This is a genomic window from Phycicoccus avicenniae (genome assembly GCF_050496545.1).
GTDB lineage: Bacteria > Actinomycetota > Actinomycetes > Actinomycetales > Dermatophilaceae > Phycicoccus > Phycicoccus avicenniae_A.
The window spans coordinates 221,022-277,110 of the sequence record NZ_JBNVZV010000002.1 but is presented as its reverse complement, the minus strand read 5'-3'; the positions used below and the strand labels follow the sequence as shown (position 1 = coordinate 277,110).

The 56,089-nt window shown below is 73.5% G+C and carries 52 protein-coding genes (2 of these 52 only partly in view); 26 read left to right on the top strand and 26 right to left on the bottom strand.

Annotated features, from left to right (window positions below; genetic code table 11):
* The 4 genes in view from qcrA to ACQZ2A_RS03105 are tightly spaced (at most 13 nt apart) and all read left to right on the top strand, a layout consistent with a single transcriptional unit that may run on beyond the window.
* Positions 1-1,092, top strand: partial view of a cytochrome bc1 complex Rieske iron-sulfur subunit gene (qcrA, locus tag ACQZ2A_RS03120; protein ID WP_430207061.1) — the 3' portion only. Its footprint begins 54 nt before the window's first position; 1,092 of the gene's 1,146 nt are visible here — the last part of the coding sequence; its start codon lies off the left edge, out of view; its stop codon occupies positions 1,090-1,092.
* A complete protein-coding gene (qcrB, locus tag ACQZ2A_RS03115) occupies positions 1,092-2,834 on the top strand; it encodes a cytochrome bc1 complex cytochrome b subunit (RefSeq protein ID WP_430207059.1) in 1,743 nt (580 codons plus the stop codon). Before qcrA ends, qcrB begins: the two co-directional genes overlap by 1 nt.
* 4 nt (positions 2,835-2,838) lie before the next feature.
* Positions 2,839-4,227 (top strand): serine hydrolase domain-containing protein, encoded by a 1,389-nt coding sequence (locus tag ACQZ2A_RS03110; RefSeq protein WP_430207057.1) that lies wholly within the window; start codon positions 2,839-2,841, stop codon positions 4,225-4,227.
* Positions 4,228-4,240: 13 nt separating this feature from the next.
* Positions 4,241-4,612, top strand: a complete 372-nt coding sequence (locus tag ACQZ2A_RS03105) for a metallopeptidase family protein (RefSeq protein ID WP_430207055.1) — start codon at positions 4,241-4,243, stop codon at positions 4,610-4,612.
* A 333-nt stretch (positions 4,613-4,945) separates the two neighbouring features.
* Here the strand turns inward: ACQZ2A_RS03105 and ACQZ2A_RS03100 are convergent, their stop codons facing one another.
* From ACQZ2A_RS03100 to ctaC, 3 genes are read right to left on the bottom strand one after another with little or no spacing between them, the layout of a single operon-like run.
* Complete coding sequence (locus ACQZ2A_RS03100; RefSeq protein WP_430207053.1) at positions 4,946-5,350, bottom strand: cytochrome c oxidase subunit 4; 405 nt, start codon at positions 5,348-5,350, stop codon at positions 4,946-4,948.
* A gap of 12 nt (positions 5,351-5,362) precedes the next feature.
* Positions 5,363-7,132 (bottom strand): aa3-type cytochrome oxidase subunit I, encoded by a 1,770-nt coding sequence (gene ctaD, locus ACQZ2A_RS03095; RefSeq protein WP_430207081.1) that lies wholly within the window; start codon positions 7,130-7,132, stop codon positions 5,363-5,365.
* Between the two features lie 25 nt (positions 7,133-7,157).
* Complete coding sequence (gene ctaC / locus ACQZ2A_RS03090; protein WP_430207051.1) at positions 7,158-8,048, bottom strand: aa3-type cytochrome oxidase subunit II; 891 nt, start codon at positions 8,046-8,048, stop codon at positions 7,158-7,160.
* A 93-nt stretch (positions 8,049-8,141) separates the two neighbouring features.
* Between ctaC and ACQZ2A_RS03085 the strand changes: the two genes are divergently transcribed.
* Together ACQZ2A_RS03085 and ACQZ2A_RS03080 are read left to right on the top strand one after the other, a co-directional pair.
* Positions 8,142-9,302, top strand: a complete 1,161-nt coding sequence (locus tag ACQZ2A_RS03085) for an aminotransferase class V-fold PLP-dependent enzyme (protein ID WP_430207049.1) — start codon at positions 8,142-8,144, stop codon at positions 9,300-9,302.
* Positions 9,299-9,538 (top strand): sulfurtransferase TusA family protein, encoded by a 240-nt coding sequence (locus ACQZ2A_RS03080; RefSeq protein WP_430207047.1) that lies wholly within the window; start codon positions 9,299-9,301, stop codon positions 9,536-9,538. Before ACQZ2A_RS03085 ends, ACQZ2A_RS03080 begins: the two co-directional genes overlap by 4 nt.
* Here ACQZ2A_RS03080 and aat read toward each other — a convergent pair.
* The 4 genes from aat to ACQZ2A_RS03060 form a co-directional block, all read right to left on the bottom strand.
* Entirely contained in the window at positions 9,499-10,200 is a 702-nt protein-coding gene (aat, locus tag ACQZ2A_RS03075; RefSeq protein ID WP_430207046.1) for a leucyl/phenylalanyl-tRNA--protein transferase, read from the bottom strand. The genes ACQZ2A_RS03080 and aat overlap by 40 nt on opposite strands.
* A gap of 11 nt (positions 10,201-10,211) precedes the next feature.
* Positions 10,212-11,195, bottom strand: a complete 984-nt coding sequence (locus ACQZ2A_RS03070) for a carbohydrate kinase family protein (protein ID WP_430207044.1) — start codon at positions 11,193-11,195, stop codon at positions 10,212-10,214.
* Positions 11,196-11,272: 77 nt separating this feature from the next.
* Complete coding sequence (locus ACQZ2A_RS03065; RefSeq protein WP_430207042.1) at positions 11,273-11,644, bottom strand: HesB/IscA family protein; 372 nt, start codon at positions 11,642-11,644, stop codon at positions 11,273-11,275.
* 124 nt (positions 11,645-11,768) lie between these two features.
* Positions 11,769-12,935, bottom strand: coding sequence for a glycerate kinase (locus ACQZ2A_RS03060; RefSeq protein ID WP_430207040.1), 1,167 nt, complete (start codon positions 12,933-12,935; stop codon positions 11,769-11,771).
* 92 nt (positions 12,936-13,027) lie between these two features.
* Here ACQZ2A_RS03060 and ACQZ2A_RS03055 point away from each other — a divergent pair, with 92 nt between their 5' ends.
* A complete protein-coding gene (locus ACQZ2A_RS03055) occupies positions 13,028-13,543 on the top strand; it encodes a DinB family protein (protein WP_430207038.1) in 516 nt (171 codons plus the stop codon).
* Between the two features lie 18 nt (positions 13,544-13,561).
* Complete coding sequence (gene nadA, locus ACQZ2A_RS03050) at positions 13,562-14,758, top strand: quinolinate synthase NadA (protein WP_430207036.1); 1,197 nt, start codon at positions 13,562-13,564, stop codon at positions 14,756-14,758.
* Positions 14,759-14,880: 122 nt separating this feature from the next.
* Here nadA and ACQZ2A_RS03045 read toward each other — a convergent pair whose 3' ends face one another.
* Both ACQZ2A_RS03045 and ACQZ2A_RS03040 read right to left on the bottom strand, forming a co-directional pair.
* Positions 14,881-15,924, bottom strand: coding sequence for a glutathione S-transferase family protein (locus ACQZ2A_RS03045; protein ID WP_430207034.1), 1,044 nt, complete (start codon positions 15,922-15,924; stop codon positions 14,881-14,883).
* 14 nt (positions 15,925-15,938) lie between these two features.
* A complete protein-coding gene (locus tag ACQZ2A_RS03040; RefSeq protein ID WP_430207079.1) occupies positions 15,939-17,240 on the bottom strand; it encodes a dipeptidase in 1,302 nt (433 codons plus the stop codon).
* Between the two features lie 152 nt (positions 17,241-17,392).
* On the opposite strand from ACQZ2A_RS03040, the gene ACQZ2A_RS03035 reads away from it, so the two are divergent.
* Positions 17,393-17,974, top strand: coding sequence for a DUF3043 domain-containing protein (locus tag ACQZ2A_RS03035; RefSeq protein ID WP_430207032.1), 582 nt, complete (start codon positions 17,393-17,395; stop codon positions 17,972-17,974).
* 10 nt (positions 17,975-17,984) lie between these two features.
* Here the strand turns inward: ACQZ2A_RS03035 and ACQZ2A_RS03030 are convergent, their stop codons facing one another.
* Together ACQZ2A_RS03030 and gcvT are read right to left on the bottom strand one after the other, a co-directional pair.
* On the bottom strand, positions 17,985-18,200 hold the full coding sequence (locus ACQZ2A_RS03030; RefSeq protein WP_430207030.1) for a hypothetical protein: 216 nt from the start codon (positions 18,198-18,200) through the stop codon (positions 17,985-17,987).
* Positions 18,197-19,300: a glycine cleavage system aminomethyltransferase GcvT gene (gene gcvT / locus ACQZ2A_RS03025; RefSeq protein ID WP_430207028.1), complete on the bottom strand. Its 1,104-nt coding sequence runs from the start codon at positions 19,298-19,300 to the stop codon at positions 18,197-18,199. The genes ACQZ2A_RS03030 and gcvT overlap by 4 nt, the downstream gene beginning before the upstream one ends.
* 57 nt (positions 19,301-19,357) lie before the next feature.
* On the opposite strand from gcvT, the gene ACQZ2A_RS03020 reads away from it, so the two are divergent.
* Positions 19,358-20,893, top strand: a complete 1,536-nt coding sequence (locus tag ACQZ2A_RS03020) for a leucyl aminopeptidase (protein WP_430207026.1) — start codon at positions 19,358-19,360, stop codon at positions 20,891-20,893.
* A 65-nt stretch (positions 20,894-20,958) separates the two neighbouring features.
* Here the strand turns inward: ACQZ2A_RS03020 and ACQZ2A_RS03015 are convergent, their stop codons facing one another.
* Positions 20,959-21,153 carry a DUF5302 domain-containing protein gene (locus tag ACQZ2A_RS03015; RefSeq protein WP_430207025.1) on the bottom strand — a complete coding sequence of 65 codons (195 nt, stop codon included), beginning with the start codon at positions 21,151-21,153 and terminating at the stop codon, positions 20,959-20,961.
* 81 nt (positions 21,154-21,234) lie between these two features.
* Complete coding sequence (locus ACQZ2A_RS03010; protein ID WP_430207023.1) at positions 21,235-21,561, bottom strand: hypothetical protein; 327 nt, start codon at positions 21,559-21,561, stop codon at positions 21,235-21,237.
* Between the two features lie 160 nt (positions 21,562-21,721).
* On the opposite strand from ACQZ2A_RS03010, the gene lpdA reads away from it, so the two are divergent.
* Genes lpdA through ACQZ2A_RS02995 form a run of 3 tightly spaced genes read left to right on the top strand, consistent with a single transcriptional unit; the run spans position 21,722 to position 25,982 of the window.
* On the top strand, positions 21,722-23,104 hold the full coding sequence (gene lpdA, locus ACQZ2A_RS03005; RefSeq protein ID WP_430207021.1) for a dihydrolipoyl dehydrogenase: 1,383 nt from the start codon (positions 21,722-21,724) through the stop codon (positions 23,102-23,104).
* A 39-nt stretch (positions 23,105-23,143) separates the two neighbouring features.
* Positions 23,144-25,081, top strand: a complete 1,938-nt coding sequence (gene sucB, locus ACQZ2A_RS03000) for a 2-oxoglutarate dehydrogenase, E2 component, dihydrolipoamide succinyltransferase (RefSeq protein WP_430207020.1) — start codon at positions 23,144-23,146, stop codon at positions 25,079-25,081.
* A gap of 10 nt (positions 25,082-25,091) precedes the next feature.
* Positions 25,092-25,982 (top strand): TIGR01777 family oxidoreductase, encoded by an 891-nt coding sequence (locus ACQZ2A_RS02995; RefSeq protein ID WP_430207019.1) that lies wholly within the window; start codon positions 25,092-25,094, stop codon positions 25,980-25,982.
* A gap of 16 nt (positions 25,983-25,998) precedes the next feature.
* On the opposite strand, the gene ACQZ2A_RS02990 is transcribed toward ACQZ2A_RS02995, so the two are convergent.
* On the bottom strand, positions 25,999-27,564 hold the full coding sequence (locus tag ACQZ2A_RS02990; protein WP_430207018.1) for a protein kinase domain-containing protein: 1,566 nt from the start codon (positions 27,562-27,564) through the stop codon (positions 25,999-26,001).
* A gap of 68 nt (positions 27,565-27,632) precedes the next feature.
* Here ACQZ2A_RS02990 and ACQZ2A_RS02985 point away from each other — a divergent pair, with 68 nt between their 5' ends.
* Both ACQZ2A_RS02985 and ACQZ2A_RS02980 read left to right on the top strand, forming a co-directional pair.
* Entirely contained in the window at positions 27,633-28,367 is a 735-nt protein-coding gene (locus ACQZ2A_RS02985) for a Type 1 glutamine amidotransferase-like domain-containing protein (RefSeq protein ID WP_430207017.1), read from the top strand.
* Positions 28,364-29,143: an MBL fold metallo-hydrolase gene (locus tag ACQZ2A_RS02980; protein ID WP_430207016.1), complete on the top strand. Its 780-nt coding sequence runs from the start codon at positions 28,364-28,366 to the stop codon at positions 29,141-29,143. Before ACQZ2A_RS02985 ends, ACQZ2A_RS02980 begins: the two co-directional genes overlap by 4 nt.
* A 1-nt stretch (position 29,144) precedes the next feature.
* Here the strand turns inward: ACQZ2A_RS02980 and ACQZ2A_RS02975 are convergent, their stop codons facing one another.
* Entirely contained in the window at positions 29,145-30,179 is a 1,035-nt protein-coding gene (locus ACQZ2A_RS02975; protein WP_430207015.1) for a Gfo/Idh/MocA family protein, read from the bottom strand.
* Positions 30,176-32,461, bottom strand: coding sequence for an MMPL family transporter (locus ACQZ2A_RS02970; RefSeq protein WP_430207014.1), 2,286 nt, complete (start codon positions 32,459-32,461; stop codon positions 30,176-30,178). The genes ACQZ2A_RS02975 and ACQZ2A_RS02970 overlap by 4 nt, the downstream gene beginning before the upstream one ends.
* Positions 32,462-32,532: 71 nt before the next feature.
* Here ACQZ2A_RS02970 and lipB point away from each other — a divergent pair, with 71 nt between their 5' ends.
* The 3 genes from lipB to ACQZ2A_RS02955 are packed head-to-tail and all read left to right on the top strand — an operon-like array spanning position 32,533 to position 35,028.
* Entirely contained in the window at positions 32,533-33,165 is a 633-nt protein-coding gene (lipB, locus tag ACQZ2A_RS02965) for a lipoyl(octanoyl) transferase LipB (protein WP_430207013.1), read from the top strand.
* Positions 33,166-33,217: 52 nt separating this feature from the next.
* Entirely contained in the window at positions 33,218-34,243 is a 1,026-nt protein-coding gene (gene lipA, locus ACQZ2A_RS02960) for a lipoyl synthase (protein ID WP_430207012.1), read from the top strand.
* Positions 34,244-34,302: 59 nt separating this feature from the next.
* The gene (locus ACQZ2A_RS02955; protein WP_430207011.1) at positions 34,303-35,028 is read left to right on the top strand and encodes a DUF4191 family protein; all 726 of its coding nucleotides are present in this window, start codon (positions 34,303-34,305) and stop codon (positions 35,026-35,028) included.
* A gap of 3 nt (positions 35,029-35,031) precedes the next feature.
* On the opposite strand, the gene ACQZ2A_RS02950 is transcribed toward ACQZ2A_RS02955, so the two are convergent.
* Positions 35,032-35,463: an RDD family protein gene (locus ACQZ2A_RS02950; RefSeq protein WP_430207010.1), complete on the bottom strand. Its 432-nt coding sequence runs from the start codon at positions 35,461-35,463 to the stop codon at positions 35,032-35,034.
* A gap of 196 nt (positions 35,464-35,659) precedes the next feature.
* Here ACQZ2A_RS02950 and ACQZ2A_RS02945 point away from each other — a divergent pair, with 196 nt between their 5' ends.
* Together ACQZ2A_RS02945 and glnA are read left to right on the top strand one after the other, a co-directional pair.
* Entirely contained in the window at positions 35,660-37,249 is a 1,590-nt protein-coding gene (locus ACQZ2A_RS02945; protein ID WP_430207009.1) for an HNH endonuclease signature motif containing protein, read from the top strand.
* A gap of 193 nt (positions 37,250-37,442) precedes the next feature.
* A complete protein-coding gene (gene glnA / locus ACQZ2A_RS02940; protein ID WP_430207008.1) occupies positions 37,443-38,867 on the top strand; it encodes a type I glutamate--ammonia ligase in 1,425 nt (474 codons plus the stop codon).
* A gap of 121 nt (positions 38,868-38,988) precedes the next feature.
* Here the strand turns inward: glnA and ACQZ2A_RS02935 are convergent, their stop codons facing one another.
* Complete coding sequence (locus ACQZ2A_RS02935) at positions 38,989-39,333, bottom strand: hypothetical protein (protein ID WP_430207007.1); 345 nt, start codon at positions 39,331-39,333, stop codon at positions 38,989-38,991.
* 527 nt (positions 39,334-39,860) lie between these two features.
* Between ACQZ2A_RS02935 and ACQZ2A_RS02930 the strand changes: the two genes are divergently transcribed.
* Complete coding sequence (locus tag ACQZ2A_RS02930) at positions 39,861-41,003, top strand: beta-galactosidase (RefSeq protein WP_430207006.1); 1,143 nt, start codon at positions 39,861-39,863, stop codon at positions 41,001-41,003.
* A 25-nt stretch (positions 41,004-41,028) separates the two neighbouring features.
* Positions 41,029-41,652, top strand: a complete 624-nt coding sequence (locus ACQZ2A_RS02925; RefSeq protein WP_430207005.1) for a maleylpyruvate isomerase family mycothiol-dependent enzyme — start codon at positions 41,029-41,031, stop codon at positions 41,650-41,652.
* A gap of 3 nt (positions 41,653-41,655) precedes the next feature.
* Here ACQZ2A_RS02925 and ACQZ2A_RS02920 read toward each other — a convergent pair whose 3' ends face one another.
* On the bottom strand, positions 41,656-42,432 hold the full coding sequence (locus ACQZ2A_RS02920; RefSeq protein WP_430207004.1) for a thioesterase family protein: 777 nt from the start codon (positions 42,430-42,432) through the stop codon (positions 41,656-41,658).
* 127 nt (positions 42,433-42,559) lie between these two features.
* Here ACQZ2A_RS02920 and ACQZ2A_RS02915 point away from each other — a divergent pair, with 127 nt between their 5' ends.
* Complete coding sequence (locus ACQZ2A_RS02915) at positions 42,560-43,129, top strand: dihydrofolate reductase family protein (protein ID WP_430207003.1); 570 nt, start codon at positions 42,560-42,562, stop codon at positions 43,127-43,129.
* Positions 43,130-43,137: 8 nt separating this feature from the next.
* Here the strand turns inward: ACQZ2A_RS02915 and ACQZ2A_RS02910 are convergent, their stop codons facing one another.
* Positions 43,138-43,848, bottom strand: coding sequence for a hypothetical protein (locus ACQZ2A_RS02910; RefSeq protein WP_430207002.1), 711 nt, complete (start codon positions 43,846-43,848; stop codon positions 43,138-43,140).
* A 119-nt stretch (positions 43,849-43,967) separates the two neighbouring features.
* Between ACQZ2A_RS02910 and ACQZ2A_RS02905 the strand changes: the two genes are divergently transcribed.
* Complete coding sequence (locus tag ACQZ2A_RS02905) at positions 43,968-44,597, top strand: class II aldolase/adducin family protein (protein WP_430207001.1); 630 nt, start codon at positions 43,968-43,970, stop codon at positions 44,595-44,597.
* An 18-nt stretch (positions 44,598-44,615) separates the two neighbouring features.
* Here ACQZ2A_RS02905 and ACQZ2A_RS02900 read toward each other — a convergent pair whose 3' ends face one another.
* The 3 genes from ACQZ2A_RS02900 to mtnA are packed head-to-tail and all read right to left on the bottom strand — an operon-like array spanning position 44,616 to position 47,123.
* Positions 44,616-45,383, bottom strand: a complete 768-nt coding sequence (locus tag ACQZ2A_RS02900; RefSeq protein ID WP_430207000.1) for a hypothetical protein — start codon at positions 45,381-45,383, stop codon at positions 44,616-44,618.
* A complete protein-coding gene (locus ACQZ2A_RS02895; RefSeq protein ID WP_430206999.1) occupies positions 45,380-46,033 on the bottom strand; it encodes a SatD family protein in 654 nt (217 codons plus the stop codon). The genes ACQZ2A_RS02900 and ACQZ2A_RS02895 overlap by 4 nt, the downstream gene beginning before the upstream one ends.
* A 43-nt stretch (positions 46,034-46,076) precedes the next feature.
* Entirely contained in the window at positions 46,077-47,123 is a 1,047-nt protein-coding gene (mtnA, locus tag ACQZ2A_RS02890) for an S-methyl-5-thioribose-1-phosphate isomerase (RefSeq protein ID WP_430206998.1), read from the bottom strand.
* Between the two features lie 71 nt (positions 47,124-47,194).
* Here mtnA and ACQZ2A_RS02885 point away from each other — a divergent pair, with 71 nt between their 5' ends.
* Positions 47,195-49,042, top strand: coding sequence for a Type 1 glutamine amidotransferase-like domain-containing protein (locus ACQZ2A_RS02885; RefSeq protein ID WP_430206997.1), 1,848 nt, complete (start codon positions 47,195-47,197; stop codon positions 49,040-49,042).
* 89 nt (positions 49,043-49,131) lie between these two features.
* Positions 49,132-49,992, top strand: a complete 861-nt coding sequence (locus tag ACQZ2A_RS02880; protein ID WP_430206996.1) for a universal stress protein — start codon at positions 49,132-49,134, stop codon at positions 49,990-49,992.
* Here the strand turns inward: ACQZ2A_RS02880 and ACQZ2A_RS02875 are convergent.
* The 3 genes from ACQZ2A_RS02875 to dnaE form a co-directional block, all read right to left on the bottom strand.
* Positions 49,982-52,129 (bottom strand): S9 family peptidase, encoded by a 2,148-nt coding sequence (locus ACQZ2A_RS02875; RefSeq protein WP_430206995.1) that lies wholly within the window; start codon positions 52,127-52,129, stop codon positions 49,982-49,984. The genes ACQZ2A_RS02880 and ACQZ2A_RS02875 overlap by 11 nt on opposite strands.
* A gap of 86 nt (positions 52,130-52,215) precedes the next feature.
* Entirely contained in the window at positions 52,216-54,012 is a 1,797-nt protein-coding gene (locus tag ACQZ2A_RS02870) for a bifunctional metallophosphatase/5'-nucleotidase (protein WP_430206994.1), read from the bottom strand.
* A gap of 153 nt (positions 54,013-54,165) precedes the next feature.
* On the bottom strand, positions 54,166-56,089 hold the 3' portion of the coding sequence (gene dnaE / locus ACQZ2A_RS02865) for a DNA polymerase III subunit alpha (protein ID WP_430206993.1). The gene runs 1,697 nt beyond the window's last position; the window shows 1,924 of its 3,621 coding nt (coding positions 1,698-3,621); its start codon lies beyond the right edge, outside the window; the stop codon is at positions 54,166-54,168.

Genomic DNA, 56,089 nt, shown 5'->3' with positions numbered 1-56,089 from the left:
CACGGCCAGGCCGTGCGCCTCGACGAGGGCCACGTCGTGGGGCAGGGGGGCATCCCCGAGCGCTTCAGCAACCCCGGCCTCCCCACGCACGTGCCGCGGATGGCCGACCTGTCCGAGGCCGCCGCGAAGCGCGCCGAGAAGCAGGTCGCCGCGCTGTTCGGGATCTCCATCATCGGCACGCTGCTCTTCGTCGTCCTCTACTTCGCCCTCGACACCAACTCGACGGTCTACGTCCCCGGCATCGGCACGACGAGCGCCACCAACGCCGGCCTCGGCGTCACCCTCGCCCTCAGCCTGCTCGGCATCGGCCTCGGCGCGGTCCACTGGGCCAAGACCCTCATGCCCGACGAGGAGGTCGTCGAGGAGCGCCACCCGATGCGCGCCTCCGACGCCGACCGCTCCGAGGTCGTGCGCGTGCTCGCCGAGGGCGGCTCCACCTCGCAGATCACCCGTCGCCCGCTGCTCAAGTACACCCTCGGCGGCGCGATGGCCCTCTTCCCGCTCGGCCTGGTGCTCCAGGTCGGCGGCTCGCTGGGCGAGCTGCCGAAGAAGAGCCTGTCCCTCACGTGGTGGAACGGCGGCCCGAGCGGCCCCGGCGAGGAGCCCGAGTTCAAGCCGCTGCGGCTGATGAAGGACCCCGAGAACCTGCCGATCCTGGCCTCGGACATCACCATCGGCTCGGTCGTCCACGTCATGCCCGAGGGCCTGCTCCCCGACCCGAAGACCCAGGAGGGTGGCGCCGAGCACCTCCTCGAGGAGAAGGCCAAGGCCGCCGTGCTCCTCATGCGCCTCGACCCCGCGCAGATCAAGTCCCAGAAGGAGCTCGACTGGGGCTACCAGGGCATCGTCGCCTACTCGAAGATCTGCACCCACGTCGGCTGCCCGGTCGGTCTCTACGAGCAGCAGACCCACCACCTGCTCTGCCCGTGCCACCAGTCAACGTTCGACGTCACCCAGGACTGCAAGGTCATCTTCGGTCCTGCGAAGCGTCCGCTGCCACAATTGAAGATCACCGTCGACGACGAGGGCTACCTCGTCTCCGCACAGCCGTTCCGCGAGGCGGTCGGCCCGAGCTTCTGGGAGCGTGGCTGATGTCCACGACCGCATCGAACCCCCGTCCCGCCGACGGCCTGCGCTCCGGCGACCGTCCGCGGCACGCCCCGCCCTCGGCCGCCTCGAAGAAGATCGGCGGCGTCGCCGGCTGGGTCGACGACCGCACGGGTGCCGCCAAGCCGGTCGGCTACCTCATGAAGAAGGTCTTCCCCGACCACTGGTCCTTCATGCTCGGCGAGATCGCCATGTACTCGATGATCATCTGCCTGATCACCGGGGCCTTCCTGACCTTCTGGTTCGTCCCGAGCGCCGGCCACACGATCTACGACGGCTCGTACGTGCCGCTGCGCGGTGTGTCGATGTCCGAGGCCTACGCCTCGACGCTGCACATCTCCTTCGACATCAAGGGCGGCCTGATCATCCGCCAGATCCACCACTGGGCCGCGCTGATGTTCATCGTCGCGCTCACGGTCCACATGTTCCGCGTCTTCTTCACCGGCGCCTTCCGCAAGCCGCGTGAGCTCAACTGGGTCATCGGCACCGTCCTGGCCCTGCTCGCGATCATCGAGGGCTTCGCCGGCTACTCCCTCCCCGACGACCTGCTCTCGGGCACCGGCATCCGCGCGATGGCCGGCTTCGTCCAGACCGCGCCGGTCATCGGCTCCTACCTCGTCTACGGCATCTTCGGTGGCCCGTTCCCCGGCGAGATGATCATCCCGCGGCTCTACTCGGCCCACGTCCTGCTCATCCCGGCGATCCTCATCGGGCTGTTCACGGCGCACATCGGCCTCGTCGCGCTCCAGAAGCACACCCAGTTCCCCGGCCCGGGCCGCACCAACGACAACGTCGTCGGCTACCCGGTGATGCCGGTCTACGCGGCCAAGGCCGGTGGCTTCTTCTTCATCGTCTTCGGCGTCATCGCCCTCATCTCGGCGCTGGTGCAGATCAACCCGGTCTGGGCGTACGGGCCGTACGACCCCTCCCCCGTGACGGCCGGTTCGCAGCCGGACTGGTACATGGGCTTCGCCGACGGCGCGCTGCGGCTGCTGCCCGGATGGCTGGAGTTCAGCTTCTTCGGGTTCACCCTGTCGCTGAACATCGCCCTCGGTGCGCTCGTGCTGCTGCCGCTCGTCTACACCGTGCTCGGCATCTACCCGTTCGTCGAGCGCTGGGTCACCGGTGACGAGCGCGAGCACCACCTGCTCGACCGCCCGCGCAACGCCCCCACGCGCACCGGCATCGGGATGGCGGGCATCACCGCCTACACGGTGTTCATGTTCGCCGCGGGCAACGACATCATGGCGATCAAGCTCGGGATGTCGATCAACGACATCACCTGGTTCTTCCGCATCGGCCTGTTCGTCCTGCCGCCCATCGTGTTCTGGGTGACCAAGCGGACCTGCCTGTCGCTGCAGCGCCGCGACCGCGACACCGTCCTGCACGGACGCGAGTCCGGCACGATCATCCGCACTCCCGACGGCCGCTTCTTCGAGCGGCACGAGGCCGGGCTGCCGGAGGAGCAGTGGCTGCTCGTCCAGCACGATGCCGTCGCCCCGCTCGAGCTCGAGCCCGGGGTCGACGAGCACGGCGTGGCGCGTCCGGCCCACCGCAAGGACAAGGTCCGGGCTGCGCTGTCGCGGTTCTACTTCGCCGACGCCGTCAACCCGGTCACGCCCGCCGAGCTCGCTGCCGCGCACCACCACGGCGAGGAGCACGAGGCCATCGAGGCCGGCGAGCCCGCTGCGCAGATCGAGTCCGCAGAGGCCGGTTCCCGGCACTGAGGCGGTGACCTCCCTCCCCCGCAGCACCCCGGAGGAGCAGGGCGTGCCCTCGGCCGCCCTGCTCTCCCTCGTGCAGCGGTGGGAGGAGCGCGGCCTGGAGCCGCACGGGCTGACCGTGCTCCGCCACGGGCACGTCGTCGCCGCCGGGACCTGGCGGCCGTGGACCCCCGACGGTCCGCGGCTGGTGTACTCGGTGAGCAAGACCTTCACGTCGTGCGCCGTGGGGTTCGCCGTGGCCGAGGGGCTGCTCCGGCTCGAGGACCGGCTCGTCGACCTCTTCCCGGAGGCCGCTGCATCAGCGGGCCCCCGGGCCGCGGCGCTCACGCTGCACGACGTGCTGGCGATGCGCACCGGCCACCACGTCGACACTCTCGGTGACTGGCGGACCCGCCCGGCCGACTTCCCCACCCGCTTCCTCGGCCTGGAGCCGGAGGAGGAGCCGGGGTGGTTCGTCTACCACAACGGCGCGACCCTGATGGCGGCGCTGGCCGTCCAGCAACGCAGTGGGCAGCGGCTGCTCGACTACCTCCGCCCCCGCCTGCTTGACCCCCTCGGCGTGCAGGACGCGGCGTGGCAGAACCATGACGGGTTCGACCTCGGCTACTCCGGCCTGCACGTCACCACCGACACCCTCGCCCGGCTCGGCCAGCTCCTGCTGCGGGACGGCCGGTGGGACGGCCGGCAGGTCCTCCCCGAGGGCTGGGCGGCCACGATGACGACGGTGCACACCGACACCTCCCCCCACCCCGAGACCGTCGACTGGCAGCAGGGCTACGGCTACCAGGTGTGGCGTTGCCGGCACGACGCCTGGCGAGCGGACGGCGCCTACGGCCAGTTCTCCGTGCTCGTCCCGGGCTCCGACCTCGTCGTGGCCCTCACCTCGTGCACCGAGCGCACGCAGGAGACCCTCGACGCGATCTGGGAGGAGCTGCTGCCGGCGCTCTCCGACGCGCCGCTGCCCGCCGACCCGGACGGGGTCGCGGCCCTCGAGGCGTACCTCGCCGAGGCCGCCCTCCCCGCCCCCGGACCGCTCGGCCCGGCGGCAGGTCCCGGCCCGTGGAGCTTCACGCACGAGCCCACCGAGGAGCTCCCCCGGCTGACGCGGGTCGAGGTGGCGGCGGCGCCGGACGGCGGCCACGAGCTGACCCTCCACGAGCGCGGAGAGCCCCTCGTGGTCCCGTGCACCCCGGACGGCTGGCCCCAGCCCGTCGCCGGTCCGTGGGCGGCATCCGGCGGCTGGGTGTCCCCCGATACGTTCGAGGCCCGCGTCGTCGCCGTGGCGGGCCCGCACGCGCTCCACCTGCGGTGCCGCGACGGCGCGGTCACCGGGACGTGGAACGGCGTCCCCCTCGGTGGGCCCCTGATCTCCCTCCAGCAGGTCCCCCGCCCCTGAGCCGTCCGGGCGGATGGGGCAGGCTGGTGCCGTGGACCCGCTGACGCCCGAGGCCTTCGACGCCATCGTCGAGGACGCCCTCGACGAGGTGCCCGAGGAGCTGATGGCGATGCTCGACAACGTCGTCTTCCTCGTCGAGGACGAGCCACCGGCCGACGACCCCGAGCTGCTGGGGGTCTACGACGGCATCCCGCTCACCGAGCGCTCGGACGCGTGGTCATCGGGCACGCTGCCGGACCGGATCATCCTCTTCCGCGGCCCACTGACCCGGATGTGCGAGGACCTCGAGGAGCTGACCGAGGAGATCGCCGTGACCGTGGTGCACGAGATCGCGCACCACTTCGGCATCGACGACGACGCCCTGCACGAGCTCGGCTGGGGCTGAGGCCCCCTCCCCCGCTCAGCGGGTATGCCTTGGGTGCACGTCCAGCGCAACCGAACAATCTCTCATGCCGATGGGCGCCAACTTCCGCGTCGTCACGGTGACGACGCGGAAGCCGACCGATGACGCGGATACATCCACGTCCGGCGTCAACTTCCGCGCCATGACCGTGACGACGGAGACGTTGCACGAGGACGGCGCAGTTGCCGCGGCATCGTGCAAGGTCCGCGCCATGTCCTTGACAGGAGCCCGGTCGGGGCTGAGCGCGGCCCGTCCCCCTGAACGCCGCAGGCCGCCCGGGTGGTCCCGGGCGGCCTGCGGCGAAGGGTCGAGCGCTCAGAGCGCGTGCGGGCCCTTCCAGTACTCGAAGGTCCAGCCGACCAGTGCGGGCACCGCGAAGAAGGCGCCGATGATGACCAGCCACCACCCGACCGCGAGGCCGAGGAAGATGGTGGCCGCGCCGGCGGCGAGGAAGAGCGGCTGCCAGGAGTGCGGGCTGAAGAAGCCGTACTCCCCCTGGATCTCGTCGATGTCGCCCAGCGGATCGTCAGAGGGGTCGCGGTCGAGCTTGCGCCGCGTCATCCAGAGGTACCAGGCGATCATGAAGCCGAGCAGGCCGGCGAGCATCAGGCCGAGGACGCCGACCCACTCGATGCCGATCTCCGTGGTGGAGGTCCAGAACCAGTAGATGGCGCACATGAGGAAGGCGAAGATCCCGACGAGGATCCCGATGCGCTCCATCGCTCGCACGGTTCAGCTCTCCTTGGTGGTGGTCGTGTGCGGGTCCGCGTCGCTCTCCTCGACGAACGCCGCGTCGTGCAGGTCCGCCGGGCCGAGCGCGGACACGAGGGAGCTGTCCTTGGTGTGCTCGGCGTCGACCCGCCCGGAGGGTGCGGCCTCGGGGTGGTGCAGGTCGAACGCGGGGCGCTCGGAGCGGATCCGCGGGATGCGGTCGAAGTTGTGCCGCGGCGGCGGGCACGAGGTGGCCCACTCGAGCGAGGCGCCGTAGCCCCACGGGTCGTCGGTCTCGACGAGCGGCGCGGTCTTCCACGTCTTCCAGACGTTGTACATGAAGGGCAGCATCGAGGCGCCCAGCAGGAAGGCCCCGACCGTGGAGATCTGGTTGCCGAGCGTGAAGCCGTCCTCGGGCAGGTAGTCGGCGTAGCGCCGCGGCATGCCCTGCATCCCGAGGAGGTGCTGGACGAAGAACGTGGTGTGGAAGCCGATGAACAGCATCCAGAAGTGGATCTTGCCGAGCTTCTCGTCGAGCATCCGCCCGGTGAGCTTGGGCCACCAGAAGTAGAAGCCGGCGAACATCGCGAACACCACGGTGCCGAAGACGACGTAGTGGAAGTGGGCCACCACGAAGTAGCTGTCGGAGAGCTGGAAGTCCAGCGCCGGGCTCGCGAGGATGATGCCGGTCAGGCCGCCGAAGAGGAACGTAACGAGGAAGCCCTGGGCCCAGAGCATCGGCGTCGAGAAGTCGAGCTTGCCGCCCCACATCGTGCCGATCCAGTTGAAGAACTTCACGCCTGTCGGGACGGCGATGAGCATCGTCATGATCGCGAAGAACGGCAGGAGGACCTGGCCGGTCACGTACATGTGGTGCGCCCAGACGCTGACCGAGAGCGCCGCGATGGCGATGGTGGCGTAGACGAGGGTCTTGTAGCCGAAGATCGGCTTGCGCGAGAAGACCGGGAGGATCTCGGAGATCAGCCCGAAGAACGGCAGCGCGATGATGTAGACCTCGGGGTGCCCGAAGAACCAGAAGATGTGCTGCCACATCAACGCCCCGCCACTCTCGGGGGCGAAGACCTGGGCCCCGAAGCGCCGGTCGGCGCCGAGCGCGAAGAGCGCGGCGGCCAGGGCCGGGAAGGCGATGAGCACGAGGATCGAGGTGACGAGCACCGTCCACGTGAAGATCGGCATCCGGAACATCGTCATGCCGGGCGCGCGCATCGTGAGGATCGTGGTGATGAAGTTGACGGCACCGAGGATGGTGCCGAAACCACCGAGCGCGAGGCCGAAGACCCAGAGGTCGCCGCCGACGCCGGGGCTGTAGGTGCTGTCCGAGAGCGGCGCGTAGGCGAACCAGCCGAAGGCGGCGGCGCCACCGGGCGTGAGGAAGCCGGCGCCGGCGATGAGGCCACCGAAGAGGTAGAGCCAGTACGCGAACATGTTCAGACGCGGGAACGAGACGTCGGGCGCCCCGATCTGCAGCGGCATGAGCGCGTTGGCGAAGCCGGCGAACAGCGGCGTCGCGAACAGCAGCAGCATGATCGTGCCGTGCATCGTGAACAGCTGGTTGTACTGGTCCGGGTTGTCGACGATCTGCAGGCCCGGCTCGGCGAGCTCGGCGCGGATGACCAGCGCCATGACGCCGCCGAGGAGGAACCAGATGAAGGCGGTGATGAAGTAGAGGTTGCCGATGACCTTGTGGTCGGTCGTCGTCATCCACTTGACCACGGTCGAACCCGGGGCCAGGCGCCGGGTGCGGGCCGGGGCCCCCGCCTCGCGCAGCATCGTCGTGTCGGTCGCGGCGCTCATCTCAGTTGCCTCCGTCGACGGTCTCGTTGTCCAGCTGGCCCTTCATGAGCTGCTCCCGGTTGAGCGTGTTGTTGAGCAGCCCGGTCTGGTCCGCGGCGCGCAGGTCGGCCATGTGCTGGTCGTACTCCGCGCGCGAGACGACCTTGACGTTGAAGAGCATCTGCGAGTGGTAGGCACCGCACAGCTCGGCGCACTTGCCCTTGAAGGTGCCCTCCTGCGTGGGGACGACCTGGAAGCGGTTGACCCGGCCCGGGACCATGTCCATCTTCTGCAGGAACGCCGGCACCCAGAACGAGTGGATGACGTCGCGGGCGGTGAGCACGAACTCGACCCGCTCGTTGACCGGCAGGTACAGGGTGGGGATGGTCTCCTCGGCGCCCGGCTTGCCGGTGAGGATGGCCTGCGTGCCGACCTCGTGGACGTCGTCGTTCACGTAGTTGAAGTCCCAGCTCCACTGCTTGCCGACCACGTTGACCTTGAGATCCGGCTGCTTGGAGGTGCCGACGAGCTCGGACTCGTAGCGGGCCGTGTAGTAGAAGAGCACGACGACCATGAGCATCGGGACCACGGTGTAGAGGATCTCGATGGGGATGTTGTAGCGGAGCTGCACCGGGAGCTCGGTGTCGTCCTGCTTGCGGCGGTAGGCCACGATGCACCAGACGATGAGCCCGATGACGAGCAGCCCGACCGCGATGGCCGCGATCCAGGCGCCGATCCACAGCCGGGTGACCGTCTCACCGCTCTCGGTGACCGAGGGGGGCAGCCATCCGGTGGAGGCGTTGCCGCGCAGCTCACCGCTGGCGCAGCCGCCGAGCGCGAGCACGCCGAGCGCACCGGCGAGCACCCGCGCGCCGGGCCGGCGACGGGGGGTGGGGAGGTCCTGCTGGCGCACCGCTGCACCCTTCGTGTAGGGGAGACTGACGAGTGGTGCAAACCCTACTGCACGGGTACCTCACCGGGCATGCAGGGGGGCTACCGTCGAGCCGTGCCGCACACGGTTGTCGAACCTCACGGGACCCCTTCCGCGCTAGGGGTTCTCGATGCCTCGCGCAGCCCCCTGCACCCCCTCGCCGAGGAGACCCTCCGGGCCGCCGTCGGGGCCGCCTGGGCCGACCCCGCGGGGCGCCACGGACCGGCCCGTTCCGCCCGGGCGCTGCTCGACACCGCGCGGGAGGTCCTCGCCGGCGCGCTGGGGGTCCGCCCGGACGAGCTGTCGGTCCACGCGAGCGCCGAGGACGCCCTCGCGGTGGGTCTGGCCGGCCTGCGCCACGCCCGCCGCCGCGTCGGCGAGGACGTCGTGCTCGGCGCCACGGAGCGCTCGGTCCTCCTCCTCGGCGCCGGGACCGACCCGGTCCCTGCCGATCCGTCCGGACGGGTCGACGAGAAGGCCTTCGGCACGGCGCTGCACTCCCCCGGCGTGGCCGCCGCCGTCCTGCAGACGGCCAACGGCGAGGTCGGCACGCGCCAGCCGGTGGCGGCCCTCGACGCCGCGGCCCGGGAGGCCGGCGTGCCGCTGCTCCTCGACGCCACGGCCTCCCTCGGCCGCGACCCGCTCTCGGGCCACGGGTCGGTCATCGTGGCGGACGCCGCGGCCTTCGGCGGACCGCCGCTCGGGCTGCTCGGGGTCCGGACCGGGACGCGATGGTCGCTGCCGGCCCCGCGGCGTGAGGCCGAGCAGGGCCGGGCCTGGGCCACCCCCTGGGTGCCCCTCGTCCTCGCCGCCGCCGAGGCGTGGCGGCAGACCGCGGCCGGGGCCGTGGACGACGCGCGGGCGGCACGGGCGCTCGTCGACCGGGTGCGCGCCGCCGCCGCGGCGGTGCGGGACGTCGAGGTGCTCGGCGACGCCGTCGACCGGCTCCCCCACGTCGTCACCTTCAGCGTGCTGCTCGCCGACGGCGAGGCGCTGGTCGACGAGCTCGCCCGCCGAGGGCTCGCGGTCGGATCCGGGTCGGCCTGCACCTCGAGCGTGCTGCGCCCGAGCCACGTCCTCGCCGCGATGGGCGTCCTCACCCACGGCAACCTGCGGCTCGTGCTGCCGCTCGAGGCGGTCTCCCCCGACCGCGCGGCGGACGTCGAGCGCTTCTGCGCGGCCCTGCCCGAGGTGGTCGGCGCCGTCCGCCGCCGGATGGGCACGGAGGACCTGTGAGCGAGCCCGTGGTCGACGCCCGCGGCACCCGGTGCCCGGTGCCGGTGGTGCGTGCGGCCCGGGTGGCGCGCGACCTCTCCCCCGGCGCCACCCTCGTGCTGCTCGCCGACGACGTCGCCGCCCGCTCCGACGTGCCGGCCTGGGCCCGGATGCGCGGGCACGCCGTCACCCTCGAGGACGAGGAGGGCTGGACCCGCTACACCGTGCTCGTCGGCGGCGCGGCCAGGTCGACCTGAGGGGCCTGCAGAGCCTCGGCGAGCCGGTCGAGGTACTCCTCACGGGGCCACTCCTGCGCCCCGAGACCGCGCAGGTGGTCGGTGGACCACTGGACGTCGACGATGCGGCGCGGGTCGCCGTCGGCGTGGAAGCGCCGGACCAGCTCGACGAGCGCGACCTTCGAGGCGTCGCGGACGCGGTGGAACATCGACTCCCCCGCGAAGAGCCCCCCGACCGAGACGCCGTAGAGGCCACCGACGAGCGCGCCGTCCTGCCACACCTCGACGCTGTGGGCCCAGCCGAGCTCGTGGAGGCGGGTGTAGGCCGCGGCCACGGCGGGCGTGATCCATCGACCGTCCCGCTCGGGGTCGGCGCACCCGGCGACGACGTCGGCGAACGCCCGGTCCACCGACGTCTCGAAGCGGGGCAGCACCTTGCGCAGCGAGGGTCGCACGCGCAGCGCCCCGGCGGGGATGACGCCGCGCGGGTCCGGCGACCACCACCCCGTCGTCCCGCCCCCGTCGGGCCCCAGGCCCATCGGGAACAGGCCGAGCCGGTAGGCGGCCAGCAGGGTGCCGGGCTCGAGATCGGCACCGGCGGCGACGAGGTCGTCCCCGGGGGTCGCCCGCGCGGTGTCGAGCTGCCAGGGCGACTCCGGCGGCTCGGTCGGCGGGAACGGCACGGCGGCTCGCGTCAGTCGCGGGCGGTGCGCACGAGGGGCGCGATCTCGGCGGCGGCCTCGGCGCCGTAGGCGGTCGAGACGCGCTGCAGGAAGTCGGCGCGCCCGACCGTGTACTCCTGCGTGCCGACCGTCTCGAGGACGTGCGCGGCCAGCACCGACCCGATCTGGGCGCAGCGCTCGTGGCCCAGGCCACCGGCCAGTCCGACGAGGAAGCCGGCACGGAAGGCGTCGCCGACCCCGGTGGGGTCGACCCGCTCGACCTCGGCCGCGACGGGCACGTGGATCGGGTCCTGCCCCTTCGTGCGGATCTCGGCGCCGTCCTTGCCCAGGGTGATGATGCGCGTGGTCACGCGGTCGTCGATCTCCTCCTGGCTCCACCCGGTCTTGGTGGAGGTGAGGTGCGACTCGTACTCGTTGGTGATGAGGATCTCGGCGCCGTCGACGAGCTTGCGGATGAACGGGCCGTCGGCGAAGGCCAGCTGCTGGGAGGGGTCGGCGATGAAGCGGATGCCCCGGGCCCGGCACTCGTCGGTGTGGCGGAGCATCGCGTCGGGGTCGTCGGCGCCGATGAGGACGAGGTCGAGGTCCCAGCGGTCGTGGATGGGGCCGAGCTCGATCATCCGGGCCTCGGACATCGCGCCCGCGTAGAACGTGGCGATCTGGGCCATGTCGTCGTCGGTGGTGCAGACGAAGCGCGCGGTGTGGGCCGTGCTGGAGATGTGGACGTGGTCGGTGACGACGCCGTGGCGGGTCAGCCAGCTGCGGTAGTCCCCGAAGTCCTCCCCCGCGGCCCCGACGAGCAGCGGCCGGGCGCCGAGGACGGCCATCCCGAAGCAGATGTTGCCCGCCACCCCGCCGCGCCGGATGTCGAGCTGGTCGGCGAGGAAGCTCACCGAGATCTTGTCGAGCTGCTCGACGACGAGGGAGTCGGCGAAGCGGCCGCGGAAGGTCATGAGGTGGTCGGTCGCGATGGACCCGGTGACGGCGATCTGCACCCGAGCAACCTATACGTCCGCCGGGGACGCGGACGGGCCCGGACCCCTCGAGGAGGTCCGGGCCCGTCGCGAGCCGGTCAGCTGAAGCTGTCGCCGCAGGCGCAGGAGCTGCCCGCGTTGGGGTTGTCGATGGTGAACCCCTGCTTCTCGATGGTGTCGGAGAAGTCGATGGTGGCGCCCTCGAGGTAGGGGGCGCTCATCCGGTCGACGACGACCTCGACACCGTCGAAGTCGCGCACGAGGTCACCGTCGAGGGTGCGCTCGTCGAAGTAGAGCTGGTAGATCAGGCCCGAGCAGCCGCCGGGCTGGACGCCGACGCGCAGGCGGAGGTCGTCGCGACCCTCCTGCGAGAGCAGGGACGAGACCTTGGACGCGGCCACGTCGGTGAGGACGACGCCGTGCGCCGCGACCTCGGTGGTGGCCTCGGTGGTCTGGAGCTGGTCGCTCATGGGAGAGGACTCCTCGTGCAGTTCGTGGAGGTGGCGGGCGGTCCCCGTCAGCCGTGCAACCCGTGGAGGGCTCCCGGTTGTTCCCGGGTCCGTTCAGGATACGTCCCCGGACCGACGGGTGGGGTCAGCGGCCCGGGGACCAGGTCCGCGCCACCCGTGCCGTGCGGGCGCGCAGGGTCTCGACCGGCTCGGCGAGCATCGCCTCGACCTCGTGCGGCTGCTCGGCCACGGCGTAGCACCCGGCGAACCCCGTGGTCATCGTCTCGCGCCGGCCGACGAGCATCTCGCCCGCGACGACGACCACCGGGCGGGCCGAGGCGGTGGCGGCCTCCGCGACGCCGGAGACGACCGAGCCGCGCAACGAGGTCCAGTCGAGCCGGTCGGTGGCGGTGACGACCAGGTCGCTCCCCGCGGCGGCGACGTCGAAGCCGGTGAGGCGCAGCACCTCGGCCACGGCGCCGCGCTGCTGCGCGCCGAGGGCCAGCAGGGCCAGGCCGAGGCCGCCGGCCGCGCCCGCGCCCGGCTCTCGGTCGAGGCGGCGCGGCGCACCGGTCAGCAGGTCGACGGGCACGCGCGGGAGCGAGCGGGTCAGGAGGGCGGTGAAGTGCCCGAGGGCGCCCTCGAGGGCCTGGGCGTCGGCGGCTGTGGCGCCCTTGCGGGGGGACTCCACGGCGCTGGTGCCCGCGAGGCCGAGCAGCGGCGTCAGCTCGTCGGTGGCGAGGACGAGCTCGACGCCCCGGAGCCGTTCGAGCACGTCCGGGAGGCCGGCGAGGGCGTCGGCGGGCGCATCGCCCAGGGCCAGCCCGCCCCGGGCGAGGGCCGATGCGGGGCCGGCGCCCAGGGCCGCGAGCAGGCCGGCCCCGGCGTCGTTCGTCGATCCGCCGCCGACGCCGACGACGATGCGCTCGGCCCCCTCGGCGAGGGCCGTCGCGAGCAGCTGCCCGACGCCCCAGGTGCTCGTGACGCGCGGGTCGCGCTCGTCGGCGGCCAGCAGGTGCAGCCCGCTCGCCTGGGCCGCCTCGACCCACGCGGTGCGGCGACCGCCGTCCTCGGCGAGGAGCACCGCCGCAGGGACCTCGCGGCCGAGGGGGTCGCTGACCGTGGTGGCGACGGTGGTGCCACCGACGGTGCGCTCGAGGACGTCGAGGAAGCCGGGACCCCCGTTCGAGAGCGGCAGCTGGCGGACGACGTCGTGGGGCGCCCCCGCGGCCCAGCCCTCGGCCATCGCCGCGGCGACCTGGGTGGCGCCGAGCGTCGTCCCGAAGGTGTCGGGGGCGAGGAGCACGCGCACGGTCCGAGGGTATCGGGACCGGCCTTCGGGGGTCGCGGGCTGTCGGCGGTCCTCGCTAGCGTCGGCGCACCGGCCCGACGAGAGGACGCCCCATGACCGACACCACCGACACCGCCCTCGACCCCGAGCGCGCCTCCCTGCTCGAGGCCCTGGCCCAGCAGCGGTACTTCCTCCTGCACACGGTCGAGGGCCTGACCGACGACCAGGCCCGGCTCACGCCCACGGTCAGCGAGCTGTGCCTCGGCGGGCTCGTCAAGCACGTCGCGCTCACCGAGCGCGGCTGGACCGACTTCGTCGAGAGCGGCGCGATGGCCGGCGGCGACGACGCCGACTACGCGGCCCGCGAGCGCGAGTTCCGTCTGCTCGAGGACGAGACGCTCGAGCAGGTGGTGGCGCTCTACCGCGAGGTCGCCGCCCACACCGACGAGCTCGTGCGGACCCACGACCTCTCCGCCGACCACGAGCTGCCGCCCGCTCCGTGGTTCCGGCCCGGCGAGCGGCGCAGCGCCCGTCGGGTCTTCGCCCACGTGCTCGCCGAGACGGCGCACCACACCGGGCACGCCGACATCATCCGGGAGGCGATCGACGGTCAGAAGTCGATGGGCTGAGCGCCTACGATCGGGGCCGTGACCACCACGACCGGCACGCCCCGCAACGCCCCGCTCCCCCTGCTCGTCCTCGGGCAGGGCCGTGACCTCGCCAGCGAGCGCGGGGTGGAGTGTCCCGGCGACCTGCCGGCGCCCTCGGACCCCTCGCTCGTCGAGCGCGCCCGCGCGGCCAAGGCGGCGCTCGGCGACCGGCTGTTCGTCCTCGGCCACCACTACCAGCGCGACGAGGTCATCGAGTTCGCCGACGTCACCGGCGACTCCTTCAAGCTCGCCAAGGAGGCCGCGGCCCGCCCGGACGCCGAGTTCGTCGTCTTCTGCGGCGTGCACTTCATGGCCGAATCCGCCGACATCCTCACCGCCGACACCCAGACCGTCGTCCTCCCCGACCTCGCCGCCGGCTGCTCGATGGCCGACATGGCCGCCATAGACCAGGTCGAGGACTGCTGGGACGAGCTCGTGGCGGCCGGGGTCGCCGACACGACCGTGCCGGTCACGTACATGAACTCGTCGGCGGCCATCAAGGCCTTCACCGGGCGGCACGGCGGCACGATCTGCACCTCGTCCAACGCGAAGACCGCGCTGACGTGGGCCCTGGAGCAGGCCGGCGACGGCGGCAAGGTCCTCTTCCTCCCCGACCAGCACCTCGGGCGCAACACCTACGTGCGCGACCTCGGTGGCTCCCTCGACGGCTGCGTGGTGTGGGACCCGCACCGCCCGATGGGCGGCCTGACCCCCGAGCAGCTGCGCGACGCGACGATGATCCTCTGGCGCGGGCACTGCTCGGTGCACGGGCGGTTCTCGGTCGAGGCGGTCGAGGCCGCGCGCCGCGAGATCCCCGACGTGAAGGTGATCGTGCACCCCGAGTGCCGCCACGAGGTCGTCGAGCTCGCCGCCGAGGTCGGCTCGACCGAGAAGATCATCAAGACCGTCGCGGCCGCCCCGGCGGGCACGGCGTGGGCCGTGGGCACCGAGCTCAACCTCGTGCGCCGTCTCGCGGCGCAGTTCCCCGACCAGCGCATCGTCTTCCTCGAGAAGAACGTCTGCTACTGCTCGACGATGAACCGCATCGACCTGCCGCACCTCGTCTGGGCGCTGGAGTCCCTCGTCGACGGCCGGGTCGTCAACCCGATCCGCGTGGACCCCGAGGTCGCGCACTGGGCCAAGGTGGCCCTCGACCGGATGCTCGCCCTCCCCGGCGAGACCAGCAAGGACTGACGCCCGAGTCCCCGGGCCGTGGTCACGGTGGTGACGCGGAAACTCGCCCGTGACGGGCATGCATCCGCGTCCGAGGCGAGCTTCCGCGGCGTCACGGTGGTGACGCGGATATCCGCCCGGGTTCAGGCGGGCCGGACGAGGCCGTCGTCCCCGAGGAGCGGGTTGTGGGCGCTCGGCACCCGCTCCGCCGCCGGCGGCGGGCCGGGCGGCGTGCCGTCCCCGAACGGCGAGCCCCCGAGCGCCTCGCGCCCGTGCGGCGTCGCCCATCCCGCGAGGTCCGGCCCGGCCGGCACGACACCGGTCGGGTTGATGTCGCGGTGGACCTCGTAGTAGTGGCTCTTGATGTGCACGACGTCGGTCGTGTCCCCGAACCCGGGGGTCTGGAAGAGGTCGCGTGCGTAGGCCCACAGCACCGGCATCTCGGTCAGCTTCTGCCGGTTGCACTTGAAGTGCCCGTGGTAGACCGCGTCGAAGCGGGCCAGGGTCGTGAACAGGCGCACGTCGGCCTCGGTGATGCTCTCGCCCATCAGGTAGCGACGGTCGGCGAGCCGCTCCTCGAGCCAGTCCAGGGCGGTCCAGAGCCGCTCGTAGGCGGCGTCGTAGGCGGCCTGGGTGCCGGCGAAGCCGCACCGGTACACGCCGTTGTTGACCTCGGTGTAGACGCGCTGCATCACCTCGTCCATCTCGGCGCGCAGCGCCTCGGGGTAGAGGTCGGGCGCGCCGGCGCGGTGGTGCTCGCGCCACTGCGTCGAGAGGTCGAGGGTCAGCTGCGCGAAGCCGTTGGTCACGACCTTCCCGCTCGGCACATCGACGACGCACGGCACGGTGATGCCCCGCGGGTAGCCCGGGAAGCGGGCCTCGTAGGCGTCCTTGATGCGCGGGATGCCGAGCACCGGGTCGACCCCGCCCTCGTCGAGGTCGAAGGTCCAGCTGTCGGCGTCGTGGGTGGGCCCGCAGACCCCCATCGACAGGACGTCCTCCAGCCCGAGCAGCCGCCGGACGATGATCGCCCGGTTCGCCCAGGGACAGGCCCGGGCCACGACCAGCCGGTAGCGCCCGGCCTCGACCGGCCACTCGTGCTCACCGTCACCGGCCAGCGTGATGCGGTCCTCGATGTAGTTGGTGTCCCGCTCGAAGGACTCCTCGACGTACGTGCCCTGTGCCATGTGCCGATCCTGCCTCAGCGGGGCAGCGCGCCGAGCCGGGCGAGCAGCACGGCCTCGGCGACGCACACCTTCTCGAACTCGCCGAGGTGCAGCGACTCGTTGGCCCCGTGCGCGCGGGCGTCGGGGTCCTCGACGCCGGTGACGAGGATGGCCGCCTCGGGGAACTGTTCCGCGAACGCGGCGACGAACGGGATGGACCCGCCGACGCCGATGTCGACCGGCGGCGTGCCCCAGGCGTCGGTGAACGCGGCGCGGGCCTGGTCGTAGACCGGGCCCTGCGCGTCGGCGGCGAAGCCGAGCCCGCGGTCGTCGAGGTGCACCTCGACCTGCGCGCCCCACGGCGCGTGCTCCTCGAGGTGGGTCTTGAGCAGCGCGAAGGCCTCCATGTCGTCCTCGTCGGGCGCGATCCGCATCGAGACCTTCGCCGAGGCGCTCGGCACGAGGGTGTTGGAGGACTCGGCGACCGACGGCGCGTCGATGCCGATGGTCGTGATGGACGGCTGGGTCCAGATGCGCGACAGCAGGGATCCCGACCCGATCGTCGAGACGCCGTCGAGCAGCCCGGACTCCTCGCGCAGCCGGGACTCGGGGTAGTCGAGGTCGGCGGCCACGCCGGAGCGCAGCCCCTGCACGGCGACGGCGCCGGTGTCGTCGTGCATCGTCGCGAGGAGGCGGACCAGCGCCGTGATGGCGTCGGGTACCGCGCCGCCGAACATCCCGGAGTGGATGCCGTGGTCGAGCGTGCGGACGGTGACGACGACGCGGATCATCCCGCGCAGCGTGGTCGTGAGGGCCGGCTCGCCGACGGCCCAGTTCGTGGAGTCGGCCAGCACGATGGCGTCGGCGCGCAGCTTCTCGCCGTGCCGCTCGAGGATGGTGGCGAGGGAGTCCGAGCCGACCTCCTCCTCGCCCTCGACGAAGACGGTCACCCCGACGGGCAGGTCGTCGCCGTGCGCGCGCAGGGCCGCGACGTGGGCCATGATCCCGGCCTTGTCGTCGGCGGCACCGCGGCCGTAGAGCCGGCCGTCGCGCTCGGTGGGCTCGAACGGCGGGCTGTCCCAGAGGGCGTCGTCGCCGGGCGGCTGGACGTCGTGGTGCGCGTAGAGCATCACGGTGCGCGAGCCGGGCGGGCCGTCGCGGTGACCGATGACGGCCGGCCGCCCGCCCTCGCGGACGATCTCGACCTCCAGCCCCACGTCGCGCAGCAGCTGCGCGGTGGCCTCGGCGCTGGCCTCGACGTGCGCCTGGTCGAAGGCGTCGAGGGAGACGGAGGGGATGCGGGTCAGGGCCTCGAGGTCGCCGCGCACCTGCGGCATGAGGTCGTGGATGCGGTCGCGGAGGGCGCCGGTCTGGTCGTCGCTGAGCACGTCGGTCACGCCTCCGGACCCTACCGACCGGCTGCGGGCCGCAGGGGTCCGGCTCCCCGCCTCGACGGAGGCACTCCCCCGGAGCACCTAGAGTTGGCCTCGTGTTCGGACGCAGCAAGCCCACCAACGACCAGGCCGTCGACGAGGCCTCGACCCCGGCGCGCGAGGGCGCGAAGAACCGGCCGACGCCCAAGCGCCGCGACCAGGAGGCCGCCCGGCGCCAGCCGCTCGTCGTCTCGGACCGCAAGCAGGCCAAGCAGATCGAGCGCCAGAAGCGCCGCGAGCAGCTGGCCCGCACGCGCAAGGCGCTCGAGACCGGCGACGAGGCCGGCCTGCCGCCCCGCGACAAGGGGCCGGTGAAGCGCTACATCCGCGACTACGTCGACGCCCGGCGCAACCTCGGCGAGTTCCTCCTCCCGATTATGCTCATCGTCCTCGCGCTCTCGCTGGTGCGGCAGCAGACGATCTTCACGATCAGCGTCGCGCTCACCTACGCCTCGGTCCTGGCCGTCGTCGTCGACAGCACCCTCATGTGGCGGGGCCTGAAGAAGAAGATCGTCGCCAAGTTCGGCGCGAACGCGATCCCGCGCGGCGCCGTCGCCTACGCCGTGATGCGCGTGTTCCAGCTGCGCCGGCAGCGGATGCCACGCCCGCAGGTGGCGCGCGGCCAGTACCCCTCCTGACCCGCTCGGGTCAGGGAGCGGCCTCCAGGCTCATCGGGCCGTAGACCACCGCGCCCTCGCGGTGCAGGGTGACGCTCGCGACGCCGGCCTCGGCGAGCTCGTGCCACACCTCGCCGAACCAGCTCTCGGCGTCGGACTGCGTCGGGAACGTGGTGGTCGTCGTCGGCTCCCCCGTGACCGGCGCGCCCTCGGCGTCGGCGAAGGTCCAGCTCCACTGCTCGCTCACGACGCACGCACCCCCGCCTCGACGAACGGCGGCTTGCTGACCGTGGCGGCGACGTCGCGACCCCGCACGTCGACCACGACCTCGTCGCCCAGGGTGACCGAGCGGTCGAGCAGCGCCAGGGCGATGCCCTGCTTGCGGGTCGGCGAGAAGGTGCCCGAGGTGACCTCGCCGACGACGGCGCCCGAGGCGTCCTTGACGGCGCAGTGCGAGCGCGGGATGCCCCGCCCGGTGACGACGAGGCCGCGCATCAGGCGCGTCTCCTTCGCCGCGCGCTCGGCGGCGAGGGCCTCCTTGCCCCAGAACGTGTCCTTGTCCCAGCCGACCGCCCACGCGGCGCCGGCCATCACGGGGGTGATGTCGAGGGAGAGGTCGTTGCCGTGCAGCGGGTACCCCATCTCGGTGCGCAGGGTGTCGCGGGCGCCGAGCCCGGCCGGCAGACCGCCCTCGGCGGCGACGGCCTCGGCGAGGGCGTCCCAGACCGAGCCGGTGACGTCCCAGGCCGGCACGATCTCGTAGCCGCGCTCGCCGGTGTACCCGGTGCGGCAGACGATGACCGGCAGCCCCTCCCACTGCGTCTCGACGAAGCTCATGTAGTCGTGGTCGACCGGCAGGCCGAGCCGGGCCAGCACCTCGTCCGAGCGCGGGCCCTGCACCGCGATGACGCCGTAGCGGTCGTGCAGGCCCTCGACGGTGACGCCCTCGGGGGCGGCGGCCGCGAGCAGCTCGACGACGCGGGCGGTGTTCGCGGCGTTGGGGATGAGGAAGACGTCCTCGTCGCTGCGCAGGTACTGGATGAGGTCGTCGACGACACCGCCGGTGCCGGTGCAGCACATCGTGTACTGCGCCTGGCCCGGCCCGATGCGGCGCAGGTCGTTGGTGAGGCAGGCGTTGACGAAGTCGGCCGCCCCGGGGCCACTGACGCGGGCCTTGCCGAGGTGGCTCACGTCGAACAGGCCGACCCGCTCGCGCACCGCCGTGTGCTCGGCGACGACCCCGCCCCCGGGGTACTCGATGGGCATCGACCACCCCCCGAAGTCGGCCATCTTGGCGCCCAGCGCCACGTGCCGGTCGTGGATCGGCGAGTGCTCGAGATCGGTCATGGTGGGCACGTTACCGCGCCCGGCGGGGCGGCCCGACGGCCCGGATAGTCTGCCGACATGACATCACTGACCGTGACGACCAAGACCTCCGCAGACCTTCCCGTCGACGCCCTCGTCGTCGGGTCGGTGCACACCGACGCCGGCGCCGACCTCGCCGCCGGGCACGGTCTGCCCCGCAAGGCCGTGGTCCACCTCCAGGCCGTCCTCGCCGACCTCGAGGCCACCGGCCGGGCCGAGGAGGTCCACCGCGTGGTCGCCGTGCCGGGCGTGAAGGCCACCTCCGTCCTCGTCACCGGTCTCGGCGAGGGCACGACCCGCCGAACCTCGTTCGAGCACACCGCGCTGCGCGACGCCGCGGCGGTCGCGCTGCGCGCCGTGCGCGGCAAGAAGACGGTCGCGCTCGCCCTCCCGACCCCCGACGCCGAGAGCGCCGGCGCGGTCGCCGACGGCGCCTGGGCCGGGACCTACGTCTACGACAAGGCCGCCCCGCTCGCCGCCGTCCGCAAGGGCCGCGGGCCGGCCGCGAAGCCCGCCTCCCCCGGGCCCAAGGTCACCGTCGTCTCCGGTGCCGGTCAGGGCAAGGCCGTCAAGGACGCCGTCGCCCGTTCGGCCATCGTCGGCGCGGCCCGCGACTGGGCCCGCGACCTCGTGAACACCCCGCCGAACCTGCTCTTCCCGCAGTCCTTCGCCGAGAACGTGAAGAAGCGCGTCGCCGGCTCCCCCGCCAAGGTCACCGTGTCGGTGCTCGACGAGAAGGCCCTCCTCAAGGGCGGGTTCGGCGGCATCAGCGGCGTCGGCCAGGGCTCGGTCCACCCGCCGCGCATCGTGACGATGTCGTACGCGCCCTCCGGCGCCAAGGGCTCGGTCGCCCTGGTCGGCAAGGGCATCACCTTCGACTCTGGCGGCCTCAACCTCAAGCCGAGCAGCGGCATGGTGACGATGAAGTCCGACATGGCGGGCGCCGCGGCGGTCGCCGCCACGGTCCTCGCCGCCGCCGAGCTCGGGCTCCCCGTGGCCGTGACCGGCTACCTCTGCCTCGCCGAGAACATGCCGAGCGGCACCGCGCAGCGCCCGAGCGACGTCGTCGTGATGCGCGACGGCACCAGCGTCGAGATCCTCGACACCGACGCCGAGGGCCGGATGGTGCTCGGCGACGGCATCTGCCTGGCCGGCGAGAAGAACCCGGACTGGATCGTCGACATCGCCACCCTCACCGGCGCCCAGATGATCGCGCTCGGCGACGACATCGCCGGCGTCATGGGCAACGACGATGCCTTCCGCAGCCGGGTCGTCGCCGCCGCCGACGCCGCCGGCGAGGGCGCCTGGGCGATGCCACTGCCGAAGGCCCTGCGCGCCAAGCTCGACACCCCCACGGCCGACATCGCGCACAAGGGCGACCGCGCCGGCGGGATGCTCACCGCCGGGCTCTTCCTCCAGGAGTTCGTCGGCGAGGGCACGCCGTGGGCGCACATCGACATCGCCGGGCCGTCGTTCAACGAGAAGGGTCCGCGGGGCCGGAACCCGAAGGGCGGCACCGGGTTCGGCGTGGCGACGCTCGTGGCGCTCGTCGAGGGGCACCGCCCGAAGGGCTGACCCCTCCGCGCGGACGCCGACGGCGGGCACCCGGTGGGTGCCCGCCGTCGGCGCGTCGGTGCGGGTCAGGAACCGCTCTTGCGGCGGAACATCTGCTCGCGTGCGCTGGTCTCCGGTCCGTGCGCGTGGTCGACCTTGCTGCGGCCGGAGTGGTCCGAGACGTCGGTCCCCCCGTGCGCCTTCTTGGCGTCGAGGGCGGCCCGGAACTTCGCCTTCACGTCCTCGTCGACCTCGGCGCGGGGGCGGTCCTTGGCTGACATCGGGGGTCCTTCCGTCGTCGGTGCAGGGTCTTCACCGTCGCACGAACACGCCTGCGCGGCCACTGGTTTGCCGGGTCGGCGTCAGGAACGACCCTCGCGCCGCTGCCGGGTGGTCCAGGCGCGCATCCGCGCGGGGTACCCCGTGAGGTTGACGTCGTAGACGGGCACGTCGAGGCCGCGGGCGACGTCGAAGGCCTGCGGGCGCGAGGGCAGTGCGCGGCGGGTCCACTCGCCGTCGTGCGCGATGAGCACGACGGTCGTGGCGGTGACGTTGGTGGCCGGCTCGACGTAGGCCTCGACGCCCCGGCGGGAGCGCGCGAACTCCTGGAGGTGCGAGCGCGCGCTCGCGAGGTCGCTGCCGTCGTGCGGCGCTGCCTTCCGGCCCCGGCCGCGTCTCCACCACGCCATGCGCACACGATAAGGGCACGACCTGCGCCCCGGCCGCGTCCACCGCGCGACGCGGCCTCGTGCCACCGGGCCGGGAGTGACAGGATGCGGGGCAGCGCCGGCGCCACCCACCCACCTGACGCCGGGCACGACCCGCCACCGCGAGAGGGAGCCACACCGGATGCCGGCCACCGCCGAAGCCACCCATGACGTCGTCGTCCTCGGAGGAGGGAGCGGGGGCTACGCGTGCGCGCTGCGCGCCGCCGAGCTCGGCCTCTCCGTCGCCCTCGTCGAGAAGGACCTGCTGGGCGGCACCTGCCTGCACCGCGGCTGCATCCCGACCAAGGCCCTCCTGCACGCCGCCGAGGTCGCCGACGCCGCGCGCGAGGCCGGGCGCTTCGGGGTCCGCGCGAGCTTCGAGGGCGTCGACCTGCCCGCGGTCACCGCGTACCGCGAGGGCGTCGTCTCCCGCCTGCACAAGGGCCTCCAGGGCCTGGTCTCCGGCCGGAAGGTCGAGTACGTCGAGGGCACCGGACGCCTCGACGGTCCGGACACCGTCGTCGTCGGCGACCGCCGGCTGGTCGGGCGTCACGTCGTCCTCGCCACCGGCTCGTACGCCCGGACCCTGCCGGGGCTGGAGATCGGTGGCCGGGTCGTCACGAGCGACCAGGCGCTGGGGCTCGAGGAGGTGCCCGGCCGTGTCGTCGTCCTCGGTGGCGGTGTCATCGGCGTCGAGTTCGCCTCCGTCATGCGCTCGTTCGGCTCCGAGGTCACCGTCGTCGAGGCCCTCCCCCGGCTCGTCGCCGCCGAGGACCCCGCCGCGAGCAAGGCGCTCGAGCGGGCCTTCCGCAAGCGCGGCATCACGGTGCGCACCGGTGCCCGGTTCGCCTCGGCCACCGACGGCGCCGACGCCGTGACGGTCCGCCTCGAGGACGGCACGGAGCTCGAGGCCGACCTGTTGCTCGTCGCCGTGGGCCGCGGGCCGGTCACCGACGGGCTCGGGTACGAGGAGGCCGGCGCCACCCTGGAGCGCGGCTTCGTCGTCACCGACGAGCGCTGCCGCACGGGCGTCGACGGCCTCTGGGCGGTCGGCGACATCGTCCCCGGGCTGCAGCTCGCGCACCGCGGCTTCGCGCACGGCATCTTCGTGGCCGAGTCGATCGCCGGGCTCGACCCCGCGCCCGTCGTCGAGTCCTCGATCCCGCGCGTCACCTACTGCGAGCCCGAGGTCGCCTCCGTCGGGCTCACCGAGGAGCAGGCCCGCGAGGTGCACGGCGACGCCGTCGAGGCCTACGAGTACAACCTCGGGGGCAACGGCAAGAGCCAGATCCTCGGCACCCAGGGCTTCGTCAAGCTCGTCCGGGTCACCGACGGCCCGGTCGTCGGTGTCCACATGGTCGGCTCGCGGATGGGCGAGCAGGTCGGCGAGGCCCAGCTCGTCGTCGGCTGGGAGGCCCACCCCGAGGACGTCACACCGTTCGTCCACGCCCACCCGACCCAGAACGAGGCGCTCGGCGAGGCCCACCTGGCGCTCGCCGGCAAGCCGCTCCACGCGCACAACTAGAGTGATGACCGCCACCGCCCACGAAGGAGAGCACCACTGATGTCCGAACGTGTACAGATGCCCGCACTCGGCGAGTCCGTCACCGAGGGGACCGTGACGCGGTGGCTGAAGAGTGTCGGCGACGAGGTCGCGGTCGACGAGCCGCTGCTCGAGGTCTCCACCGACAAGGTCGACACCGAGATCCCCTCGCCCGTCGCGGGCACGCTGCAGGAGATCCTCGTCGAGGAGGACGACACCGTCCCGGTCGGCGCCGACCTCGCGGTCATCGGCGACGGCGCGGCGACCGGCGGCGACTCCGGCGGTGACCAGCCCGCCGAGCAGTCCGCCCCCGAGGAGTCCTCCGGGTCCGGCGACGGCCCCGACGACGAGGTCTCCGACCCCGCCGACACCGGCGCGGTCGCCGAGGCCGGCGACGAGGGTGGCCAGGAGCCGGCCGAGCCGCAGGCCGAGCCCGAGCAGGCCCCCGCCCCGTCCCAGGACGCCCCCTCCGGTGGCGGCGCGTCCGGCGGGTCCGGTGACGGCACGACCGTCCAGATGCCGGCGCTCGGCGAGTCGGTCACCGAGGGCACGGTGACCCGCTGGCTGAAGGCCGAGGGCGACGAGGTCGCGGTCGACGAGCCGCTCCTCGAGGTCTCCACCGACAAGGTCGACACCGAGATCCCCTCGCCCGTCGCGGGCACCCTCACGAAGATCCTCGTCCAGGAGGACGACACCGTCCCGGTCGGCGCCGACCTCGCCGTCGTCGGCGGCTCCGGTGGTGGCGCGTCCGCCCCCGCGCAGGAGGAGACGGCCCCCGAGCAGCCGCAGGCTGAGGAGAAGGCCCCGGAGCCGGAGCCGGAGCCCGAGCCCGAGCCGCAGCAGGCGCCGGCCGAGGAGGAGAAGGCCCCCGAGCCGGCTCCCGCCGACGAGGCGCCCCCGCAGCAGACCCCGGACGCCGCCGCGGCGCAGGCCGACGACGCGCAGCCGGCCCCGTCCGGGTCCGACAGCGGCTCGTCCGAGGGCGGCTCGTCCGCGGGCGGTTCCGACGACGCCAGCGCCTACGTCACCCCGCTCGTCCGCAAGCTCGCAGCCGACCACGGCATCGACCTCGCCACCCTGACCGGCAGCGGCATCGGCGGACGCATCCGCAAGCAGGACGTGCTGGCCGCCGCCGAGGCCCAGAAGGCGCCGGAGCCCGAGCCGGAGACCGCCCCCGCGGCCTCCGCCCCGGCCGCGCAGTCCGCGCCCGCCGCCGCCGCCAAGGCCCCGGTCGACACCGGCCTGCGCGGCACGACGCAGCCGATGTCGCGCCTGCGCAAGACGATCGCCCGCCGGATGGTCGAGTCCCTCCAGGTCTCGGCGCAGCTGACGACGGTCGTCGAGGTCGACGTCACCCGCATCGCCCGCCTGCGGGACCGCGCCAAGGCCGACTTCGCGTCCCGCGAGGGCACGAAGCTCAGCTTCCTGCCGTTCTTCGCGCTGGCCGCCGTCGAGGCCCTCAAGGCCCACCCGACGGTCAACGCGAGCATCGAGGAGGACCAGGTCACCTACCACGGCTCCGAGAACCTCGGGATGGCCGTCGACACCGAGAAGGGGCTCATCGTCCCGGTCCTGAAGAACGCCGGCGACCTCAACATCGCGGGCCTGGCCCGTGGGATCGCCGACCTCGCGAACCGCACGCGCAGCAACAAGATCATGCCGGACGACCTCGCCGGCGGGACCTTCACCATCACCAACACCGGCTCGCGCGGCGCGCTGTTCGACACGCCGATCATCAACCAGCCGCAGGTCGGCATCCTCGGCACCGGCGCGGTCGTCAAGCGGCCGATCGTGGTCACCGCCGAGGACGGCGGCGAGACGATCGCGATCCGCTCGATGGTCTACCTGGCGCTGAGCTACGACCACCGCATCGTCGACGGCGCGGATGCCGCCCGCTTCCTCACGACGATGAAGCAGCGGCTCGAGGAAGGCGCGTTCGAGGCCGATCTCGGTCTCTGACACCGCCACCGTGGCCCGCATCGTCGTCACCGGCTCGTCCGGTCTCATCGGCACCGCCCTCGTCGCCGCGCTCCGCGAGCGTGGCGACGAGGTGGTCCGGCTGGTCCGTTCCGCGCCGTCCGCGCCGGACCAGGTCCGGTGGGACCCCGCGAGCCGCGTCCTGGACCCGGCGGTGCTGGACGGTGCCGACGGGGTCGTCCACCTCGCCGGCGCCGGGGTCGGCGACAAGCGCTGGACGCCGGCCTACAAGCACCAGATCCTCGCCTCGCGCACCGACTCCACGACGGCCGTCGCCGGCGCCGTGGCCGCCGCCGACCACCCGGTGCGGCTGGTCTCGGGGTCGGCCGTGGGGTTCTACGGCGACCGGGGCGACGAGGAGCTCACCGAGGAGAACCCCGCGGGCACCGGCTTCCTCGCCGACGTCGTCATGGCCTGGGAGGCCGCGGCGGCCCCGGCGGTGGAGGCGGGCGCGTCGGTGGCCTTCGCGCGCACCGGGATCGTCATGGCCCGCGAGGGCGGGGCGATGCAGCCGCTGCTGCGCCTCGCGCGGCTCGGGCTCGGTGGACCCCTCGGGTGGGGTCGCCAGTTCTGGCCGTGGATCACCCTCGCCGACGAGGTCGGTGCCCTCCTGCACCTGCTCGACCACCCCGAGGTGACCGGACCGGTCAACCTCGCCGGCCCGGCGCCGGCCCGCCAGAAGGACATCGCCGCCGCGCTCGGGCGCGCGCTGCACCGTCCGGCCGTCCTGCCGGCCCCCTCCCCCGCGCTGCGCCTCGTGGTCGGCGAGTTCGCCGGCGAGATCCTCGGCAGCCAGCGCATCGTCGGCGAGGCCCTGGTGGCGAGCAGGTACGAGCACCGGCACGCGGACCTCGACACCGCCTGCCGCTGGCTCGTGGCCTGAGCGCCCACTCCGGCGCTCACCCGTCCGGACGGATGTCGGCGACGCGCCAGCCGTCGCCCGTCCGCACGAGGTCCACGAGCACGACGTCGCCCGCGACCGCCGCCCCCGTGGCCGTCGGCCCGGACCCCGTGACCCGGTAGGCCCCGGTGGCGATGCGGGCCCGCAGCACCGCGCGCCGGTCGCCGGCCTCGACCGCGCTCGCCCCGGACACGTCGTAGCGGAGCCCCTCGTAGCGCACGCCGTCCGCGTGCAGCCGTCCGACGGCGGCGTGGTCACGGACCCACAGCGCGCTCCCGGCGGCCTCCGCGCCGGCCAGGTGCCCGGGGTCGCCCTCGCGGAAGGCCCGCGCCCGCGCGTCCGCGAGCACCTCGAGGAGCCGGGTCGCATCGCGAGCCGGGGCCCCCGGGTCGAGCCGCGCGTCCCGGGGCTCGGGCGCGGTACGCGTGGTCGCCGCACCCGACGGCACGGCCTCCTCCCGAGCCGGCTGCTGGGCCCGCGCCGGCTGGTCGCGCACCGCGCTCGAGGCGAGGACACCCAGCACGCCCAGGAGCAGAGCGGCCAGTGCGGCCCCGAGCACGGGTCGCCAGGCCACCCGGCCGGCCCCACGCCGCAGAGCGGCCCACGCCCGGGTCAACGGGCGGGTCCACGAGCGGGGCGCCCGGGACGGGGCGTCCGGCACGGCACGGTGCCGACCGCGGCCCGGGGCCGTCCCGGGTGCGGCCCGGGGTGCCACCGGCGCCCGCCCCGCCGCGGCCCGGAGCCGGTAGGTGACGGCGCTGACGTCGTCGTCACCGGCGACGAGGTGCAGCGGCTCGGGTTCGGCCGCGCCGAAGAGCAGCCACGCGAGCTCGTCGGCGCCGGGCCGTTCCTCGGCCCGGGGACGGACCGCCGCCTCGACCGCCTCGACGAGCGCGTCCGACCCCGCGCCCGCCCGGCAGACCTCGCGGAGGGACGGACGCAGCCCGGGAGCCCCGGGCACCTCGCCGGCCAGGCAGAGCCAGCCCAGCGCCCCCAGCGCGTAGACGTCGGCCGCCGGGGAGGGCTCGGCCCCCATCAGCACCTCGGGCGCCACGTGGCCGGGAGTCCCCCACACCGCGGCCGGCGCCTCGCCGACCACCCGCCCGACCCCGAGGTCGGCGAGCACGGGCCGGCCGTCGAGGTCGAGCAGGACGTTGCCGGGCGAGACGTCGCCGTGCACCACCCCGGCCGCGTGGAGCCGCCCCAGCGCGCCGGCCAGCGGTGCAAGCACGGTGACGACCTCACCCGGCCCGAGGTGCCCCCGGGCCCGGACGAGCGCGGCGAGGCTGCCCCCGCGCAGCAGCGGCATGACGAGGGCGACCCGGCCGTCGGGCAGCGCCGTGCAGGCCTCCACGGTGAGCACGTGCTCGCTGGCGACACGCGCCGAGACCGCCGCCTCGCGCACGGCGGTGGCGGCGGCCTCGGCATCACCGCCCGCGACCTTGACCGCGACCGGCCGGCAGCCCTCGAGCAGCACCCCCTCCCAGACCTCGGAGGACCCACCGCGCCCGAGCAGCCGCCCCAGCTCGACTCCCGGGACCTCCGGTGGGCTCGTCGTCTCCATCGCCCCACCGTGCCCGAACAGCCGGAAACGCCCGCGAGGTTTTCCACAGCCCTCCGTAGGGTGGCGCGATGAGCACCGACCGACCGACGATCCTCGCCACCTCCGGCGGCTACCGCCCGGGACACCGCACCTGGCTGGAGTTCGACGCGCTCGTCCACCACGCCGTCGAGCTCTCCGGTGCCCACGGCCGGCGGCCCCGGGTGACCTTCGTGGGCACCGCCTCCGGTGACCCCGAGGCCTTCTCGTTCCGGGCACTGGAGGCCGGCCGGCTCGCCGGGTTCGACACGACCGTGCTCTCCCTCTTCCCGATGCCCAACCTCGACGACCCCGCCGCCCACCTCCTCGAGCAGGACGTGGTGTGGGTCAACGGCGGCTCCGTGGCCAACCTGCTCGCCGTCTGGGACGTCCACGACCTGCGACCCGCGATGCGCGCCGCGTGGCAGGCCGGCGTCGTCCTCGCCGGGGTGTCTGCGGGCTCGATCTGCTGGTACCTCGGCGGCACCACCGACTCCTTCGGCCCGGAGCTGCGGGCCGTGACGAACGGCCTCGGCCTGCTCCCCTACGGCAACGGCGTCCACTACGACTCCGAGGAACGCCGCCGACCGCTGGTGCACCGGCTCGTCGCCGACGGCACGCTGCCGGAGACGCACTGCAGCGACGACGGCGTCGGCCTCGTCTACCGGGGCACCGAGCTCGTCGAGGCGGTGTCCGAGCGTGACGGCAAGGGCGCCTACGTCGTGACTCGCGACGGCGACGCCGCGCACGAGGAGCGCCTCGAGCCCCGCCGTCTCCCGAGCCCGTGAGCCCCACCGAGGCCCCCGCCCTCACCGTACTCGGCTCCTGCGGGGGCACGCCGGAGCCCGGACGCGCCTGCGCCGGAATGCTTCTCGAGTTCGGTGACCTCGCGGTCGTGCTCGACCTCGGCTACGGCACCCTGCCCGCCCTGCTCGACGCCGTGGGTGACGTCCGGTGCGTCGCCGGCGTGGTGCTGACCCACCGGCACCCGGACCACGTCTCGGACGCCTCCGGCCTGCTGCGGGTCCTGCGCTACCACGCACCCGAGCACCTCCCCTGGCTCGCCGCCGCCGAGGGCGTCATCGAGGTCCTCGCCGCCGTCGAGCCCGAGGCGTGGTCCGACGGCCCCCCGGTGCCGGTCCTGCCGTTGCCCGGGATGCACGACGTCGAGGGCCTGCGGCTCACGGCAGTGACCACCCCGCACTGGGTGCCGCACGCGGCGGTACGCGTCGACGTCGGGGATCGGTCGGTCGTCTACTCAGCCGACGGGGGCATCGGGCCCTGCCTGGCCGCCCTGGCCGCGGGCACCGACCTCCTCGTCTGCGGGGTCACCGAGCGCGCCGCACCCGGCGTCCCTGCCCCCGCGGAGGACGCCGAGAACCTCATGACCGCACGTGCAGCCGGAGAGCTGGCCGAGACCGCCGGCGTCGGGACCCTTCTCCTGACGCACTTCTGGCCCGGCACCGACCGCGAGCGGGCGGCATCCGAGGCGCGGGCCAAGACGTCGGCGACCGTGCTCGTCGCCGACGAGGCGCTCGTGGTCCCGGTGACTCGCCGACCCTGACTCAGCGCTCGGGCGTGACGACCTCGACGACGCGCTGCTCGGCGGCGGCCAGGCGCGCGGCGTCGAGCACCGCGAGGGTGTGCACCGCGTCCCACGGGTCGACGGGCAGGGCGACCTGCGGCACGGGCGCCACGAGGGCGCGCTCCACCGCGCGGTAGAAGTCGGCCTGCGAGACGTCGACGGCCCGCGGCACGGCCTCGGGTCCGGCGCCCCGGTACAGCCAGCCGCAGTGGTCCTCGTCGAGGTCCGCCTGCCCCGACCACGGGTGCTCCTCCCCCTCGAAGTCGGCGAGCACGTAGGCCCCGTCTCGGCCGAGCAGCCGGACGCGTGGCCCGGGTGCGGCGGCGAGCGAGGTCGCGGACAGGTGCGAGACGACACCCGAGGAGTGCGTCGCGAGGACGAACGCGTCGTCCTCGGCGACCGTCGTGCGGGAGGCGAGGGTCGCGGCCACCCGCTCGACGCGGCCGAACATCGTCACGGCGGCGTCGACGAGGTGGCTGTGCAGGTCGAGGAGCAGGCCACCGCCCTCGGTCGCCGGGACGTTCTCGCGCCAGCGGTCCTTCGGCACCGGCCGCCACCGCTCCCAGCGCATCTCGAACCGGAACGGCTCCCCGACCAGCCCGGCGGCCACGACGCCGCGCAGCGTCACCGCCGACGGGTCGTACCGACGGTTCTGGAACACGGTGAGCGGGACCCCGATCGCCTCCGCGTGCCGGACCACCTCGGCCGCCGACGCGGCATCGACCGCGAGCGGCTTGTCCACGACGCACGGCACCCCGGCATCGACCACCTGCCGCACCTGCCCCGCGTGCCCACCGCTGGGCGTGGCGAGCACGACGAGGTCGAGCCCGTCGACGGCCAGCAGCTCGTCGAGCCCCGCGACCACCTCGACGCCGGGGAGATCGGAACGCGCTGCCGCAGAACGCTGCTCGTCGCGCGTCGACACCGCGACGATGTCGAGGCCGGCCTCGCGCATCCAGCGGGCGTGGATGTCGCGGCCGGCGAACCCGTACCCGGCCAGCCCGACCCGCGTCACGCCGACGGCCGTCCGTCGGCCGGCTCCTCGGCCGGTGGGTGCACGCCGGCGGCGTGGTGCCCGGGCCCGGACCGACCGCCGTCGGCGACCAGCCGGGCCGGCCACCAGACCCGTGGCCCGAGGTCGTGGGCGACCGCCGGCACGAGGAGCGAGCGCACGACGAAGGTGTCGAGGAGCACGCCGAACCCGACGATGAAGGCGATCTGAACCAGGAACTGGATGGGCAGCACGGCCAGCGCCGAGAAGGTCGAGGCGAGGACGATGCCCGCGCTCGTGATGACACCGCCCGTGACGGCGAGCCCGACGAGCACACCGGTCCGGGTCCCGCGCACGAGGGACTCCTCGCGCACCCTCGTCATGAGGAAGATCGAGTAGTCGATGCCCAGCGCGACGAGGAACACGAAGCCGTACAACGGGATCGAGGGATCACCGCCGTTGAACCCCAGCACGTGGTCGAACACGAGGGCCGAGATGCCGATCGTCGCGGCGAAGGACACGACGTTGGCGGCGACGAGCACCAGCGGCGCCACGAGCGAGCGCAGGAGCAGCGCGAGGACGACGAAGATCACCACGAGGATCGTCGGCACGATCACCCGCAGGTCACGCGAGCTGGCGTCGAGGACATCGAGGTTCGTCGCGGCGTTGCCGCCGACGATGGCGTCCCGGCTCACGGCGTCGAGCGAGCCGCGCAGCCGCTCGACGGTGTCCTCCGCGCCCGCGCTGTCGGCGGCGTCCTTCGTCGTCGCCTGCACGAGGACGTCGCCGTCGACCACCTTCGGCGGCACGCTGGGCGCGCCGGGCTGCGGCGGAACGAGGCCCAGGTAGGCGCTCTCGATGCCGGGGTCGTCCTGCACCACCTTCAGCGCCGCGCCGCCGTCGGCCTCCGGCACGACGACCTGCAGCGGCTGGGCGGCACCGGCGGCGAAGTGCTCCTCGATGACCTTCTGCGCGGTGATGGAGTCGACGTCGGTGAGGAAGGTCTCGTCGATCGAGGCGCCGTCGGCCTTGAACATCGGCACGAAGGCGGCAGCGGCGAGCAGGCCGACGAGGGTGAGCGCCCACGTGCGCCGGGGGTGGGTCCCGACGAGGTTCGCCACCCGCCCCCACAGACCCTTGGACGTGCCGACGACGTCCTCGGCGTGCTGGTGGTCGATGGTCGGCGCGAACGGCCAGAACACCTTGCGCCCGAACAGGAGCAGGACCGCGGGGAGGAAGGTGAGCGAGGCCAGCAGCGCCCCGGCGATGCCGAGCGCGCCGACCGGGCCGAGGCCCGAGGTGCTCCGCAGCTCGGCGAGGAGGAGGCAGAGCAGGCCGAGGATGACGGTGGCCGCCGAGGCGCCGACCGGCTCGACCGCGCCGCGCCAGGCCCGCTTCAGCGCGACCCACGAGCTCGCCTCGTCGTGCAGCGCCTCCCGGAACCGGCTGACGAGGAGCAGGGCGTAGTCGGTGGCCGCGCCGACGACGAGGATGAAGAGGATGCCCTGGCTCTGCCCGGAGAGCGTGATGACGTCGTTCTTCGCGAGCTGGTAGACGACGAGCGAGGCCGCCGACAGGCCGAACACGGCGCTCAGGAGCACGGCGAACGGCAGGATCGGGCTGCGGTAGACGATGAGCAGGATGACGAGCACGACGACCAGGGCGACGAGCAGCAGGATCCCGTCGATGCCGGCGAACGCGGCCGAGAAGTCGGCGATGAGCCCGCCCGGTCCCCCGACCCAGGCCTCCAGCCCGGCCGGGACCAGCGTGCGGTCGACGGCCTCGCGCAGCGCGTCGGCCCCCTCGGCGAGGGCCGTGGTGTCCCCCGCCGCCGCCGTACCGGTGGTGCCGTCGAGCGGCACCGACAGGAGGATCGCCTCGCCGTCCTGCGACGGGATGGGCGTGACCTTCGACCCGGCGACGAGGTAGTCCCCCAGCGTCTTCCCGGAGCCGAGGACCGGCAGCGCCAGCCCGGGGACGTCCTGGGCGAAGGTCGTCGCGGCGGCGAGGTCGTCCGCCCCGAGCGCACCACCGCCCTTCTTCTGGACGACGACGAGGTAGGGCAGCTCGGTGCTGTCGCTGAAGGTGGCGACGGCGTTCGCCACCAGGGTCGACTCCGCCTGCTCGGGCAGGAAGGTCGAGTTGTCGTTGGACTGGACGCCCGACAGCCTCCCCTGTGCCGCACCGCCGATGCCGCCCACGACGAGCCAGACCAGGAGGACCAGCACCGCACCGATGATGACCTTCGGCGGCCGGCGCGCGGCATCCGGCGTGGGCGTCTCGGTGTCGTGCGACGGCTCGCTCATGCCCCCCAGCGTATTGACGCGGACGCGGGGCCGACACCACCTTCCACACGGCCGGGGTTACCGTGGATGCTATGCGCTTCGTGCACCTCGGCTTCGCCCCCGACCTCGTCGACTACGAGGCGGGGTGGGCCACCCAGCGGGAGGTCCACACGCAGGTCGTCGAGGGCACCCTCGAGGACACCACGCTCCTCCTCGAGCACGCGGCCGTGTACACCGCCGGCAAGCGCACCGAGCCGCACGAGCGCCCGCTCGACGGCACACCCGTCATCGACGTCGACCGCGGCGGCAAGATCACGTGGCACGGTCCCGGCCAGCTCGTCGGCTACCCGATCCTCCGGCTGCCCGAGGTCCCCATCGACGTCGTCGCCCACGTGCGCCGGCTCGAGGAGGTCATGATCCGGGTCTGCGCCGACTTCGGCGTCGAGGTCGTCCGGGTCGAGGGCCGCAGCGGGGTCTGGGTGCTCGCCGACGAGCGCGGCCCGGACCGCAAGCTCGGCGCCATCGGGGTGCGCGTCAGCCGGCGCGTGACGATGCACGGCTTCGCCCTCAACTGCGACGCCGACCTCGGCTGGGCCGACGCGATCATCCCCTGCGGTATCGCCGATGCCGGCGTCTCGTCGCTGACCCGCGAGGCCGGGCGGACCATCACGGTGCAGGACGTCCTGCCCTACGCCGAGAAGCACCTCGCCGACGTCCTCGGCTGAGGCCGGTGCCCACCGACCGGGGGTGTCGGTGGCGGAGCGTAGGCTGGAACGCGTGACTGTCGCACCCGAAGGACGCCGGATGCTCCGGGTCGAGGCGCGCAACGCCGAGACCCCGATCGAGCGCAAGCCGGAGTGGATCCGCACCACCGCGAAGATGGGGCCGGAGTACACCCAGATCCACTCGATGGTGAAGGGCCAGGGCCTGCACACCGTGTGCCAGGAGGCCGGCTGTCCCAACATCTTCGAGTGCTGGGAGGACCGCGAGGCCACCTTCCTCATCGGCGGCGACACCTGCACCCGCCGCTGCGACTTCTGCGACATCGCCACCGGTCGCCCGCAGCCCCTCGACCTCGACGAACCGCGCAAGGTCGCCGAGTCGGTGCGCACGATGGGCCTGCGCTACGCCACGGTCACCGGTGTCGCCCGCGACGACCGCCCCGACGGCGCCGCCGGCCTCTACGCCGAGACGATCCGCCAGATCCACGCGCTCAACCCCAACACCGGCGTCGAGATCCTGCCCCCCGACTTCGGCGCGAAGCCCGAGCTCGTCGGCCAGGTCTTCGACGCCCGCCCCGAGGTCTTCGCCCACAACCTCGAGACCGTGCCGCGCATCTTCAAGCGGATCCGCCCCGCCTTCACCTACGAGAAGTCCCTCAAGGTCCTCTCGATGGCGCGCGAGGCCGGACTGGTCACCAAGTCCAACCTCATCCTCGGGATGGGAGAGGAGGACCACGAGGTCGAGGAGGCCATCCGCGACCTCCACGAGGCCGGCTGCGACATCCTCACCATCACCCAGTACCTGCGGCCCTCGCCGACGCACCACCCGATCGACCGGTGGGTCAAGCCCGAGGAGTTCGTCCACTGGTCCGAGGTCGCCACCGACGTTGGCTTCAAGGGCGTCATGGCCGGCCCGCTCGTGCGCAGCTCCTACCGCGCCGGCCGCCTCTGGGCGACCGCGATGCGGCGCTGGGGCCGCGAGGTGCCCGCGCACCTGGCCCACCTGGCCGAGGCCGCGAACGACCCCGCCCGCCAGGAGGCGGCGTCGTTGGTGGCCCGGGCGCAGCGCCCCGTATCCTGAGGGACGCGCCCGCGCGTCCGCGGGTCGCCAGAACGTCCCCGACGAGGAGCACCTCCCCCGTGTCCGACGCACCCGAGAAGAAGCCCGGCCGCATCGCCGAGATCCGGCAGGCCTACCGCGCGATCAAGTCCCTCGACCCCAAGCTCGGGTGGTGGATGCTCGGGACGGCTCTGGCCGTCGCCGCGGTCATCGTCGGCATCGGGTTCGTGATCGGCGGCGGCTGGCGCTGGTACGCCATCCTCGTCGCGATCCCCTCGGCCTTCCTCGGCGCCACCGTCGTGATGAACCGCCGCGGCAACACCGCGATGTACAAGGCCCTCGACGGCCAGGCCGGCGCGGCCGGTGCCGCGCTCACCGGTCTCGGCAAGCGCGGCTGGTACGCCAGCCAGGAGCCGGTGGCCCTCGACGGCGCGCGCGGCACCCGGCCGCAGGACATGGCCGGTGCGGCGATGGTCTTCCGCGCCCTCGGCCGCCCCGGCGTGGTCCTCATCGGCGAGGGTCCGGCCGCCCGGGTCGGCAAGCTCCTCAAGCAGGAGGAGAAGAAGGTCGCCCGCGTCGCCCCCGGTGTCCCCGTGCACCTCTGGACGGTGGGCGACGGCGAGGACCAGGTCCCCGTCAAGAAGATCTCCGGCAAGCTCACCCGGATGCGCCCCGTGCTCACCAAGGCGGAGGTCTCCGTCGTGAACAAGCGGCTGCGCTCGCTCGGCGGGCTCAAGCCGCCGATCCCCAAGGGTGTCGACCCCAGCAAGGCGCGGATGGACCGCCGCGCCATGCGCGGCAAGTAGGCCTCAGGCGGCGGGCGGTTCGCCGCCCGGACGCACGATGCGGGTGCCGGCGGCGACGTCGTGCAGCCCGCGGCCACCGGCCGTGAAGAGCGCCGGGAGCACCAGCGCGGCCAGCGCCGAGCGCACGACCACCTGGAGCGGGAAGACGCCCGGGCGGACCTGCCACACCTGCAGGCTCATGAGGCGGTGCCCCACGGTCGAGCCGGTCAGCGAGACGAGCACGACGTTGAGCACGAAGAAGACGCCGACGACCGCCCACGAGCTCTCGGGCACGCCGAGGAGGAGCGGCGGCTGCTGCCCGGGCTCGAGGACGAGGTCGTACGGCAGCAGCAGGAACGTCACGAGCGAGCTGAGCACCCAGTCGACGAGGAAGCCGGCGAACCGGCGCAGCAGGGAGGCGTTCCCGGCGGTCGGGGCGGGGCTCGGCGTGGGCACGGGACCAGCCTAGGCGGAGGCGCGGCGACACCACCGCGGAGTCCGGTGCCGTACCGCGACAGGGAGGCGTGGGGCCTGTGCTCACCGCGTGTCCGTTGTGACCGAAGTGGTTGTCCTGAAGGCCGATTCGTGCATCTGATGCTTGTCGCTGTCGGTGGGGCGGAGTACAATGTGACCACGAGGGGAGGGGGAGCCGATGGCCACCACAGCCGCACCGCAGGACGTGCTCGACGCGGTCCGCGTGGCGCGCACGGCCCTCTCCGCACTCCCCCGGACCACCGCGTCGGCGGGTTCGCGCGAGGAGTGGGTCGAGGCGCTCGGCGCGCTGCAGGGGCTGGTGAACGAGGCCACCGCGGTGCAGGACGAGACCGTCGTCGCCCTGGCCGCGCTGGAGGGCGAGTGGGCCGAGGACGGCACCGTCGTGGAGGTCCGGCGCGCTCCGGGTCACGTCGCACTGGATGCGCCGGCGATCGTGTCCGGGGCGCTCTGCCTCTCCGCGGTCGCGGTCGAGCGCCGTGTGCGGGATGCCGTCCGCCGGGTCGTGGGGGCCGCTGACGGCACGGCGTCGACGGCATCGACGGGGTTGGGCGGGTTGCACGCCGCGATGCGGGCCGGGCGCCTGGACGGGTACCGGGCGCAGGTCGTGGCGCACGAGCTGGAGGAGTGCCCGCCCGAGGTCGCCGCCACCGTGGTCGAGTCGTTGACGGAGTGGTTCGACCGGGAGGACGCCACGAAGCTGCGGCGCCGCGCCCGCCGGCTGCTGGCCCGCATCTCCCCCGACCTGCTCCGGCAGCGCGCCGCGCGGTCCCGGTCGGAGTCCGGGCTGCGCCGGTGGGTCGACGAACCCGGTGTCGACACCTGGCTGGGCACCTTCCCCAGCGAGGAGGCCTGCGCCGCGTGGGCCGCCATCGACGCCCTGGCCCAGCGGTACCTCGGCGACGGCGTCTGCGCCACCATCGACCGCGCTCGGGCCAGGGCCCTGACCGACCTGGTGACGTCCAACGCCACCGTCGACGTCCAGGTGGTCCTCACCTCCTCCGCGGCCCCGGCGCCGGCAACGGCGATGGACGGCGACCTCGTGGAGGTCCTCACCCCCGCCGGCCCGGACCCGGTGCTCGTGCAGCGCGGCTGGCTGGAGCGCGCCATCACGGACACCGTCGTCACCGGGCACGACCGGTCGGGCCGGCCTCGCGTCCTGGCCTGCGACACCGGCACCGGGGCTCTCGTCGACCCCGAGGAGACGCTCTCGTCCGACGCCTACCGGCCCGGTGCCCGGCTGGCCGCGTTCGTGCGGGCCCGGGACCGGCACTGCCGCTTCCCCGGCTGCCGCGTCGCGGCCCGGTACTGCGATCTCGACCACGTGCGCGCCTGGCCGCTCGGCCCCACGAGCGCCACGAACCTGGTCTGCCTCTGCCGGCGCCACCACCGCGTCAAGCAGCGACCCGGCTGGCGCGCCGTGCTCCTGCCCGACGCCACGATGCGCTGGACCGATCCCACCGGCCGGACCCGCACCACGGACCCCGTCGACCAGCGTGGCCTCGTCCTGCCCGACACCGGCACCGACCCGTCACCCTCGCGGTCCCGGCCCTGCACGGTCCTGCCGGACGGCCCCCACTCCACCCTCGAGCACCACCTCGAGCACGCGCCCTCGACCGACTGGTCCCGTCCGGTCTGCCGCGTCGAGGTCCATCGCCCGCTCCGGCGCGCCGGTCCGTACGACCCACCCGAGCACCGGCCCCGCCACCCCCACCGTCCTCCCGCCCGGCCCGAGACGCCACCCTTCTGAACAGCGAGGACGTCGCCGCGTCTCACCGCGGTCCACGACTCGGGCGCGCTGTCCCACCCCTTGATACGGTGACGGGCGTTACGTCGGCGAAACATCCGGGTCACGGTCGGGAAACGGCTCCGCCCTACCGTCGTCGGCAACGCCATCAGGGCTGGCTCCTAAGCCCCTGCACCGAACCAGGAGGTTCAACACAGTGTTCAGCTCCGCTGACGAGGTCCTCGCCTTCATCAAGGACGAGGACGTCAAGTTCGTCGACATCCGGTTCTGCGACCTTCCGGGCGTCATGCAGCACTTCAACGTGCCGGCGCAGAGCGTCGACGAGGACTTCTTCACCAACGGCCAGATGTTCGACGGGTCCTCGATCCGCGGCTTCCAGGCCATCCACGAGTCCGACATGAAGCTCATCCCGGACCCCACGACGGCCTACGTCGACCCGTTCCGGGCCGAGAAGACGCTGATCATGAACTTCAGCATCGTCGACCCGTTCACCGGTGAGCCCTACAGCCGCGACCCGCGCAACATCGCGGCCAAGGCCGAGGCCTACCTGAAGTCCACCGGCATCGCCGACACCGCGTACTTCGGGGCCGAGGCGGAGTTCTACGTCTTCGACGACGTGCGCTTCGAGACCAAGGCCAACGCGAGCTACTACTACATCGACTCCGTCGAGGCCGCGTGGAACACCGGCCGCGTCGAGGACGGCGGCAACCGCGGCTACAAGACCCGGTACAAGGGCGGCTACTTCCCCGTCCCGCCGGTCGACCACTTCGCCGACACCCGCGACAAGATCTGCCTCAACCTGGCCAAGGTCGGCATCGAGGTCGAGCGCAGCCACCACGAGGTCGGTACCGCGGGCCAGCAGGAGATCAACTACCGCTTCAACACGTTGCTCCAGTCCGGCGACGACATGATGAAGTTCAAGTACGTCGTCAAGAACACGGTGTGGGAGGGCGGCAAGACCGCCACGTTCATGCCGAAGCCGATCTTCGGCGACAACGGCTCGGGCATGCACACGCACCAGTCCCTCTGGAAGGGTGGCGAGCCGCTCTTCTACGACGAGCGCGGCTACGGCGGCCTCTCCGACCTCGCCCGCTGGTACATCGGCGGCCTGCTCAAGCACGCCCCGGCGCTGCTGGCCTTCACGAACCCGACGGTCAACAGCTACCACCGCCTGGTCCCCGGCTACGAGGCCCCCGTGAACCTCGTGTACTCGGCCCGCAACCGCTCCGCCTGCGTGCGCATCCCGATCGCCGGCGACAGCCCGAAGGCCAAGCGCATCGAGTTCCGCATCCCGGACCCGAGCTCCAACCCCTACCTGTGCTTCGCCGCGCAGCTCATGGCGGGCCTGGACGGCATCAAGAACCGCATCGAGCCGCCGGAGCCGGTGGACAAGGACCTCTACGAGCTCCCGCCGGAGGAGCACGAGGCCATCGCCCAGGTCCCCGGCTCGCTGCCGGCCGTCCTCGACGCGCTCGAGGCCGACCACGAGTTCCTCCTCGAGGGCGACGTCTTCACCGAGGACCTCATCGAGACCTGGATCGAGTGGAAGCGCAAGAACGAGGTGGACCCGATCCGCTTCCGCCCGCACCCGCACGAGTTCGAGATGTACTTCGACATCTGAGCCGCTGCACCTGACGACGCCCCCGCCGGTCCGCCGGCGGGGGCGTCGCCGCGTCCGTGCCCGACTGCGCGTCCGGCGCACCGTCCAGACGCGGCCGGGGCCGCAGACCGGTGTGCCCGGCTCAGCGAACCGGTACCGCCCAGGTGAAGACCTGGTGGGTGCCGCTGCCGGGCGCGCTCGGGTCCGTCGCCGCGGTGGTCAGGGAGTAGTCGATGGCGTCACCGGCGGACAGGCCTGCCACGGCTGAGGCGAAGCAGTCCACCTGGCTGCCTGTCTCCTGGCGCAGGCAGACCATTCCGCCGTCGGTGTCCACGCTGTCGATCACGGCCCGCTCCACGGACGGCGTCTCCGCCTGGTTGACCAGCGACGTGCCCACCACACCGAGCACCGCGCCGACGCCCAGGCCGGCAGCAGCGGCCAGTGTGACCACGCGGGTCGTCGCTGGTCCGGGCGTCGTCACACCCATGTGCTGATGGGCCGGTCGACGATCAGCAGCCAGCCGGTGGACGTGCCGACCACCGCTTCCAGGACCCCGACTGCGCCGCGGCGCCTCACGCGTCGACTCGTCCCTCCGCCCTCCCCGAACGCTCAGCAACGCTGGTGGTGGATCGGATGGTCCGCCGCCTCGCCGTGGGTGTCAAGACCCACCGCCGACGCCCCGGTGGCGGCTGTTCCGTGGCGTGCGAGCTGCACACTCCACATCGAACCGGGCCATGCCGCGTCGGCATCGCCCCGATCGGTGCCGTCACCGCCTCCGTCGCCGCGTGGCCGGTTCGGACCCGTCCCCGCACCTGAGAGAGCGCGACCCCGCTGAGCAGCGGGTTCGATCGCCGCCGCCCGGCCGTTCTCAGGCGCGATTTGGGTGGCTCCCGTCGGCCCGTCTACCGTCGATGGTCGTCGTGCTCGGAGCAGGGTCCGCCACGGCTGCAGGGGGAGAACGCACGACCGCCGGTCGTCGCACGACGCGACGACCCCCACCCCTGGAGTCACCTCTTGCACGTCACCACCACCTCGCTCACCGCTGCCCTCGTGGCCCTCGCCGCGGGGACCGCCATCGCAGGACCCGCCACCGCGGCCCAGACCCCTTCGGTCGGCACCGCCTCGGGCGGCACGACCACCGGAAGCACGGCCCCGACCGCCGCTCCGGCGAACGCCGCCGCCGCGGCGCCGGCAGCTACCACCACCACCAAGACGAACTACGGCGGCCTCTACGGCACCACCACGGCCGACCGCGACCGCCGCGGCGTCGAGCACCAGTGGCTCAAGGTCCGCTGGTCCGACCTCGAGCCGCGCGAGGGCGGCTACGACTGGACCGCCATCGACCGGCTGCTGGCCTCCGACCCGGACCTCGTCGTGCGCGTGCACGTGGGCGGTGGGCAGTTCGCGCCCCAGTGGCTCAAGACCGCCGCCGGCAGCGTCCAGGTGACCAACAAGAAGGACGGCGTCACCGCCTCCGTCGGCAAGTACTGGACCCCCCGCTACACCGCCGCCTACAAGAAGTTCGTGACCGCCCTCGGCGCCCGCTACGACGCCAACCCGCGCATCGCCTCGGTCAACATGTTCGGCACCTCCCTGGTCTACGACGAGCCGTGGATCACCGGCGGTGAGGCCTCCGGCGCCGCGCTCCACACCGCCGGGCTGACCAAGGACAAGGTCGTCGCCGCCCAGAACGCCGGGCTGGCCGCCACCACCGCCGCCTTCCCCCGCACCGTCGTCGAGATGCCTCTGCACGGCCGCTTCACCTACCCGGTCGCGGGCGGGGAGAAGGGGTCCTGGACCGAGGGGCTCACCCTGGCCAACGCCTGGGACACGGCCTACGGCAAGCGTGTCGTCTTCACCGACTACGGCTGGGGCGCCGGCGACTACACCGCCGCCGCCGCCAGCCTCACCAGCGCACCCAACCTCTACTCCTGGATGCACAAGCGCGCCGACCTCGGCCGCCCCATCGCCTTCCAGGCCACCCTCGCCCCCGGCACCGCCGCCGGCTCCACCACGCCCACCAGCGCAGCGGCCGTCGCCGCCAGCGACGAAGCGGTCCGGATGGGCGCCCGCTGGTTCGAGCACCACAGCTGGTCCTACCTGACGGTGGCCAAGGCCACGGCGATCGACTCCGCGCTCAAGGCCAACGTGCGCTGACCTTCCGGCGCGGCACACTGGGCCGATGACCGTCACCGACCTCGTCGTCGCCGAGCGCCGCGACCTGCTCGCCCTCCTCGAGGACCTCGCTCCCCACGAGTGGGAGGCACCCTCGCTCTGTGCGCGGTGGCGGGTCCGCGACGTCGTGGCCCACGTCCTCAGCTACGAGGTCGTGGGCCGCGCCGGGCTCGTGTCGATGGTGCGCCGCGGCCGCGGTCTCCCGGACCGGATGAACGCGGCCGGCGTCGAGGACCTCGCCACCGCCGAGCCGGCGCGGCTCGTCGAGCTTCTGCGCGAGCACCTGGAACCCTCCGGTCCCGCTGCCCTCTTCGGTGGGCGAGTCGGGTTGTGCGACGGGATGATCCACCAGCAGGACATCCGTCGGCCGCTCGGTCGGCCGCGCGAGGTCCCGGCGGATCGGCTGCGTCCGGTGATGTCGTTCGCGCTCACCGCCCCGCCGGTACGCGGCGCGTGGCGCGCCCGGGGGCTGCGGCTCGTGGCCACCGACCTCGACTGGTCCTTCGGGCGCGGGCCCGAGGTGCGCGGCCCGGGCGAGGCCGTCCTCATGGCGATGGCGGGCCGGCGGCACGCGCTCGACGACCTGGACGGCCCCGGCCTCTGGCGGCTCGCCGGCCACCTGCCGGACTGACGGTCAGGCCCCCCGCGGGCGGACGGTCAGGGACTGCGCGAGCGACCCCAGCGGACCTGCGGCGTCGTGCAGCGTGCTGCTGGTGAGGCCGATCCCGTTGTCCCCGAACGTCTGTGACGCGTCGATGCCGAGCCACTCCCCCTCCGGCACGCGCAGCAGGTGCGCGGTCAGGTCGACGTTGGGGAAGTGCACGAGAGCAGGGTCGGCCCGCACGGTCATCCCGTTCGCGATGTCGAGCAGCCCCGCGAAACGGGCTGTGGCGCCGACCGGTTCGTCGTCGAGCAGGGCGTGCGGCGTGCGCACCCAGAACCACCCGCGGCCCGGCCCCTCGAGGTGACGGCGCAGCTCGACGGTGCCGATGAAGCCGCCCGGCCAGGTCTCGCTCGGGGTCCACGCGGGCAGCTCGCCCGGTCCGGGGACGGGGGCCACGCTCGTCCCGGCCACCGACGACGAGTCCCGCGTCTGGAGCAGCCAGGCGCGCAGGACGGCGACCGTGCGCCCGCCGTGCGTCATCGACGCCTCGACGAGCTCGATGGTGCGTCCTGCCCGGAGCACGGTCACCGTCGTCCCCACCTCCGCGACGGGCACCGTGCCGAGGATGTCGTAGGACAGCCGGCTCGCGACGAGGACGTCCTCGCGCCGCGCGGCGGCGTCGCGCTCGACCACGTGGGCGAGCAGCCCGAGCGCCGGGGCGATGTGCTGCTCGTCCTCGCGCCAGGCGCCGCTGGTGTGCTCGGTGGCGCGGAAGCGCGTCTCGTCGAGCCGCTCGAAGTAGGCCACGACGTCCTCTCGTCGACGGGATGCTCCCCCGACCCTACGGCGGCCCCCCGGATACCCGCGTGCGGGCCGGCGGACCGGCCACGTACGGTGTCGTCGCCCCCCCTCGACCGCTCGACCCAGGAGTCCCGTGCGCCCCCTCGTCTACTACGTCGCCATCTCGCTCGACGGCTTCATCGCCGACGACGACGGCGGGTTCGCGGCGTTCCCGACCGATCCGGCCACCCTGCAGGCGCTCTTCGCGGAGTACCCGGAGACCTGCCCGGCGCACGTGCGCGAGGCGCTCGGCGTGGACGCACCGCCGCGCCACTTCGACACCGTCGTCATGGGTCGCGCCACCCACCAGCCCGCCCTGGACGCCGGCCTGACCAGCGCCTACCCGCACCTCGACCAGCACGTCGTGACGCACCGCGACGACCTGCCGGAGGATCCCACGGTCACGGTCGTGCACGACGACCCGGTCGGCCACGTCCGGGGCCTCAAGGCGCGCGACGGCCTCGGCATCTGGCTCTGCGGCGGCGGGCACCTCGCGGCGCAGCTCGTCGACGAGATCGACGAGCTGCACCTCAAGGTCAACCCCGTCGCCCTCGGGAGCGGCGTCCCGCTCTTCCGCGGCCTGGACGCACCGCGCGCCTGGACCCTCGGCGAGGTCACCCCGCTGCCCGGAGGCGTGCTGCTGCAGCGCTGGTCGCGCGCCTGAGCGACGGGTCAGAACCCGCCGAAGTCGCCTCCCCCGAAGTCCCCGCCGCCACCGAAGTCGCCACCGCCCGCGTCCCAGCCACCGCCGGCGTCGCCGCCCCCGTCGTAGCCGGTGTCGGCCGTTCCCGGGTCTGCCCCGTCCGCGGCCGAGGCGTCGCCGAGGTCGCTCGAGCCGTCACCGGCCGCGGCGACGTCCTGCGCCTCCGGGCTGTCGCCGAACCCGTCGAGCAGGGAGTCCGCGATGACCGAGCCGACCACGACGCCGGCCACGGTCCCCATCATCGAGCCCATGAACATCCCACCGGCGCCACCGGCGAACGACCCGCGCGAGAAGGTGTTCTGCAGCAGGCCCGGCTGCCGCATCTCGGCGCGGGTGGCCGCACGAGCGAGGTCGGCGGGCTCGGCCGAGGTCGGCCGCTCCCCCGCGGGCGCCGACTGGGCCAGCTCGGTGAGCAGCTGCTGCCGCTGCTCCGGGGTGAGCCGGGCGAAGGCCTCGGCGTGCAGCGCCTCGAGCTGCTCCGGGGGCGCGGTGCGCAGCAGGTAGCGGTAGCGCGCCACCGCCCGGTCGTCCTCGGAGGCGCCGGGACGCGGGAGGGCGGCCGAGCCGGACGCGGCCAGCGGGCCCTGCGCGTCCGAGGACCATCCGGTGCCCGACGACGTCGGGGTCTGGCGCTGCTGCTCGCTCGGCACCCGGCCGAGGATCCTGTCGAGAAGTCCCATCACTGTCCCTCCGTGGCGGTGGCCGGGTCCGGCCCCTCCCCCGGCGAACGCCCGGTGCGCCGCAGGGGGTTCCCGGGACCCTACGCCCCGGTGCGGGACGGATGGACCATGATCGCCCCATGACCGACGCCCGCGCGGAGACCATCGCCCAGCTCGTCGACGCCGGCCGGCACGTCGTGGACCGCGGCCTCGTGCAGGCCAGCGGGGGCAACCTCTCGGCCCGCGTGCCCGGCACCGACCGCTTCGTCGTCACCGCCACCGGCACCTGGCTGGACCGCCTCACCGAGGGCGACTTCACCGAGCTGACCCCCGAGGGCGAGCGGGTCGCCGGCGCCGAGCGCCCCTCCGTCGAGTGGCGGCTGCACCAGCGGACCTACGCCGTGCGCCCCGACGTGGCCGCCATCGTGCACCTGCACCCGCAGCACGTCCTGCTCGTCGACCTGCTCGGCGCACCGATCCGCTTCACGACGCTGGACCACCAGTACTACCTCGGCAGCGCCGGCCGGGTGCCGTTCATCCCGTCCGGTAGCACCGAGCTCGCCGACGCCGCGGCCGAGGCGGCCCGTGAGCACGACGCGGTGGTCCTCGCCCACCACGGCTGCTCGGCGCTCGGGGACACCGTGGCGATGGCGCTGCGCCGCGCCCTGAACCTCGAGGAGGCGGCGGCGATGACCTACCGGCTGCTCGTGGCCGGCGACACGACCGCGGACTTCCCGCCGGAGTGGCGCGACCGGATCATCGACGTCTGACGCACGCATCCGGGTGCGTCAGCGGGTGAGGACGAGGCTGCCGAGGGCGAGCAGCCACGAGACGAAGGACCCGACGAGGAAGTACTCGGTGACCTGGTCGATGCCGGCGCCCTCGACCGACTCGTGGTCCGAGCGCTTGCTCTGCAGCTCGGGGAAGCGGATGAGCCCCTTCGCGGCGATGACGAGCCCGGCCGCCGTGACCTGGCCGGCGAGCCCCAGCCCGATGATGAGGACCCGCTCCATCGGCCCGAGCAGCCGGCCGCCGCGCAGCTGCTCGGCCGGCTCGGCCCCGGGGTCGCTCGTGCGGTCAGCCGGCCGCAGCGCCCCGACGCTCACGAGGACGAGGCGCACGATGATGTTGCCGGTCGCGAGGTTCGCGAGGAGCAGCCCGGCCACGAGCAGCACCTGCCCGGGGTCGGCGTTCGCGCCGACCGCCGGGAGGTCGGCCCAGCGCAGCCACCGCCCGAGCAGGCCGCCGGCGTCGGAGGACCAGCCGGACAGGGCGACGAGCCACACCGCGCCGAGCGCCAGCGCCCCGAGGGCGGGGACGTGGCCCGTCCCCGTGAGGAGGGCCTGCTGCGACCAGCGGACCCACAGCAGGAGGGCGAGCGCCGCCCCGAGACCGACGACGAGGTCCGTGGGCGCGAGCAGGCCGCCGAGCGCGCCGAGGCCGGCCGTCGCGACGAGCCCGACCCCGACCGCCCAGCGCCGGACCTGCGGACGCGGGGAGGAGCGCACGAGGTCGGCCAGGCCCACCCCTACGAGCCAGACCCCGAGCCAGGTCACGGCAGGCCCCGGAGCAGCTCGTGGGCGGCGAGGACCGCCCCGATGCCGTCGGCGCGGACGCGCTGCGAGACGGCGGAGGCGCTGACGCCCTCGCGCTCGGCGAGCTCGGCCTGGGTGGTGCGGGGGTCCATGAGTCCTCGGAGGAGTCGGGTCGATCGGTCCGAGAGCGAGCCAACCAGATGGTCCCGACAGAGCAGGGCGGCGTTGACCGCGTCGACCTCGGACCCGCGCCGACCCTCCGCGCGGTACCCGGTGCGCAGGGTGCGGGTGGGCGCCCGCTCGGCGGCGGCCTCGACGTGCTCGATCGCCGCCCGCGCGGCCCACCAGCCCGGCCCGTCCTCGATCCCGCGCTCGGCGTCGAGCACGGTCACGACCCCCCGGCCGACCCCGATCCGCACGTCGACGTCGGGGGACAGCGCCAGCCGGACGCGCAGCGCGGCGTCCAGCGCCGCACCGAGCGAGGTGTAGGCGCCCTGGAACTCGTCGCCCACCGTGATCCGCAGGCCGCGCACCGAGGGGACGAGCGCCTCGACCCCCTCGAGGGCCGCGACGACGGCGTCGTGGACGGCCCGCCGGTCGCCCGAGATGCGCGAGTCGACGATGTCGCCGATGAGGACCACCAGTGAAGCCCTTGGGTTCATCTCGTCCATCTGAAGATCATACCTTCATCACGGCCGAATGAAGCATAATTCTTCACGCGGAAGGGGACTGGACGCTCCCCGGGCCCACCCCGGCGGCGGGCTCGACGACCCCGCGCTCGGTCGCGACCGCCGAGACGAAGCGGGCCGGGGTCACGTCGAAGGCCGGGTTGAAGCCACGGCTCCCGGCCGGCGCCGTCCGCCGGTCGCCCTCGCCGGTGACCTCCTCACCGGGCCGCTCCTCGATCTCGATGCTCGAGCCGTCGGCCATCGCGAGGTCCACCGTCGACCACGGGGCGGCCACGAGCAGCGGGATGCCCGCCTCGCGGCAGGCCAGGCCCACCCCGAGCGTGCCGACCTTGTTGGCCACGTCGCCGTTGGCCGCGATGCGGTCCGCGCCGACGACGGCGCAGTCGACCAGACCGCGCAGGATCGAGGACGCGGCGGCGCTGTCGACCTGCACGACGTGCGGGATGCCCTCCTCGGCGAGCTCGTACGCGGTGAGCCGGGCCCCCTGCAGCAGCGGGCGGGTCTCGTCGACGTGGACCAGCTCGACCCGCCCGCGGGCGTGCAGCTCGCGGACGACGCCCAGCGCGGTCCCCCAGGCGGAGGTCGCGAGCGCGCCGGCGTTGCAGTGCGTCAGCACCCGCAGCCGGGGGCGGTCGATGCGCTCGAGGAGCCAGTCGGCCGCGAGCCGGGACAGCTCGCGGTTGGCCGCCTCGTCCTCGGCGGCCACCACGCGCGCCTCGGCGAGCACGGCGTCCCGGCCCTCCCCCATGAGCGGGCGGACCCGGTCGACACCCCAGGCGAGGTTGACGGCCGTCGGCCGCGCGTGCCGGACGCGGTCGACCTCGGCGTCCAGCCGGGCGGGGTCCCACCCCTCGCGCTCGCCCTGGTCCATCGCGACGACGACACCCATCGCACCGGCCACCCCGAGGGCCGGGGCCCCGCGCACGGCCAGGCGGACGATCGCGTCGACGAGGTCGTCGACGGTGCGCACGACGAGGAACTCGGTGCGGTCGGGCAGGACGGTCTGGTCGAGGAGTCGCAGGGCGCCGCGGTGCTCGACCGCGTCGTCCCACTCGACGGCGAGGAGGCTCATGGGGAGACCCTAGGCGGGATCGGGTGGACGCGAACCCCCGACACGGAGGGCGGGCTCGCTAGCGTGCCGGGATGACCCCGCGCCCCGGCCGCCGTGCCCGCCACCTGCTCGGATGCACCCTCGCGAGCGCCGCCCTGCTCGCCGCGCCCCTCGCCGGCGCCGCGGGAGCGACGCCCGCCCCGGCCGGAGGCGGACCCCGGCCCGACCCGCGGCAGGTGCTCGTGCCGATCGGTGGCGGGTACGAGACCGACACCCTGGAGGCCTTCGCGCGCACCGCCGCCGCCCGCGCGTCCGGCCCCACCGTCGACCTCGTCGTCGTCCCCTCGGCCTACGGGGACGCGCCCGAGGACCGGGCCGAGAACCTCGAGCTGGCCGGTGAGCGCACCGAGCAGCTGCGCGCCGCCTGCGAGGACGCCGTCCCGGCCCGCTTCACCGGATGCACAACGCGGCTGGCGGTGCTCCTCGACCGCGCCGACGCCCTCGACCCGGCCAACGCCGCCGCGCTCGCCGACCCCGCCACCGACGGCATCTACGTCCTCGGCGGCGACCAGGGGCTGGCGATGCAGGTGCTCGCCGACAGCCCCGCCGAGCGCGCGATGACAGTCGCCACCCGCCGCGGTGCGGTGCTCGGCGGCACGAGCGCCGGCGCCGCCGTCGAGTCCCGGTCGATGATCAACGGCTACGTCGGCGACCTCGGCCCGGCCGAGGGCCTGCGGCGCGGCTCCACCCTGATGTGGTGGGGCGACGACGCCGACCTCGAGCGCGGCCTGACCTTCGGCTCGACGCGCGCCATCTACGACCAGCACTTCCACCAGCGCGGCCGGCTCGGCCGCACCCTCTCGACCCTCGCCACCGCCGACGAGCGCTTCCGGGGGCGCAGCCCGGTCGGGGTGGGCGTGGACTACGGCACGGGCGTCCGGGCCACCGGGGACCGCACCCTCTCCGGGGTCTTCGGGCAGGGCTCGGTCTCGGTGGTCGACCTCGAGACCCTCCGCTCCACCCACACGTGGGGCGGTGCGCTGCAGACTCTTTCGGCCCGGCGGGTCCTCACCCACCTGCTGACCGAGGACCAGACCTACGACCTGCGCACCCGCACCCTGACCCGCGAGCACCGGACCGTCGCGCCGCCCCGGGCCACCCCGTGGCGCGCCCCGCAGGCTCCCGGTCGCGGCACCCTGGTCCTGGGCGGCGGCGTCCTCGGCTCCCCGGTCCTCGGTGACGTGGTCGCCCGCGCCCGGGCCGTGGACCGCACGACCGGCGGGCGCCTCGTCGTCCTGGCCCTCGGGGACGGCGCGGCGGCCACCGGCGCCGCCTACACCGACGCCGCCCGGGCTGCCGGCTGGACCGGCTCGGTGCGCGTCCTCACCGGCTCCGCCGTACGCCCCGAGGCCCTGCGCGGTGCCGATGTCGCCTTCGTCGTCGGCGACGACCCGGCCTCCCTCGCACCGGTTCTCGCCGACGGCCGCGTGCGGGCCGCCGTCACCACGGCCGTGCGGCACACCCCGGTCGTCCTCGCCGACGGCGCGGCCACCGCCCTGCTGGGCGAGCGCTGGTCGCCGGTCGCCCGCCCGACGGAGGACGACCTCGAGGACGCCGGCATCGCCGCCTTCCGCGCCGACGACGCACGGTGGCAGCGCGGGCTAGGCCTGGTCGACGCCACCCTCGTGCCGCACCTCGCCGCCGACAACCGCTGGGGTCGGCTCTACGGCGCGGTCGCCGTCGACCGGCGTACGCCGGTCGTCGGTGTGCTCGACCGGTCCGCCGTGGTCCTTACCCACCGCGGCGCCTCGACGCTCGGCGAGTCCGTGGTCGTCGCCGACGGTGACGAGGCGCGCACCTGGACCTCCGCCAACGGCTCGATCGGTGCCGCCAACGTCGTCCTCGACGTCTTCGCCGACGGTGAGCGACTGCGCCGCTGACCCGTGACATCCGTCCTTGCGCGGCGGCACCGGCGGTGGGACGGTCGTCCTGACGGAGGTCCTCCGCCAGTGAAAGGACGGTCGATGTCATGAACCAGCAGCGGGTCGTCGTCGGGGTCGACGGGTCACCCCTCTCCCGGGCGGCGGTCGTCCAGGCCGCCCACGTCGCGAGCACACGCGGGATGACCCTGCACGTGCTCCACGCCTTCGCACCGGACCTGCCGATGCTCGGCTTCGGTGAGCTGACCGACCGCGCGCAGGTGACCGAGCACGGCCAGCACCTGCTGCGGGACGCCGTGGCGACCGCGCACGGCGCCCATCCGGACCTCACCGTGACCAGCGCGCTCCACGACGGCTACGCGAGCCGCTCCCTCATCTCCTCGTCGCACACCGCCGCCCTCGTGGTCGTCGGGGTCGCCGGGTTCGGGGTGCTCAGCCGCACGAGTCTCGGCGCGGTCGCGATGCAGGTGCTCACGCACGCGCACTGCCCGGTCCTCGTCGTCGGGCACACGGCGAGTGCAGCGCCCGCACCCGGGAGCCGGGTCGTCGCCGGTGTCGACGGCTCGCCCGCCTCGTTCGCGGCGCTGCGCTCCGCGGTGCGCGAGGCGACCGTCCTCGGCGGATCGGTGGACGCGGTGCACGCGTGGCAGGCCGCGGGCGCGGCCGACCCGACCCTCGCGAGCGCTTCCAGCTGGGAGGACTACGTAGCCGGTGTCGAGCGGCTCGTCGACGCCGAGGTGGCCGGTCTGCGCCCGGAGCACCCGGACACCAAGGTCGAGGTCCACGTCGTGCGGGCCGACCCGCTGCACGCCCTCGTCGAGGCGAGCGAGGGCGCCGGCCTGGTCGTCGTCGGCAGCCGCGGCACGGGGGGCTTCGAGGGGCTGCACGTAGGCTCGACGGCCCTGCGCCTCGTCGGCCGCAGCGCGTGCTCGGTGCTCGTCACCCGGTGACGGTGCCGCCGTCCAGCCGCTCGGTGGCGCCGAGCTGGTCGAGGACGACGGCCCACTCCCAGGCCACCTGCTCCCACGCCGAGTAGCGCCCGCTGCGTCCGCCGTGGCCGGCCGACATCTCGGTGCGCATCAGGATCGGCCGGGTGGCGGGGTCGTTGGTGACCGTCTCGCGCAGCCGGGCCACCCACTTGGCGGGCTCGCTGACGTAGACGCGGGTGTCGTGCAGGCTGCTCGTCGCGAGGACGGCGGGGTACTCCGCGGCGCGCACGTTCTCGTACGGGGTGTACGCGCGCATCGCGGCGTAGACCTCCGGGTCCTCGAGCGGGTTGCCCCACTCCTCCCACTCCCCCACCGTGAGCGGCAGCTCGGGCTGGAGGATGGTGTTCAGCGCGTCGACGAACGGCACCGCGGCGTGCGCGACCCGGAACTTCTCGGGTGCTGCGTTGAGCACCGCGCCGACGAGCAGGCCTCCGGCAGAACCTCCTTCGAGCCCCAAGCGGTCCGGCGCCACCCACCCCGACTCGACGAGGTGCGCCGCGACGGCGATCGTGTCGGAGAACGTCGTGGGCTTCGCGAGCAGCTTGCCCTCGTCGTACCAGCGCCGCCCCATCTCCCCGCCGCCGCGCACGTGCCCGACGGCGAAGACGACCCCGCGGTCGAGCAGGCCGAGGCGGGCGACGGAGAAGTACGGGTCGGACGAGATCTCGTACGAGCCGTACGCGGTGAGCAGGCCCGGGTTGGTGCCGTCCGGCTCGACCCCGCGGCGGCGCACCACCGACACGGGCACCGAGGCGCCGTCCTCGGCCGTCACCCACTCGCGGGACTCGACGTAGTCCTCGGGGTCGAAGCCGCCGAGGACGGGCTGGCGCTTGAGCTCGGTCCGTCCCCCGGTGGCGAGGTCGACGTCGAGCACCGTGCGCGGGGTGGTCCACGACTCGACGACCACCTGGATGGCGCTCTGGTCCGGCTCCGGGTTCTCCCCCAACCCGATCGAGTGCACCGGCTGGTCGACGGCGACGTCCCACGGCGTGCCGTGGCCGGACACCGACGCGACGTCCCGCGGCAGCACCCGGAGCGCGGTCAGCCCACCCGTGCGCAGCGAGAGCACGGTGGCGCGGTCGAAGGCGTCCACCCCGACGAACCGCTCGCCCTCGCCGGACGCGAGGAGCGGCACCCACTGCTCGTGGCTCGTCGCCTCGAGGGGCGCCCACGCGAGGTCGGAGTCGGGGGTGTCGGTGTTGTGCACCACGAGCAGCCGGTCCCCGGCGGGCTCGACGTCGTACTCGACGCCCTCGCGCCGGGGAGCCACGACCCGCCATTCCCCCTCGGGGTCGTCCGAGGGCAGCATCCACACCTCGGAGGTGGTCTTCGAGCCCAGGCCGAGCAGGATCCAGCGCTCGTCCCGGCTGCCGCTGACGCCCATCCAGAACCGCTCGTCGTCCTCCTGGTGCACGAGGACGTCCTCGGCCGGGTCGCCCCCGACGCGGTGCCGCCAGAGCTGGAACGGGCGCCAGGCGTCGTCGACGCGCGTGTAGAAGACGAACGAGCCGTCTCGGCTCAGCTCGCAGCCGTAGCCGATGCCCCGCAGCGAGGTGTCGAGGACCTCGCCGGTCGCGATGACGCGGACGGTGAGGTCGAAGCGCTCGTCGCCGGCGGTGTCGACGGCGAAGGCCACGAGCCGGTGGTCGGCGCTGACGGCCAGCGCACCGAGCGAGAAGAACTCGGAGTCCCCCGCCTCCACGTTCCCGTCGAGGACGACCTGCTCGCCGCCGACCGGACCGGCCTCGGGGTCGGGGCGGGGGTCGCCGTCGGCGCGGGGCACCCGGACGTGGGCGGCGTACTGCTTCCCCTCCGCCGTGCGGCTGAGGTACCACCACGGCCCGCTCGCGACGGGCACGGACAGGTCGTCCTCCTGGACACGGGCCTTGATCTCCCCGAAGAGGGTGCTGCGCAGCGGGGCCAGGTGCTCGGTCAGGGCCTCGGCGTAGGCGTTCTCGGCCTCGAGGTGGGCCCGCAGCTCGGGGTCCTCGAGGTCGCGCATCCACCAGTACGGGTCCTCCACGCGCTCGCCGTGCTGCTCACGGACGTGCGGGCGTCGGGGGGCGGTGGGAGGGGTCGGGAGGCTCGGGCTCGGCACGGGCCCACCCTATGCGCGGCCGCGCCCCGGACGGCGACGAGGGCCGCCCCCTGCCGGGGACGGCCCTCGTCGGGTGCGGCGTTGGGTCAGAGACCCGCGACGCGGTCGGCCGGGGCCCGCAGGCCCGGGTTGGCGCCGAAGTAGGCGACCAGGTTGGCCAGGTCCTCGTTGCCGCCGAGGACGTTCTGCCCGGCGGAGAAGGCGGTGAAGGAGTCACCGCCGTTGGCGAGGAAGTTGATCGTCCCGACGCGGTAGGTGGCGTTCATGTCCATCGCCACCCCGTTGAGCGTCATCGAGCCCGCCACGACCCGGCTGCCCGCCGGCTGCGTGGCGTCCCAGGTGTAGGAGAAGCCGTCGGACACACCGAGCGCGAGGGCCTCACGACCACCGGGGCGACCGGGGACGAACTGCTGCTCGAGCACCGCCTTCAGCTGCGCACCGGTGATGTCGAGCGTCGTGAGGATGTTGCCGAACGGGGCGACGTCGTAGGTCTCGGCGTAGGTGATCTGGCCGGGGCCCTCGGCGTACTTCGGGGCGAGGAACAGGCTGGCCCGCACCCCACCGACGTTCATCAGCGCCAGCTGGGCGCCGCCGTTCTCGGGGGCCTTGGTGCCCCAGAGGATGCTGTCGGCCACCAGGTCGGCCATCGGCGTCTCGATGCCGCGGTTGCCGCTGGAGTCACCGGTGATGTCCTCGGCGTTGGTGCCCACCACGCGGGCCGCGAGCGGCGCCGAGATGGTCTTCCACTTGTCGATGATGCCGGTCTGCGTGGCGTCCTTGGCGAACGCGGTGCGGCTCACGAGGTGGTTGACCGACGTGGACTTCGCGCGGTCGACCTCGCCGGTGCGCTTGTCGATGACGAGGTTGGTCTCGGAGACGACCTGGCCGTAGGAGGCGGCGCTCGTCACGAGGCGCGGGTTGCCCTTCGGGTCCGGGATGGAGCACGTGTAGGGCTGGTGCGTGTGGCCGGTGATGATGGCGTCGACGTCGGCGGTCATCGTCTTGGCGATCGTCGCGATCGGGTCGGAGATGCCGACGCACTGCTGGTAGGTGCCGGTCTGCACGCCGCCCTCGTGGAGCAGGACGACGATGGAGTTCACGCCCTTCTTGCGCAGCTCGCGGGCCTGCTTGTTCGCGGTCTCGACCTCGTCCTTGAAGTCGACGTTCGCGACACCGGCCGGGTCGACGAGGCTCGGGGTGCCCTCGAGGGTCATGCCGATGAAGCCGACCTTGACACCGTTGATCTTCTTGACCGAGGTGGCGGGCAGGAGCGTGCGCTCCTTGTCGTGGCCGTGGTGGTGGCCCTTGCCCTTCGCGGCGGCCTGCTGCTTGAGCACGACGTTCGCGGCGAGCCACTGGAAGTCGGCGCCGGCGTACGGCTGGTCCGGGAAGTAGCAGCCGTCGGTCGGGTGGCAGCCACCCTTCTGCATGCGCAGGAGCTCGGTGGTGCCCTCGTCGAACTCGTGGTTGCCGACGCTGCTGACGTCGAGCTTCATCGCGTTGAGCGACTCGACGGACGGCTCGTCGTGGAAGAGCCCGGAGAGGAAGGTGGACCCGCCGATGAGGTCGCCCGCCGCGACGGTGAGCGAGGTGCCCTTGGGCGCCTTCGCACGCAGCGTCTTCAGCGCGGTCGCGAGGTACTCGGCGCCGCCGACCGGCGTCTGGGTCGGGTCGAGGGTCTTCGAGAGCGGCGGGTCGGTGGCCTCGAGGTGGCCGTGGTAGTCGTTGAACGACAGCAGCTGCACGGTCTGGGTCTTGGCCGGCTTGGGGTGGTGGCCGTGCCCGCGGTCGTGCGCGGTCGCGGCCGGGGTGCCGGCGACGAACACCGCCAGGCCCATGGCGGCGACACCGGCGCCGAGGGCGCGTCGTCGAGTCGTACTCATCGTCGAGGTTCTCCTGGGTTCTCCGAGCGCCGCCTCCTGTCCGGGCGGCACGTCAGGTAGACCCTAGGCGCACATCGCTCCGGTGGCATCCCCTCGCGGCCCCCGGATCTGCGGTGTCGCCGACCGTTCACCGCAGGGTCGCCCGCGCGCGGGTCAGGAGAGGCAGCGGGGGCCGAGGAGGACCTTGAGGTCGCCGAAGAGCGCGGCGTCGGCGTTGACCCGGTAGGCCGGGTCGAGGCGGATCTCGACGGAGCGGCCCGGCTTGAGCAGCCGCAGGTGGACCTCGGTGGTGCCCGGGTGGTTGGTGAGGACCCCCTTGAGCTCCTCGATGCGCTGCGTCGTGGCGCGCACGGTCTCCATCGTCACGACCACCGGCCCGCGCGGACCCTCGCTGACGTCGGGGAGGGTGAGCTCCTGGGCGTAGATCGAGACCGAGTCGTCGCGCCGGTTCAGCTTGCCTCGCACGACCGCGATCTGGTCCTGCTGGAGCATCGAGGAGACGGTCATGTACGTGCTCGGGAAGAAGAGGCACTCGATGGAGCCCGCGAGGTCCTCGACGGTGGCGATGGCCCAGAGGTCGCCCTTCTTGGTGCGCTTGATCTGCAGGCCGGTGATGAGCCCGGCGACGGTGACCATCGAGCCCTCGGGCCGGCCGGACTCGTCGGCGGTCAGCGCGGCGATCTGGGTGTCGGCGTGCTGGCTGAGCACGTGCTCGACCCCGAAGAGCGGGTGGTCCGAGACGTAGAGGCCGAGCATCTCGCGCTCGAAGGAGAGCAGGGTCTGCTTGTCCCACTCGACGCCGGGCACGGGCGCCAGGCCCATCATGTCGCCGCCCCCGCCGCCGGAGCCGCCGTCGTCGCCGAAGGCCCCGAAGAGGCTGTCCTGGCCGATCGCCTCCTGGCGCTTGACCGCGACGAAGGCGTCGACGTACTCCTCGTGGATGCGCAGCAGGCCCATCCGGGTCTCGGCCAGGCCGTCGAAGGCGCCGCCCTTGATGAGCGACTCGATGGTGCGCTTGTTGCAGACCACCGCCGGCACCTTGGACATGAAGTCGCGGAACGAGGTGAAGGCGCCCTTCTCCTCGCGCGCGGCGACGATCGCCTCGACGACGTTGTGGCCGACATTGCGGATCGCGTTGAGCCCGAACCGGATGTCGGTGCCGACGGCGGCGAACTGGCCGACCGAGTCGTTGACGTCCGGGGGCAGCACCTTGATGCCCATCCGCCGGCACTCGCCGAGGTAGAGGGCCGACTTGTCCTTGTCGTCGCCGACGCTCGTGAGCAGGGCGGCCATGTACTCGGCCGGGTAGTTGGCCTTGAGGTAGCCGGTCCAGTAGGAGACGAGGCCGTACGCGGCGGTGTGCGCCTTGTTGAACGCGTAGTCGGAGAACGGGACGAGGACGCCCCAGAGGGCCGCCACGGAGGCCTCGGTGTAGCCGTTCTTCTTCATGCCGTCGGAGAACGGCACGTACTCCTTGTCGAGGACCTCCTTCTTCTTCTTGCCCATGGCGCGCCGGAGGAGGTCGGCGTTGCCGAGCGTGTAGCCGGCGAGCTTCTGGGCGATCTCCATGACCTGCTCCTGGTAGATCACCAGGCCGTAGGTGGTGCCGAGGATGGGCTCGAGGGCCTCGACCATCTCGGGCTGGAGCTTGCCCTTCAGCTGCGGGTCGAGCGGGATGAGCTCCTGCTTGCCGTTCTTGCGCAGCGCGAAGTTCGTGTGGGCGTTGACGCCCATCGGGCCCGGCCTGTACAGCGCGAGGGCCGCGGAGATGTCCTCGAAGTTGTCCGGCTGCATCAGCTTCAGCAGCGTGCGCATGCCGCCGCCGTCGAGCTGGAAGACCCCGAGGGTGTCGCCGCGCGACAGCAGCTCGTAGGTGGCCTTGTCGGTCATGTCCTTGGACAGCGCGTCGAGGTCGATCTCCTCGCCGCGGTTGGCCTGCACGTTGGCGATGGCGTCGTCGAGGATCGTCAGGTTGCGCAGCCCGAGGAAGTCCATCTTGACCAGGCCGAGGCTCTCGCAGCTCGGGTAGTCGAACTGCGTGATGACCTGCCCGTCCTGGAGCCGCCGCATGATCGGG

Excerpts from the sequence above, each read along its gene's own strand:
- ACQZ2A_RS02880 (WP_430206996.1), top strand. The coding sequence starts at position 49,132 with ATGAACCAGCAGCGGGTCGTCGTCGGGGTCGACGGGTCACCCCTCTCC.
- lipB (WP_430207013.1), top strand. The coding sequence starts at position 32,533 with ATGCGCTTCGTGCACCTCGGCTTCGCCCCCGACCTCGTCGACTACGAG.
- ACQZ2A_RS02945 (WP_430207009.1), top strand. The coding sequence starts at position 35,660 with ATGGCCACCACAGCCGCACCGCAGGACGTGCTCGACGCGGTCCGCGTG.
- ACQZ2A_RS02985 (WP_430207017.1), top strand. The coding sequence starts at position 27,633 with ATGAGCACCGACCGACCGACGATCCTCGCCACCTCCGGCGGCTACCGC.
- ACQZ2A_RS03105 (WP_430207055.1), top strand. The coding sequence starts at position 4,241 with ATGGGGCAGGCTGGTGCCGTGGACCCGCTGACGCCCGAGGCCTTCGAC.
- ACQZ2A_RS02885 (WP_430206997.1), top strand. The coding sequence starts at position 47,195 with ATGACCCCGCGCCCCGGCCGCCGTGCCCGCCACCTGCTCGGATGCACC.
- ACQZ2A_RS02935 (WP_430207007.1), bottom strand. The coding sequence starts at position 39,333 with ATGGGTGTGACGACGCCCGGACCAGCGACGACCCGCGTGGTCACACTG.
- ACQZ2A_RS02910 (WP_430207002.1), bottom strand. The coding sequence starts at position 43,848 with ATGGGACTTCTCGACAGGATCCTCGGCCGGGTGCCGAGCGAGCAGCAG.
- sucB (WP_430207020.1), top strand. The coding sequence starts at position 23,144 with ATGTCCGAACGTGTACAGATGCCCGCACTCGGCGAGTCCGTCACCGAG.
- lpdA (WP_430207021.1), top strand. The coding sequence starts at position 21,722 with ATGCCGGCCACCGCCGAAGCCACCCATGACGTCGTCGTCCTCGGAGGA.
- ACQZ2A_RS02970 (WP_430207014.1), bottom strand. The coding sequence starts at position 32,461 with ATGAGCGAGCCGTCGCACGACACCGAGACGCCCACGCCGGATGCCGCG.
- mtnA (WP_430206998.1), bottom strand. The coding sequence starts at position 47,123 with ATGAGCCTCCTCGCCGTCGAGTGGGACGACGCGGTCGAGCACCGCGGC.
- ACQZ2A_RS03045 (WP_430207034.1), bottom strand. The coding sequence starts at position 15,924 with ATGGCACAGGGCACGTACGTCGAGGAGTCCTTCGAGCGGGACACCAAC.
- qcrB (WP_430207059.1), top strand. The coding sequence starts at position 1,092 with ATGTCCACGACCGCATCGAACCCCCGTCCCGCCGACGGCCTGCGCTCC.
- ACQZ2A_RS03040 (WP_430207079.1), bottom strand. The coding sequence starts at position 17,240 with ATGCCGCAGGTGCGCGGCGACCTCGAGGCCCTGACCCGCATCCCCTCC.
- ACQZ2A_RS02895 (WP_430206999.1), bottom strand. The coding sequence starts at position 46,033 with ATGGACGAGATGAACCCAAGGGCTTCACTGGTGGTCCTCATCGGCGAC.
- ACQZ2A_RS03020 (WP_430207026.1), top strand. The coding sequence starts at position 19,358 with ATGACATCACTGACCGTGACGACCAAGACCTCCGCAGACCTTCCCGTC.
- ACQZ2A_RS03010 (WP_430207023.1), bottom strand. The coding sequence starts at position 21,561 with ATGGCGTGGTGGAGACGCGGCCGGGGCCGGAAGGCAGCGCCGCACGAC.
- ACQZ2A_RS03055 (WP_430207038.1), top strand. The coding sequence starts at position 13,028 with ATGACCGACACCACCGACACCGCCCTCGACCCCGAGCGCGCCTCCCTG.
- ACQZ2A_RS02905 (WP_430207001.1), top strand. The coding sequence starts at position 43,968 with ATGACCGACGCCCGCGCGGAGACCATCGCCCAGCTCGTCGACGCCGGC.
- ctaD (WP_430207081.1), bottom strand. The coding sequence starts at position 7,132 with ATGCTGCGCGAGGCGGGGGCCCCGGCCCGCACCCGGCGCCTGGCCCCG.
- ACQZ2A_RS02870 (WP_430206994.1), bottom strand. The coding sequence starts at position 54,012 with ATGAGTACGACTCGACGACGCGCCCTCGGCGCCGGTGTCGCCGCCATG.
- ACQZ2A_RS03100 (WP_430207053.1), bottom strand. The coding sequence starts at position 5,350 with ATGGAGCGCATCGGGATCCTCGTCGGGATCTTCGCCTTCCTCATGTGC.
- ACQZ2A_RS02925 (WP_430207005.1), top strand. The coding sequence starts at position 41,029 with ATGACCGTCACCGACCTCGTCGTCGCCGAGCGCCGCGACCTGCTCGCC.
- gcvT (WP_430207028.1), bottom strand. The coding sequence starts at position 19,300 with ATGACCGATCTCGAGCACTCGCCGATCCACGACCGGCACGTGGCGCTG.
- ACQZ2A_RS02990 (WP_430207018.1), bottom strand. The coding sequence starts at position 27,564 with ATGGAGACGACGAGCCCACCGGAGGTCCCGGGAGTCGAGCTGGGGCGG.
- ACQZ2A_RS03015 (WP_430207025.1), bottom strand. The coding sequence starts at position 21,153 with ATGTCAGCCAAGGACCGCCCCCGCGCCGAGGTCGACGAGGACGTGAAG.
- ACQZ2A_RS03065 (WP_430207042.1), bottom strand. The coding sequence starts at position 11,644 with ATGAGCGACCAGCTCCAGACCACCGAGGCCACCACCGAGGTCGCGGCG.